Below are 57,671 nucleotides of genomic sequence, written 5' to 3' on the forward strand. Positions count from 1 at the left end.
CACCGAACAGGCCGAAAGCGACAAACTGGATCGTGCTCACGAATGCCTGCGCCGGGTTGGCCTTGCCGAAGCCGCCGATCGGATGCCTTCTGAAATCAGTGGTGGAATGAAAAAACGAGTCGGTATTGCCCGAGCCATTGTTTTGAATCCCAAATACTTATTCTGCGACGAGCCCAACTCGGGCCTTGACCCACTCACCTCTATCAAAATCGATCAACTCATTTCCGAAATCACCGATGAGTTCAAGATCACGACCGTCGTCATCACGCACGATATGAATTCGATGATGGAAATCGGTGAGAAAATTATGTTCCTTTATCAGGGTGAAAAACTATGGGAAGGCAACAGCAATACGCTTACGCAGTCGGATGTTCCTGAATTGAACGAGTTCATCAACGCCAATAAGCTAATCCGGGAAATGGAAAAGTAAACGTTGATTTTAAATCAATACAGGTAAATTACCGGATCGAAAATCAGCAAATCACCAGCCTTATCAACTAAGACGTTCTGATCGTGAAGGTCTTCGATAAAAAGAGTTTGATCGGCATTGACATAGTTGTCTTCATACCGACGTATAAAGCCTAACTGATTCATTAATGCTTCCACTTCCTCGCGGCTAGCTCCTCGCACAGCGCTTATCGCCTTCTGGGAAACAACTGGCCGTAATTGGGGCAGTTCGTCAATCAACTCACTAACAAGCATTAAGCCTTCAAATCGATAGAACGTAGCAGGGAATAACCAATTGTGCAGGATTAATCGTTCAAGGTATTCCAAATAGCTCGTGTGAAAAGCTAAATTGTTTCGTTTCAAAACAACATCACCATTATATACAACTTGATGTTCCCCTCCTTCAATACAGCCTGACTCATACCAAAGCAGAGAGAATTGTTCAGCATCCCACAAGTAATTTGTCGCTACTGCCCATGCATATAAAGCCTGTGCTTCGAGCAACTTGATTTCTTCACTTATTTGCCAGATTTCACTGTATCCCGATTGGATTGCCGGGCTAAGCGACGGGTTTGCTCGATGAACTCTTCTTGTGACATCGAGGGCTGCTCGGAGACTTTCCTGATCAATCGCTCGTTCAGCGCTTTGTGGAAGTCGTTCAATTCGATTTCTTTGACTTTCTTCATCGTCGTAACGATTGGTCATTTAGGTAAAGATAAGCGTTTTATTAGTGAATCGGTTAAAACCGCCATCGGGCCTGTAGTTTCACTTCGGTTTTGTGCGGAGAATTGATCTGATCCAGATCTGAACCGACGGTTGTTTGATTGGTATAGTTCGTTCTGGCCCAGCGCATCCATATATCCAGATGACGACTTAGATTGTACTGTACCAGTAAATAATGACGAAAGCCATGATTAAAGTAAGCTGGGAACGAAAACGCATAGAGTACATCGCGTTCGTACACATACTGCCGACTGTCGTAATCATCTGTCCCGAATAAAGCGACTCGTCCGCTCAGGCTTAGTCGATGATAATCCCATGTTGCGTCCTGTACCAGTGTAAACCCAGTTGATGCCGGTTGGCCAGTATACCTAAAACTTCCCCACTGTACACGCGACCGAAGGGAGAAGCCTCGCATCAGCGTATACTCAGCATTTAGTGCATAACTTCTTCGCGTGGTCCCGACTACATCTTTCAGTTTATCTACCGTCAGATTCTTTTGTTTATGTTCTTCGTGATAAACCCCGTAAAAGGCCGTTTGTCGATTGGGGCTATAGCGGACCTGAACTAAATAATCGAAGCCGTTTGACGGTTTATCAACCAGGTATTTCAACCAGGGGAAATTGAAGTAATCGACAAAGCCACCTACAGTCAGCTTTCGATAAATGGTATATTTTAGGCCCAGATAAGCCCCTTCTTCATTGATGTTCCGGCTTCCTTCGCTAAAAGCGTTTCCATAAAAACTATGAAAATTCCGATCATAATGCCGCAAGGCGACAGCCACATCCAGTTTCTTGGTAAGACTGGCCAAAGCTCCACCCACAAACCCTGTCCCACCTGAGTTCGTGGCAGAGCCACTGCTATGAGCCAGTTCACCGAACAGATTCCAGTTTCGCCAGATGTAGCCCGCATGCACACCCACAACAAGGTTATGCGTGCCGGTAAACTCATACGCATTATAGGCTAAATCGCGCTTCTGGAAAAACGTATCAAACGTAGTACGCAACACTGTAAATCCCAGTTGTAGTTGCTTGCGATTCTGGTAGAGTAAGTGGGCTCCCAGATTGGTTTCGACCAGGCTACGCTGATCATCAATCTCTGATTGAGTTCGGTGAAGGCCCGAAGTTTGCAGCGAAGTAGCAACCCGCCCGATACTCGAACTATCCATATTAGCATCCCTCCGATTTCGAGCAGCTAGTAGGGTTATGTTTATGTTTCGACTCAACGCATAGGTAGCGGTTACCCCTCGAAAATACCCATACTCGGTCAGGGATGTGTACGGACGAGCACCCAACGTTGGCCGCCGGACTGTTAGTACGGTTTCGGAGCTTTTACCCAGCACAAACCCTGCCGATAAAATCAGGCCCTGACCTACCTGTAGTTGATAATCGCCCAACAGAACATTTTTCCAGCGCCCTCGATTCTGAATCTGCGCATGAAACGATACGTAATCAGCGCCATAACGCCGGGTGCCGGGTTGCCAGTCGATACGCTCACCAGGGTCCTTTTCCAGTGTCAATCCGAAACTAAAAGCGCGGGGGCGACTATAGCGATACCGAACATACCATTGGCTGGCATCTCCCAGATAGCGCGTGGGCAGGTTCCCTTTCTTATCGGGAGTTGCTTCTGAAAATCCTTTCTGTTCTTCCAAAACACGTTCATAACGGACAATCAGGTAATTATCCGTGGGCGTAGGCAAAGCGCCTAATAGACCCCGGGTTCCTGCTATGTCAACAAATGGAAGCAAACGCCGGATCGTCGGCAAGTCAAAGTCGGGAACCACCTGTAGTTCATAAATCGAGAGCAGGTCGCCGAACTCAGCCCGGTAGTTGGCTAAACTTGTCAGTTGTCGCTCAGAGAGAAGATAAGTAGCTGCCAGCTCATCCCGGGTAGCTGTATTCAGATCGATTGGATTTGCGTATAGCTGCGTCAGAGCGTCATAAACCGCCTGATAATCGATACCCTCCGTTTGTACGGGAAATAAATCCTGTAGATACCGACTTATGTCAGCATCCCGACGCACCGGTGCATTGGTTTGCGAAAAAGCAGCCGATGAAGCCAACCATCCGGCTAGACAGAGCAGGTAAACCGTTCGCAATCTCGTTTGGGGTTCAGTCCGAAATCGTTACAAACTACCATTGCTCCTAAATTTGTCTGATAAACAGCCTCTTGGAAGCATGGTGTCCTATTGGACGAACGGACGGCCCAAAAGATACATTAATAAAAGAAAAGATACTTGCTGCCAGAAACTAGGCGAAGCGACGTTTTAATATCTCGACCAGTTCGCTAACCTCATCGCTACTCATATCCCACATATATTGCGAAGCATACCGGTACGAAATTAGGTCCAGTGCCTCGCCATAGTTGCTCAGTTTATCGATCTCGTCAACGGCCTGATTATACGCATTGGAATTTCCATTGAACAGTTGATTGATAAACCGAAACTTCTGGTTCAGGGATATACTCCGGGCCACGCTTTCGATTGGTGCCCGGTGGAAGGTCTCGGCAACCGTAGCCGGTTCAGCCGGTACCGTTTCTCGTAAGGCATCATTGAGGGTAGCGGGTGCGTCACTGGATACGGACACAGGGTTTCCTTCGGTTGTCGTCGGTTGGCTGATAGCCCCTGTTTCCAGTTGTGATGGCTGACTAATCGGCGCTACCGGCTCCGGTCCGGCTGAGCCATTCAGGAACATCGGTCCACCGACGCTTCCCGTTTCGGTGACATCAGGGTCAGGAGTTGGATCAGGTTGGGGCGGTATGGCTGGCGGAGCTGCACTTTCCGGAACCGATTCAGCCGGAACCAACGGCGCTGGTGGTATTGACGAATCGGTGGCTGTATCGAAAAATGAACGGGTTGGATTTGCCAATAACGTGTCGGGAACATGACTCCGCAGCAACGTCGACACATTCATGGGAAGCTTCTCCGAAAAGAGCGTCACAAATTTATCGTATGGCTCCAGCTCATTACCTTTCTGAGTCAGTGCTTCGTCCAGATAAATCAACGCCTGATTCACATAGATGAACGATTTCCCGTTCATTCGTTGCGTGATATAAGCCGGAATGAACTGGTTAATTTTCGTGTAACGCGTGATTTGCTTCATGGCAGCTGCCGTCACCGTAAAGTCGGGCTGGCTCCGCAACACATCATCAAAATACGAACGAGGGTCGAAAATCATGACAATCGTACGTCGAACAGCATCGGCCAGTAAGGGTTCGAGGTGCTCACGTCGAACACAGATGTATTGCGAAACAACGTTCATGAAGTTCTGCAATGCCTCCTGTACTTCCTCGTTGGTAAAGTCGAAATAGGGGCTTCTGAATTTTTCGGCATCAGCCTGCCATTTATCGGATAAACTACTGATAATGAACAGGTTTATCTGATTAATGGGGGTCAAAGACATTATTTGCTGACCGTTGATCGTCGTATGCTGTTGATAAAAATCAGCAGCAATCCGGCGAGCATAAGACTTGCTATATTCAGTGAGAGCGTTGGCGTTAAACTTGTTCGACATTAGGAAAAGCCTTTGTTTTGTAAATATATAGCTTTCGGCCACAAACCGGCTGTTATCGCTGAAGAAATCAAATGCAGCGGGCTGTAACCCGTGGTTTAATCCTACAACGGGCAACCCAAGAGGATAGATGAAACAGTGTCCTTGCCGGGAAATCATATACGTTAAAGGTACAAGTAGGTTATAGTCGTTACGTTTTTGTTATTTACTCATGTTTATTGAACCTTCCCCTCGACGTCAACCCCCTCATCTACGCACTGGCTGGATCGAAGTCATCTGCGGCTCCATGTTTTCCGGAAAAACGGAAGAGTTAATTCGCCGACTCACCCGTGCCCGGATTGCTAAACTGAAGGTTCAGATTTTTAAGCCTGCTCTGGATACCCGTTACCACGACGAAGACATCGTTTCGCACTCATCCATAGCGATTCATTCAACCCCTGTGCAAACAGCGCGCCAAATTTTATTATTGGCGGGTGACTGTGAAGTAGTTGGCATCGATGAAGCTCAATTTTTCGATAAAGACATCGTTGATATCTGCAATGAGCTGGCCAATCAGGGCAAACGCGTAATCGTGGCGGGGCTCGATATGGACTTTGCCGGAAAACCATTCGGTTGTATGCCTCAGCTGATGGGAATCGCCGAATATGTTACCAAAGTTCACGCTATTTGCGTGGTTTGTGGCGACATTGCGCAGTACTCTTACCGTCTTGTGCCGTCCCAGGAACGAGTTCTCCTGGGCGAAACAGATAGCTACGAAGCCCGTTGTCGTCGTTGTTTTAATCTGGGCGACGATGCCGTACGAAAGGAATGGGCGTACGAAGACGTTAAGAATGATGCATAAACTAGTGTAATGAATAATGAGTAATGTACAATGGATAAGTTATCTCGTTGAGTGTAAATGGCCTTCGCGTTCATTATCCATTATTCATTGTACATTACTCATTGTTCATTCGTCATTGTTCGCCCAGATCGGTACCTGGCAAACGCATGTTAGCTACCGATCCGGGCAGTCGATAGCTGTGGTTGGCACGAAAATATATGCGGCCACCCAAAATGGCTTCTTTTATTACGACAAAACCACACAGGAAACCACAAGCCTAAGCAAAATCTCGGGACTAAACGATGTAGGCATCAGTCGGCTGCTGTATCTGGCCGATCAGGCCAAATTACTTATTGCGTATCGAAGTGGTAATCTGGACGTCATGACGGTGACCGATGATGGAAGTCCCGGAACGGTGATCAACATCAACACCATTGTAGCCGCTTCTACCCTACCCTCCGCTCGAACAATCTACCACATCAACCGAATCGGTAATTACGCTTACCTAAGCACTGATTTTGGTTTGGTCGTCTTAGATTTGGTCAAGAACGAGATTCGGGATACGTATTTTAGCCAGCGTACCGACGGAACGCCCCTGCCTATTTATCAGACGGCCGCAACCGCCGATAGTCTGTATGCCCTGACTGGGCCATTACGGTCAACGGATACCGGCCTTCAACTACGAGCTATCCGTTTTGCCACCAATGTAAATATCGTTGACCCAGCCAACTGGCGAGCAATTGCTGAACCTGCTCAACCACTTGAATCCATTGTAGCCAATCAGAATCGACTAACAGCTACCGTAAATGGCCGGGGGATTTTTGAGCGGCAAACGGGTCGATGGGTTCTCACGCAAGCCATAACCAATGGCCTGATTCGGGCATTTACATCAGCTACCGGTTTGATAATTGCCACAGAGCGGAGTATCACATTCCCCGGATCAGCTTCGGTCAGTACGCCCTTAACAGCGAATCCACGTGAAGTAATCCTGGATGGCAATCAGGCATGGATAGCCGACACGCAGGGGGGTATTTTATCAAACAATGGCTTATTCCGTATCGGCCCTGAAGGACCCAGCCGCGATAATTTTGCCCGGCTTTATGCCTACCCCCAGTTACTTATAGCCTTACCCAACGGCCCGCTTGATGCGACGCTGGTACGTTCCAATGGGGTAGCGGGCGATCAGTTCTCCGTGTTAACCGGTCGCTGGCAATCGATCATGGGCCCCACGATAGGTTTTAATGCAGCCGCCTATCTCCCATCTGAGCAACGACTTTATCTAAGCATATTCGGAGCAGGTCTGCTTAGTCAGACAGAAGACCTGAACTTAACGATCGTTACACTACCAGCGACCATTAGCCCGTACATTACGAGCCTGGCGACCGATTCGGAAGGTAATTTGTGGCTAACCACTGGACGAACGACTTCGTCGCAATCGGCTACATTACATGTACGCCGACCCGACGGCAGCTTTCAATCGTTTCCCATCGTTACACAGACGAATATTGTCCAGATTGTACCGGACGACAACGGTTTCCTGTGGCTCCGGCCTGATGTTGGAGGAGGGCTGTTGGTTGTCGACCCACAAACAAATCGCAGTCGGTATTTAACCACACAAACGGGCCAGGGCGGTTTATTAACCAACAGCGTTCGTGCGCTGGTGAAAGACCGGAACGGGGTTATCTGGGTAGGTACTGACTTAGGCCCCACGATTTTCGATAATCCGGCTGGAGCATTCGATTCGGTTATTGACGCACAACCCCCTATTCTGAATCGTCGTCGACTATTGGCGAATGAACTGATTACGGCGATAGCAGTAGACGGCGGCAATCGGAAATGGATTGGGACTCAGAAAGGAATCTACCACGTTGCTCCCGACGGATCTCAGCTATTGGATACGTTTACGGCCGAGAATAGCCCACTACCTAGCAACTCCATTCAGGCGTTAGCCATCGAACCTACCCGTGGGGCAATCTTTATCCAGACGCCTAACGGTCTGGTATCGTACCAGGGGCCAGCCACCGAACCTGCCGATGCACTTAGCAATCTTACTATTTTTCCAAACCCAGTCCGACCTGACTTTACAGGTTCGGTGGGCATACGAGGGCTTATGGAGAATGCAACCGTAAAAATTCTGGATGCGGGCGGCAAGCTGGTGTATGAAACCCGCTCGCAGGGCGGAACGGCTTCCTGGAATTTGATAGACTACCAGGGTCGTCAGGCGCAAACCGGAATTTATTTACTCGTTGTTGTCACCTCCGATGGACTGGAAGGGCTAGCCGGTAAACTGGCCGTTGTTCGCTAGAAAGGTAATTTGAATAAATGGACAATGTAGAATGAATAATGCAAAATGGAAAATATCTGTTATTCAACCCCTTATCATTACGCATTATTCATTCTACATTGTCCATTTACTTACCGTCGGCCATCGTCATTGCTTATTTTTTTGCTCTGTTTACCCCCTGAACTCATCTGACCAAACTTATAGCTCAAGGTCAGACGTACCGAGCGATTGACAAACAGCGACGTATTTTGGGCCGTGAAGGTAGGCGCAAACTGCTCGCCAGTTTGCCGATTACTTCGGTTAAACGGGTTATTAAGGTTGAGTGTCAGCGTGATTTTCTTATCCATGAATTCTTTCTTGGCCGACAAGCCGTAATAATACCAGCCTGAATTCCGGCTTTGTAGCGAAATCCATCCTGAATTAACGTAGCCATTCGCCTGCACGGTGAAATCTTTTGGTAATTTATACGATGCATTAGGACCCACACTCCAGACCCAGCCGCTCGTACGCTGATTTAGCGCAACGCTTGTTAAATCTACATAGGTTAGATCGGTATTCAGGCTAATATTAATCTGCTTGTTAGGCTGAAGCGTAAAATTCATATTCGCGCCATAGCTGGCATTTCGTCCAATATTCTGTGGTGAAGATAAGGCTGCACCCTGCGCATCGACAGTGGATAACCACTCGATGGAGTTGTTCGTCTGCCGCCAGAATAAAGCCGCATTAAATGACGAGCCTTCTTTCCCGAATGTACTATACGAGAGTTCTGTAGCATGGGTCAATTCGGGATTTAAAAACGGATTACCTGTCTGGACGTTTTTGGGGTCGCTATAGTTCTTGTAGGGATTCAGGTACCAGATCATTGGGCGCGAAATCCGTTGGGTATAACTAACTTTTACGGTATGCTTAGTATGGAAGGTTTTCGCCAAAGTAAAACTCGGAATCAGGTTTTGATATTGATTTGTGAACCGACTTTGCGTGGTTACAAAATCACCTTGTATAGACGTGTTTTCAAGCCGGACGCCTGCTGTCAGATTCCATTTTCGTTTCGAGTCCATTTTTAGCGACATATACCCCGACGTAACCCGTTGGCTATACGTAAACTCGTTCGTCCGATTTGGGTCAATCGTGTAATCCTGTTCAAGGCCAGTCGTTGCCTGTTCGATCACATACTCACTACCGATGTTCCGTAAAATTGTCTTGGCGCCAGCTTCCAGTTTGACACTAAGCGTATCATGTTTCGTTCGGGCCGTCAACGGATGCACATAATCCGTTTGGAGCGTGTATTCATTATTGCGGCTGAGGTTTGTACTCCGCTCCAGGTACGTCGGTATGGTCGATTCAATTCCGGTTTGCCGAATCGTGTAATAATAATTATCAGGCATCCGGGCATATTGTGTCAAAACCGAAAACTCCTGTCCTGGCTTCTTAAACGATTTGGTCCAACCCAGATTAAACTCCGTATTACCAAAAGGATTTCGAAACCGAATGTCACGGTGGTAAGCTTGTACTATGTTCCCCTGCGTATCGGTCAGGCGACTATCCAGTGTGCTATTATTGGGGAAGGCCCCGCCCCAAGCATTAGCCGAAAAACTGATTCGGTTCGTCGTATCTGGATCATAATCAACGCTCATTTCTCCGTACCCACCCGTACCAGTGTTATCGCGAAACGTACTTTGGGTCAAAATACTTGTCGGGACCCCGTTCGCAAGAGCCGTACGGGTGCTGTTGGTTTCGCCAATTCCCCGGAATTGGTAGCCATTCAGCGAAAGCGCAACACCAAGCTTTTTCCCTTTCACAGTCAGGTTCCCACCGATTGACCGATTTAAGTTTCCGCCGGTCAGGTTAACAGTACCATTTGTTCCCTGAATAGCTTTCCTGGTAATAATATTGATAACTCCTGCCGATCCTTCAGCATCGTATTTTGCACCAGGACTTGTAATGACCTCCACCGATTTAATACTATTGGCAGGCATCTGTTTAAGCGCATCGGCCAGATTACGAGCCATAATGCTGGACGGTTTTCCATTCACCAGCACTTTAATGTTTCCGCTACCCCGCATTTTTAAATTGCCATCCAGATCAACTGTAAGCATCGGTACTTTACGAAGCACGTCAGCGGCTGTACCACCCGTATTAGTTGCGTCTTTTTCGGCATTATACACCAGCCGATCGCCTTTATCTTCGACCAACGCTTTCTGCCCAACCACGGCCACTTCCTTCAAATCCCGCGTATCGGCTACCAGTTTAATTTGTCCTAGATCGATCCGTGATTGCTCAGTCGTTAACCTGATGCCCTCCAGTGTTTTAGTGCGATACCCCACAAAGGAGATTTCTAGTTTATACGCGCCAACAGCGACTGTTTCGAAATGGAAACCCCCATTTTCTTTAGTAGTCGTACCTGTAACGAGCTTATTGTCTGCTGTTTTAAGCGCCACAGTGGCAAAAGGAACAGGCTTAGCCGTTAGTGAATCATTCAGTATACCACGAATTTGCCCACTGCTTGATTGACTAAATGAAAGACAAGGTGATAGATAAAGGAGAATCAGGAAAAGGTTTTTCATAACGGAGAATCAACATTTCATAGCTAATAGTTGTCTTTACCTTACTGAGCAACTAACCGAGTTGCCGGGCAAAAGTAATGTGACAAAAACTAGCGGTTGATGACGTTATGATTCTTTAACAATCTTTGACATTCTTTAACAATTGGCGCAGCATAATCTGCTTTTCATTGCCTGATATGATCAGCATTATGGTTTCGCCGATGGGTAAAGGCCAACTAAACAAGCTGATTTTTCCCTCGTTATATACCTACTCTTTTAAGATTCAGGAAAGCTAGGAATCGGATTTGACGAATCAGGTCATTTTGCCTAATTTTGGCTGATTTTTAGCCCCTCACCCAAGGCCATAGTGCAATTGGGTAAGTTACTAACCGAAATTAATGCACTCAATATGAGAGAAATACAGTTCCGCGAAGCCCTACGGGAGGCCATGACGGAAGAAATGCGCCGGGACCCGCTGGTCTACCTGATGGGCGAAGAAGTCGCCGAATACAATGGTGCCTACAAAGTTAGCCAGGGTATGCTGGACGAATTCGGTCCGGAACGGGTAATCGATACCCCCATCGCTGAGCTTGGTTTCGCAGGTATTGGTGTCGGCTCTGCGATAAACGGCTTACGGCCCATTATTGAGTTCATGACGTTCAACTTCTCGCTGGTGGCGATTGATCAGGTCATTAACTCAGCGGCTAAAGTTATGTCGATGTCGGGCGGGCAATATTCCTGCCCGATTGTGTTTCGGGGCCCTACGGGCAATGCCGGTATGCTGTCGTCGCAACACTCGCAGAACTTCGAGAACTGGTTTGCCAATACGCCCGGCCTGAAAGTGGTGGTACCCTCAAACCCTTATGATGCTAAAGGTCTGCTGAAATCATGCATTCGCGACAATGACCCCGTTATTTTCATGGAGTCGGAGTTGATGTATGGCGATAAAGGTCAGGTTCCCGAAGAGGAATACCTCATCCCGATTGGTCAGGCGAATGTGGTTCGTGAAGGCAACGACGTAACGATTGTTTCCTTCGGTAAAATCATGAAAGTGGCGCTGGCTGCGGCAGACGAACTGGCTAAAAATGGCGTTTCGGCTGAAGTTATTGATTTGCGTTCGGTTCGTCCAATCGATTATGCAACGATTATCAATTCGGTGAAGAAAACCAACCGGTGTGTGATTGTGGAAGAAGCCTGGCCACTGGCAGCTATCTCGTCTGAATTGACCTATAACATTCAACGGAATGCGTTCGATTATCTGGATGCGCCTGTCATTCGCGTCAACAGCATGGACCTACCCCTCCCTTATGCGCCAACGCTTATTGAAGCCATTCTGCCTAACGTAAAACGTACGTTACAGGCCGTTGAATCGGTGATGTATAAGAAGTAAAACCGACTTGGTTTCAAAACGAAAGGAGCGATGGCCTAACAGGTTATCGCTCCTTTCGTTTTAAGCCACTCAACAATGAAAAATCCCGGCCGTTTACACAGTCGGGATTTTGATTGGCGTAATTGTAGATAAAACGCCTACTGGCAGAATCTAGTTTAAGCAATGAAAAATAGTCAAATAATTTTTCAACTTATTTATGATTTACATAAACTTGCCTAAAAATTGAGAATATCCAACAATACATGGCAACCTTACGACCTGCTGGAAAAATAATTTATGAAGTAACGATTAACTATGTTGGTTCCTTAAGCACCATACGCCATCGGGAACCGACCGTCATTTTCTTTTCGAACCTGCGAAAAGCGGTCGATGCTATTACGGCCGAACTAGCACTCAACAATTGGCCGCCAAAGGTCAACTATACAGCCGTTTACAGGGGCGTTAAACAACGAGATTTTTATAGCTGCGACTTTACGATGGCAGGTTTGCGGGTATTCCGGCTGAAAATCGTCCCCCGTATCCTTAACCCCGCCCTACCTCGGCTGGGCATTGATGAAAATCCGGCGAAATAAAAAAGGTCAAGTATGGTCAGGAGTTGTCAAACATGGTCAGAAGTCGTCAAGCGTTGCTTATTACAATACCTGACAACTCCTGACCATACTTGACCACAGCCTGACCTCTCAATAAGCTTTCAAGCTCAAATCCAGGCTTTTGATTTGATGGGTTAGGGCACCGGAGGAAATAAAATCAACACCCGTTTCGGCGTAGGCTCTGAGGTTAGTTTCGTCGATACCCCCTGATGCTTCAGTTATGTATCGACCATCGATCAGGCGAACCATTTCCCGGATGCCATCGGGCGTGAAATTGTCCAGCAAAATCACATCGACCTGACCAACCCGTAAAACCTCTTCCACTTCTGCCCGGTTACGGGTCTCAACTTCGATCCGAAGTGATCGACCTGTTTCTTTCAAATAGCTAACGGCTTTTGTTATCGCGGCTTCAATGCTGCCTGCATAGTCGACATGATTATCTTTTATCAGAATCATGTCGTACAGGCCGAAGCGATGATTAACGGCTCCCCCAATTTTTGTAGCCATTTTTTCGCAGATACGGAAGTTTGGCGTGGTTTTGCGCGTATCCAGCAATTGGGCCCGTGTACCTTCGAGCAGATTCACCAGCTCACGTGTGTGTGTCGCAATGCCGCTCATGCGTTGCATACAGTTAAGAACCAGCCGCTCAGCCGTCAGAATATTCCGGGCGTTACCACTAACAGTCAGGACGATATCGCCCGGTTTAATACTGGCTCCATCCTGCATCAGGACATCAACCACGAAGCTGGGATCAACTTCGGCAAAAATGGCTTTCGCTACCTCTACGCCCGCCAGAATGCCCGCTTCTTTCACAAGCAGCCGGGCTCGTTTTTGCGCATCGGCCGGAATTGTTGATAAGGATGTATGATCGCCATCACCGACATCTTCGGCTAAGGCCAATTGGATAAATTCATGCAGATTCATGGGCGCAAGTTAAATGATTCTCTCAAGCCTTATTTAGCCAAGCTTTACAACTCCTTAAAAATTGACGAGCCTTATCGGATACACTGTAGATAAACAACTTTATTCTCAATGTTTTTAGCTCTCTTGTTTAGTAAGGCTTGAAATGCCTCGAATGTTCTGGACTAATTCCTCTTTTATATGATTTATTGCCTACTACTTTCACGCTTTTCAGCAAGACGATTCCTGGTTGAGAAGAGCACACTACATTAATAGGGGCAATGGATTGACCTGTTTCTTCGTCTTGTAGAGAAAACAGGACTGGTAAGATGTACTTTCCTGAATAATGCGGATGTAAAGGAGGGAGACGCTTTAACGCAGATTTCACGGCTGTATCAAAGTCTTGAAAATACAAACCTTTTTCAAGTGCTGGATTAAGTATTGTGATTTCCTGTACATGCCCTTTTTCGTCAATGTCAAAACGGGCACATACAGATTTAGTATATCCCTTTTCTGCATTTGCTATAGGGTAATTTAATCTTCTAGACAAAACTATAGTAAACACAGGGTCTTGATCCAATCGATTGACGTCTGTCTGCAACGGTTGAGATAGAGCTAATGATGCAAGTAGTGAAAATGCCCCAATCAATGTATACTTCATAATTACATTTACCTTATTTATCCAATTATCAGATAAGAAGAGCATTGCGGTTCTAGCCTTTATCCTAAATAATAGCCAATAAATAGTATTAAGTGACAAGTTAATTATTTTTTTCAGACCAGAAAGAATTCTAAACCTATACTATCCAAACACTTGTATTCTTCCCGAATTGGTACGAAATTTGTCATCCGCTAAGGAAATTTATGAATCAACCGCGTGTCATACAACGTTTTTCGAGCCTGATGCTGGCCACCTTGCTGCTGTTTACAGCCGTTTGGGGGTATGGCACCACCGCTCAGGCAAAGCAGTTGGTGGCGAAAAAACCGGTTGCCGAACGGTCGAAATCGGGCAAAGCAACGGATGCACCTGCCTCCACTGCCCAACTGAGCGCGGCCCAGTTTGAAGCGGTCGTAACACCAGCCATAAAAGTAGGCGAATCGGGCCAGACAGCGTTTCTACTTCCCGAACCGACGCTTGTGATTCTGTTGCTGTTGAGCGTTGTACTGCTTCAGCATTTCACCCTGCCGCATTTTTATTTCTCGTATTTCAGGCACGTCTTTGGGCATCATATTGCCACCAATGCGCCCTAACCATCGTTAGGGTTCGCTTCCCGTTTATTGTTACCCATCCGTTTCTCAGCGATTTAAGGGCTGAGTAGTTTCCTTTCTAAATCAATTTATGTCAAAGCAGGCGTTTGCCTGTGTTTCCCAATGCAAAACAGAACCGGAATTCTTATTCTGACAGGGGTCATTGCAGCCATTTGCATCTACTTCCTGTCGTTTACCTTCGTCTCGCGGAGTATTAAGTCCGATGCCGAGGCCTACGCAACCAACAAGCAGGGCCTTGTTGATCGCAACAAGAAACAACACTATCTCGATTCGCTTTGGAAAGAGCCCGTTTATCTCGGTAGTACGCTCCAGGAAGTAACCGAACGCGAACTTGGCCTGGGTCTTGACCTGCAAGGCGGTATGCACGTTGTACTGGAAGTATCCCCTGCCGACATTCTGCGTGGTCTGTCGGGTAACAACCGCGATCCTAAGTTCAATCAGGCACTGAAACTGGCGCTGGAAGATCAAAAAACCAGCACGGCCAAATTTGTTGACCTGTTTGCGGATGAGTTCAAAAAACTGGCTCCTGATACCAAGCTGGCAACCGTTTTTGCTACAAGCGCTAACCGCAGCAAAATCAACTTCCAGTCGTCGGATACCGAAGTACGAAAGTTACTGAATACCGAAGTTGAAGGCGCCATCACACGGGCATACCAGATCATCCAGGCACGGGTTGACAAATTCGGGGTAGCGAACCCAAACATCCAGCGTCTACCCGGTTCAGGTCGTATTCAAATCGAACTGCCGGGTGTCGACAATCCAGACCGTGTACGTCGCCTGCTGACAGGTGCTGCCAAGTTGGAATTTACAGAAGTATATCGTCTGAACGAACTGGCTCCGGCTATCGAAGGCATTGGTGCTTTCCTTCTGCGAGAAGAAACGGCTCGTAAAGCTGCGCTGAAAACAGGTGCTCCAACGGCTGGTACAGCGACCAAAGGTGCGTCAGGAACATCGACTCTTGAATCGCAATTAGCGCAGGTTAATAAATCTGACTCGGCCAGCAAAGCGAAAAATGATACGGCTGCGGCAGCCGCTCAGGGCAATGCCCTTACCCAATTATTCCTACCTGTTGGTCAGGACCAATTGGGTGTTTACCTGAAAGATACAGCTCGGGCTAATGCGGTATTGAATACGCCCGAAGTTCGTAGCCTCTTCCCTGCCGATGCTGTCTTTGCCTGGGATCGTAAGGCGTTTAAAGCAACCGATGGCAAAGAAATTCTGCCGCTTTATTTCCTGAAAAAGTCGGGCGGACGTGCTCCACTAGAAGGGGATGTAATTACGGATGCCTCTAATGACTACGATGATCGCGGTCGGCCCGAAGTGACCATGAACATGAACGCCGAAGGTGCCCGCAAATGGCGTAACCTGACAGCCGCTAACGTTGGTCGTCCGGTAGCAATTTTGCTGGATAATCTGGTATATACGGCGCCAAACGTACAGAACGAAATTCCAAATGGCCGTTCGAGCATCTCGGGTAACTTCACTGTTGAAGAAACGAAAGACCTTGCCAACGTATTGAAAGCCGGTAAACTGCCTGCGCCAACCAACATCGTGGAAGAAAGCATCGTTGGTGCGACATTAGGTTCAGAAGCCGTTAGTGCCGGGGTACTGTCTTCTATTGTTGGTATCCTGCTGGTATTAGGGTTCGTCGTATTCTACTACAACCGCGCTGGCCTGATCGCCGACATCGCACTGATTGTTAACCTGTTCTTCCTACTGGGCGTTATGGCCTCGCTGGGCGCTGTACTCACCATGCCGGGTATTGCCGGTATCGTACTGTCGATTGGTATGGCCGTGGATGCGAACGTCTTGATTTTCGAGCGGATCAAGGAAGAATTAGCCGAAGGTAAAACGTTCAAGCAGGCTGTTGCTGATGGCTTTAAAAACGCTATGTCGTCGATTATCGACTCGAACGTAACGACCTTCCTGACCGGTATCGTCCTCTTCATTTTCGGTACGGGTCTGATTCTGGGCTTTGCTACCACGCTGATCATCGGTATTCTGACGTCGCTGTTCGCGGCTATTTTCATCACACGTCTGATTCTGGAATACTACATCCGCAACGGTCAAACGCTGACCTTTACGTCGTCGTGGGCAAAGAACCTGTTTAAGGATTCAGATTTCGACTTCGTATCGCGCCGGAAACTGTATTATACCATTTCGTCGGCTATCATTGCAGCCGGTATTATCTCGGTTCTTATCAAAGGTTTCGGCCTGGGTGTCGACTTCAAAGGTGGCCGTTCGTACGTTGTGCGATTCGAGAAATCCGTAAGCACCGACGACGTTCGGAACTCGCTGGAAGGTGTATTAGGCGCATCTCCTGAAGTAAAAACCTACGGTGGTACTGGTATTGGCGCTAATCAGGTAAAAATAACAACCCCGTATCTGGTTGATGACAATACGCAGGGTGCCGATAAGAAAGCCGAAGCGGCTATTTACAAAGGCTTAAGCAGCCTGCAAGGCAACCCAGCGAAAATTGAAAGTTCGCAGAAAGTTGGACCAACCATCGCCAACGATATTATGACCTCGGCTTTATGGTCCATTCTGCTGGCAGTAGCGGTCGTGTTCGTCTATATCCTGATCCGGTTTAAGCGGCTGGCGTTTGGCTATGGTGCGGTTGTCGCTATGTTCCACGACGTACTGATCATCCTGGCTATCTTCTCGATTTTCAACGGGCTTTTACCCTTCTCGCTCGATGTTGACCAGGCCTTCGTCGGGGCATTGCTGACCATTATGGGTTACTCCATGAACGATACCGTCGTGGTCTTTGACCGGGTGCGTGAGTACCTAAACGAAAACCGGGGCAAAAAGGAAAGCATTCCTACTATTATCAACAACGCCCTGAACAGCACTCTGAGCCGTACGGCGGTGACCGGTTTCTCAACGATTCTGGTACTGTTAGTCCTTTTCATTTTTGGCGGTGAAACCATTCGGGGCTTCTCATTCGCTATGCTGATTGGTGTAATTGTCGGAACCTATTCATCGCTGTTCGTGGCTACGCCTATTGTGGTTGATGCCCTGAGCCGTGACCAGGAGAAGGATGAGGCCATACCAGCAATTGCTGAAAAGAAAACTGGCTACGACGCTGTTCCAGCCGATTTCACGACGAAAGCGGCTGCTACGCCAGAAGAATTTACGGCTACGAAAAAGGAAAAGAAAGACAAAAAGCCCCTGATTCGCCCTTCGCAATCATAGAGTGATTGAGTGATTGAGCGAATGAGTGATTGAGTGAATAAATAGTAGCGAGAAAAATCGCTCAATCACTCAATCACTCATTCGCTCATTTTTTTCGTATATTTCCCAACCGTTTCACCTAAGATTCTTTTTCCAAACGACACAATCACCAAACTCTATTTCCCTACATGGAGACTAAACTAAAGCCTGTTGATACCAGCGTCATGCGCAAAAAGCCGCTTTCGGCGTATGCGGCTGATGCGCAGAAAAGTGAACTTAAACGCGTATTGACCCGCTGGGGCCTAACCTCATTAGGTATTGGTGCCGTTATTGGCGGTGGTATTTTCGTTTTGACGGGTATTGCGGCCCGCGAATGGGCTGGCCCAGCCCTGGCACTAGCCTTCGTCATTGCCGGTGTTGCCTGTACGTTTGCCGCTTTGTGCTACGCTGAGTTTGCGTCAATCCTGCCGGTTGAAGGTTCAGCCTATGCCTATTCATACGGAACCGTTGGTGAACTGTTTGCCTGGCTGATCGGCTGGAACCTTATCCTGGAATACATGATGGGGGCTACTACAGTAGCTGTAAGCTGGTCAGGCTATTTTGAAAAGTTCCTCCATCTTTTCCATATAGAACCGCCCTTGTGGCTCATGAACGACCCGGTAACCGCCCACGAAAAAGCTGATGCCTTACGGGCTGCTGGTACCGTTGTTCCTGATTTCACCTTTGCTGTTAACCTACCTGCACTGTTGATCGTATGGGTCGTAACCTATATCCTTGTAAAAGGAATTAAAGAAGCTGCCAGTACCAACAACTTGATTGTAATGCTGAAGGTAGCTACGGTCATTTTTGTAATTATTGCCGGTTCTTTCTACGTCGATACCGCTAACTGGACCCCATTTATCCCAAATGGGGTCGTTGACGATAGTGGACAAACGCATTTTGGTGTACCGGGCATTGTAACAGCCGCTGGTATTGTGTTCTTTGCGTATATCGGTTTCGACGCCGTTTCGACTCAGGCTGGTGAAGCTATTAACCCGAAGAAAGATGTTCCTTTCGCCATTATTGCGTCGCTGCTGATCTGTACGGCACTGTACATCCTGGTTTCTCTGGTGTTAACCGGTATGGTTAAATATGATACGCTCGACCTAAAAGCTCCTGTCGCTCAAGCATTTGCCGATGCAGGCTTAAACTGGGCGGTATACCTGATCACTATTGCGGCTATCGCCGGTCTGACGTCTGTAATGCTGGTGATGATGCTGGGGCAAACCCGTGTGTTCCTGGGTATGGCAAAAGATGGTCTTCTACCCAAAGGTCTTTTTGCGTCGATTCACCCTACGTTTAAAACCCCCTGGAAGAGTACAATCTTCGTTGGTACGATTGTATCGATTGTAGCCGGTGTTACCCCGATTGACAAAGTATCGCAGTTGACCAGTTCTGGAACACTCTTTGCTTTTGCCATGATTTGCGGAGCCGTTTGGTTGCTGCGCATTCGTGAGCCAAACCTGGAAAGGCCTTATCGTACGCCAGCCCTTCCTGTCATTGCTACCCTCGGTATTCTGGCCAATCTGTATCTGATGTGGAACCTGCGCACCGATACAAAAATCACATTCGTTGTCTGGTGCATCATCGGCCTTATCGTGTATTTCGCCTATAGCCGTAAGCACAGCAATTTGAATCACCCGCAAGAATAGTCTTCCTAGTTTTTAAATTCGAAAATGCCCCTCGATCGTGAATCGAGGGGCATTTTTTCATTAGTCTATAGAGTAAAGATCAGACATAATAAGTGTACTTTTGTGCGTTTATGAGTACACAGGAACTTATTGGTTATGCTTCGGCACTTATTATCGGCATAGTACTTGGCTTGACTGGAGGTGGCGGTTCAATTTTGACGGTTCCCATTTTTGTATACGTTTTCCAGATTCCACCCGTGCTGGCTACAACCTACTCGCTGTTTGTGGTAGGAGCTACGTCACTGGTTGGGTCGATCAATCACATCTGGAAGGAGCAGGTCGATTTACAGGTTACCTCAGCTTTTGCGCTACCCTCATTTGTTTCCGTTTACCTGACCCGACGATTTCTAGTACCTGCCCTTCCTGATCCTTTATTTCAATTTGAGCAGTTCAGGCTGTCGAAAAGCGATGCTATTCTTTACTTCTTTGCCATTGTTATGATTTTGGCGGCTCGTTCGATGATTCGAAACGACGGTCCCGAACAGGGCGAGGCTGCCGATGGACAGCCACGCTATGGCAATCTGGCTCTGGATGGCCTTTCGGTGGGTCTACTGACGGGCACTATTGGTGCAGGTGGCGGTTTTCTGATTGTACCCATGCTCGTTCTGTTGGCTGGGCTACCCATTCACCGAGCTGTAGCCACCTCTATTCTGATTATTGCCGTCAATTCGTTCGTGGGTTTTCTGGGCGATATTCACCATACTGACCTTAACTGGAATTTTCTGCTGCCCTTTACCGGATTATCCATCGTAGGTATTTTCATCGGGATGTATTTATCCCGTTTTATTGCACCTGATCGGCTAAAAAAGGGATTCGGCTGGTTTGTGCTGGCCGTAGCGACTTTTATAATTCTGAACGAGCTACTCTAGAAGGCCTGTAAATGATAAAAAGCTACTAATTACTCAATAGCTTTTTATCATTAGAATAACGTTTATCTATTACTTCTTCTCTGGCATTAACACTAACCGGATAAAGTTTTGACCTAAGTACTTATTCGCAGCGGCTTTTGTGCTTTCGACGGTTACTTTGTCCAGTTGTTCATTCTCGTGTAAGACTTCGTCAGGAGCATCGCCGTTGTAGTACTGGTTTTGCAGATAGCCGAGCCAGAACTGATTATCTTTTAGTTGCACTTCCGTTTCCCGACGCGTTTCGGCTTTAAATTTGGCAATGTCGGCTGGCAAAGCACCTTTTTGTTTAAGCTCATTGATCTGCTCCTGTGTTTTGGCAATCAGCTTCTCGACGTTTTCGGGGCCACAGCCAAAATTGATACGGAACGTGTAGCGCGGTACCGGGTATTTGGCGTAGGCGGCACTGGCTCCAACGCCATACACGCCACTCTCCTCTTCCCGAAGCTTTTCAATCAGCTTAATTTCCAGCACTTCGGCCAGCGCGTCCAGTTGGGTTGCTACTTCCGGCGACCAGGCTAAATCACCGCTGTATACGAGTTGTACCGATGCTTTGGGATCAAGGCCCTTATACACCGTTTTGCTGATCTGCCCCGATGGAATGCGAATACCCAGGTCGTTGAATTTTTCAGGTTTATCCGACGCTGGAAGACCACCAAGGTATTTTTCAATTAACGGTTTGATCTGCTCTTCTTTAAAATTACCAACGAAGAAAAACCGGAAGTCGCCCCCATTGGCGAAGCGTTCCTGATAGATTTGAAGTGCCCGGTCGAGGTCAATTTTATCCAGATCGTCGGGTTTTAAAGGCTGACGGCGGGGATTGTTAGCGCTCAACGTAACCGAGACAGTATCCTGAAATACCTTTTGTGGCGTTGGGGTATTGATCTGATTCTGTAACGCACTGCGCTGGTTCGATAGGAATCCCTTAACCACGTCAGGGTCTTTTCGAGGCTGGGTAAAGTAGCTGTACAGAAGTTGCAAAGCGGTTTCCAGATCTTTAGGGGCTGCGCTACCATTGACTCCTTCGCTCAACTCGCCCACATACGGGAATACGCTAACCTGTTTACCTGCCAGAAATTTCCCCAGTTGAATCTGATTATACGCGCCGGTTCCACCCATGGCCGTCAGGGTAGACGAAAACCGGGCCGACTGGAAATCTTTCAGATCATAGAGTGATGTTCCACCAAAACTGCTCGCTGAGAACAGAATCTGATCATTTTTGAAATCGGTAGGTTTCAGCACCACCTTCACGCCATTTTTCAGCGTCCATTCCGTAACACCGATATCGCTGATCTTCTTTTCGTTCACGACAGGCGAAGCAGTTGGCTGGGTCGCGAGTAAGGGACTATCGACGGTTTTATCTTCATAGGCAGTCAGCCCTTTACCCGCGTCGTCGATATAGCTGAGAATCTGCTCCTGGGTGGGCAGTTTATCTTTGTCTTTCTCAGGAGCCATCACGATGACGGCCCGGTTGTCGTTGTGAATAAACTGATCGACCAGAGCGTTCACTTCGGCTAATTTGATACCGGGCTGCTCTTTTTTCAGAAAGTCATAATAGAATTCGATGCTGGTATATGGCTCTTTCTCCGTAAAATTCTGCACGTAATCGTTCACAAAGCTAGACGAACGGGTTTTGTTCCGCTCGCTATACGCCTGCTCCACGCTGGTCATGAACTCCTGCTTGGCCCGCTCCAGCTCGGTAGCTGTAAAACCAAACTGCTTTACGCGCGCATTTTCGTTCAAAACGGCCCGAATGGCCTGTTCAACATTACCCCCTTTGGCAACGGCAATCGAGGTAAACGCATCCAGATTTCCCAGAAAATCGCCGTAGTTGCTGTAGCCGCCTAAAAATGGAGGATTCGCCTGTTGGGTTAGCTCCTGAATCCGATTGCCCAGCATGGTGTTGAAAAGCCCCCGCTTAATGCTTTCCCGCAAATCGTTCAGGGTTTTCTCTTTGATCTCCGGGCGCTTATAAATCACCTGAATCACCGTGTTAGGCTGCTCAGGATCGGTTACGATCACTACTTTCGTGTCTTTATGTGCCGGAATCTCATATTCGGTTCGTGGTTTGGGGGCTTTCACGGCAGGAATACGGCCGAACTTTTCCCGAATAATGCTTTCGACCTGCTTCATATCGAAATCGCCAACGGCAATAACGGCCATCAGGTCAGGACGGTACCAATCGTGGTAGAACTGCCGTAGCGTTTCGGTTTTGAAGGTTGTCAGGACCTGTTCCGTTCCAATAGGTAAGCGTTTGGAATACTGTGAATTGTTCAGCAAAGCCGGAAAATATTTGTCGCGCATCCGTTGACCAGCTCCGCGCCCCAGCCGTCGTTCCTCCAGCACGACACCCCGTTCTTTGTCTACTTCAGTAGGGTCGATGGTGGCGTTGTGCGCCCAGTCTTCCAGAATCTGAAACGCGTTTTTGAAAACATTGGCCGAGTCGGTCGGAACGGGAAGTTGATAGACTGTTTCGTCGAAACCAGTATACGCATTCAGGTCAGCGCCAAAGCGAACCCCCGCCGACTGAAGAAAATTGACCAGTTCATTCTTGGGAAAGTTCTTCGTGCCGTTAAACTCCATGTGTTCCATGAAGTGCGCCAGCCCCTGCTGATTATCATTTTCAAGCACCGACCCTACCCGAACCACCAGCCGGAGTTCAGCACGATTTTTGGGTTCGGCATTCTTACGGATGTAATAGGTCAGGCCATTGGGCAACTTACCAACTTTCACGGCTGGGTCGGTGGGAATAGGACTGTTCAGGTTAAGACTAGCCGTCGATGAAGTGGTTGGTTTAGTGACGGTTTTCGGTTTTGGCGCGGGCTGTGCAATGACCAGCGATGCACTACAAAGTAGGTTAAGTAATAGGGGTAAACGTACCATTCGGTTGGCCGTAGTAGGCGGGTTTATTGATTACTAAAACATAACGAGTTATCCTGTCGAATCGTTTACCGTCGCCAGATTAACAGCATGGCAACGGCTATAGATAGAACAACTGATAACCAGCAGATAATAATAATCCACCGGGCTGGAATTTCCCAACTACGGGCATGAAATGCATCGGGCTTGATCGGAACCATTTCGCTCACCTGGTTTCGGTCGCAGAAATCGTCCCAGCCTTCGTAATCAATAAACTGCGTAAGCGTGTCTAAAAACGATTTTGATGGAAATTCCGACGACTGCCAGAACGCCTGTAAATCGTCAACATTCAGTTCGTGATGGGTATGGCTGAAAATGAGTTGGCTTAAGTGCACGAAGTCGCGCAATCGCCAATGCGACGACGGTTCCCAATGCAAAATGCGTTCGATTTGTCGTTTTAATTCCTGCGCCTGCTGATTCACAGCTTAATACTACTAATTTTCATTGAGTGAATGAGTGGATAGTTGACGTGTACTATTTTTCACTCAATCACTCATTCGCTCAATCACTCAATGAAAAAACTCCCGCATCGCTTTTGGAAAATTCTTCCCTTCATGGCCTGAGCGGCTTAGTTTGACCAATGCAAAACGTTGTAGAACGTCGAGTTGCAGCCATTGCTGAATGGTTAGTGGGCTACACTCCCATTCTATGGCTTTTTGCTGCACTTCGTCGGGCACTTCGCCCAGATAATCCCAGGTTGGATTCACATCGCCCAATTCGCTGACGGCATGGTGGCATCGACGTTGTACGAGATCGATTAAATCCTGCCGGTATTGGGCTATTTCGGTGGATGTATAGCAGGATTGTTCGGCCAGACGGGCTTTGTCGACAACGGTGAGCTTAACCCATTCGGGCAGTTTTAGTTTGATGCCGCATGTATCCAGTTTATACCGGACAATCATGGGAATGCAGCGAAGTGACTCAACAAAATCGCTCTCAAATGCGAAGAATGTAGGGGCTACAGCGACAGGTTTCATAAGCGGATTGTAATTTTTTTCATCCCGACGATAGGAGGGATCTTAAAAATTCCTTACTTGAGTGATTCGAAAAATGAGAAGATCCCCCTATCGTCGGGATGAAAAAACACCCATTATTGGCTTCTAATTATATTTGTATAGCTCTTAAGGCCAAACTTTATCGTGCATATTCCAGTACCACCTCGCACATCTCACTTTTGGGAGCATCGCAGGTCGGGCACACATAACTGGCCGGGAGTTTATGGAAGGTTGTCCCCGGCGAAACACCTTGTCGGGCATCACCATACTGCTCATCGTAAACCGTAAAACAGTGTGAGCACTGATGAACAACGACCTCATTGGTTGAAGGCTGTTCTGGCTTTTCGGGTTCTACCCGAACGATTTCCACCTTTTCCTCCAATCGTCTTGCGTTGAATTTTCGGCATAGGCGATTGAGCTGATTGGGCAGATGAACTTTAAACAGCCCTTTTTCAAACAAGCGATGGGTGCGGCTGTTGGGGTTAAAGTTTTCGGTATAATAAATGTCGTAGAGACTAAACAAGGCCAACTGTCCAATCTGAAGCAGCGGCCGTCTGCGAATCAGTACCGAACCAAATACCTCCGATTTTGGCCGGGTCTGTATGCCAAAACACAGTCCGAACGTGCGGGTATCCTGTTTTTCAAAATAGCGCAACACATAATTTTTCAACGCTGCGCCCTCTTCGGTATGGTCTTCCGTTTGCCAGGCCAGTTCGTTGGCGGCATGGCGTACATTGATGTTGTGCTTCCCTAGTACATACGACCAGGCCGCCCGATCTTTTTCTTCAATCCCCTTGATGATAAGCGATTTCCAGGGTGTTACGCACAACTCGCCGATGCGCGTTTTTAAACACAAGGCACACACATCGAGCAGGAACGGAATCGAGAACTGCTCATCCCGCCGGTACAAGCCCAGCCACGAGCGCTGTCCATATCGGTTAAACCCTTCGTAATACGGTAGCGAAAACTCAGGTAGCTCAACTTCCTGGGTAGCCCGCTGGGTAATGAATGACTGCTCCTTCGTAACGGCCTGATAAAGCGATTCCTCATCACGGTAGCCATGCTCGAGCATGGCGTCTTCCACGGCTTTGGCGAGTCGGCCAATATCGTTTGTGTAGATTAATTCAGGCCAGCGAAACAGCGTATTCGTCTGCTTCGGGCGTACATAGAGAAACCAGAAATGCGGCTCCGGCGACGCAATAAAATTGAGATTACCCGTAAAAAATGGCGTAAAACTCTGGTTCGAATCCGACAGATTTACCTTCAACCGGGGTTCATAGTCGAACTGATCCAGTACGGTATGGTACTCGCTTTCGTGCAGCCAGGCCCCCGTCCGAAACACCTCTTCGCCACAATACGAACTGATGATGTTTGGGTATAATTCAGTATTGGCTTCATAAGCGATGGCGTGCTGTTTCAGGTCTTTCTCCAGAAACCGCATATCCTCATAATGCACCGTCATGAGCAGTTGCTGACGCGCGCCAAACCGAACCGTTCGCACGTGGGCTTTGTAGGCCAGCGTCAACACATTCTGCAACGACGCGGGCGATACGATCCCAGCCGGCAGATTTATTTTCAGGGTATAATAGTCGCGCATGGATTAATTTTGAATGATTGAATGATTGAATAGCTGAAAATTACGCTCTATTCAATCATTCACTAATTCACTCATTGATAAAAGAATACTCCGTACTTCGGGGCGGCACGAGCCGCAACCGGTACCGGCACCGGTTTTCTGGCAAAGCTGCTGAAAATCGGTACAGCCGGCCTGAATGGCCCGTTCCAGATTGCCCTGCCCGACCGTATTGCACGAACAAACCAGCTTGCCTTCGACGGGGTCTACTTTTTTGCTGGCCCGTAATAGTTGAAGCCGTTTTTCGGATAGCTCTATACCATTGGCAATCAGCTCACGGAACTCGGCAAATTCATTCTTATCCCCGACCAGAATGGCGCCGACTAGTTTATCGCGGTGGACGATACACTTCTTGTAATAGCGCTTTGCCTTGTCGATAAAGACGATTTCTTCGTATTCGTTACCAGCGCTAGCAGGCACTTCGGTCATACCCATGCTGCACAGATGCAACCCTTCCATTTTCAGAATGCTGATAGATAGACTGCCTCGATAAGGTTGCGAGACATCGCCAGCTATAAACCGGGCTGCGGCTTCAGCCTGTTGTTCGGCCGCCAGCGTGATGCCCCACATCTGCCCATTCCACTGAGCCACTTCACCAGCTGCAAAAATGTCGGGGTCGGAGGTTTGCAGGTAGTCGTTCACCACAACGCCCCGGTTGCAGGTAAGTCCAGCTTCGCGAGCCAGGTCAATGCTTGGAACCGTACCGATGGCGATTACGACGGCCTGACAATTGATCCGTTTGCCTGAATTCAACTGAACACCTTCTACCCGATCCGTACCGATAAAGGTTTGCACTTCTTCGTTGAAATAGATCTCAATGCCCCGGTCGAGTAATTCCAGATAAAGTAATTCGCTGGCCAGTGGGTCGAGTTGTCGTTCCATAAAGCGGCCTACCCGCTGAATGACCGTTACCCGAACGCCAATCTGTCGCAGCGAAGCCGCCAGCTCCAGTCCAAGCAACCCGCCCCCAACAATGACCGTGTGTGGGTCCTCCTGATTCAGGAATGGCATGAGCGAGTCGGCATCGAGCCGCGAACGCATATTGAAAATACCGGGTAAACGCGGAATCCCTTTGGGCATGAACGCACGGCTTCCCGTTCCCAGCAGGAGCTTATCATACGCATGTTCAACCCCGTTGGAGTCGACCACCACTTTTGCCTTTCGGTCGATATGCTCGATGCCTATACCTTTATGAACGATGATATTAGCTTCGGCAAACTGGTCCTCACGCAGTTTTACGAGTTGTTCCCAAGGTTGAGCCCCACTGATGTAATCGGGTAGAAGAACGCGGTTGTAGAACGGGTAAATTTCTTTGGAGAAGACGTGAATTTCATCATCAGCCGTCATTTTCCGGTACGCGTTGATAAAGCCCAACCCTGCCGAACCGGCTCCGATGATGACGATTTTCTCGGCCGCCTTCTGATACGGCACCACCTCTACCGCTGTAAACTTAAAATCAGGCTCTTTCGATCGAGGGTCAACGAGTGCACTGGTTAGGTTATTGGCCCGATTCAAGTTACTGTTCATCACTTTACCCCAGTGCATGGGTAGAAAGCACAGACCTTGCCGCATATCGTCGGTGAGTTGCGCTTTCACACGTACCTCTCCCCTACGACCGCGAACTTCGACCAATTGTCCATCCTGAATGCCTCGAACGCGTGCATCGTCAGGATGAATTTGCAGAAATGGTTGTGGACTATGCTGGTTCAGCTTGGCAACCCGACCCGTCTTGGTCATGGTATGCCACTGATCGCGGATACGCCCGGTGGTTAACACCAGCGGAAAATCGGAATCCGTTGGCTCCGACGCGTTTCCGTCGGGTACCGCATGTATTTGCGCCCGCTGATTTGCCGTATAAAACTGATGGTTGGTAAACAGACGCTTTGTTCCCCCTGCCTCCTGCCCCACGCCCTCTGCCGGGTAAGGCCATTGCACGGTTCGTACCTGCTTCAGTAATTCGTGACTAACACCCGTTATGTCGACGTTGGTACCGGCTGTGATCTGCGCGTATTCGTCGTAAACTTCCGATACGTTTTTATACGCAAACGCATCCGTAAAGCCCATTTTTCGGGCAAAGCGCCAGATGATTTCCGAGTCGGGCAGGGCTTCACCGGGCGCGTCAAGCACCTTTGGCAGGTACGCAATCCGACGCTCAGCGTTGGTCATCGTTCCTTCTTTTTCGAGCCAGGCAGCCGCAGGAAGCACCACATCCGCAAATTGCACGGTATCGGCCCGATTCGACACATCCTGTACCACCACAAACCGAGCGTTCTTCAACGCCTGTTCAACCGTATTGACATCGGGCATACTCACCATCGGATTGGTGTTGATAATCCAGATGGCTTTCAGTTTATCAGTAGCCAGCGCGTCAAACATCTCGGTGGCTGTCAGGCCGGGTTTATCGGCAATCTTGACCGGACTGTTCCAGAACGCTTCTACTTCGGCGCGATGCACAGCATTGGTTACGTCGCGGTGAGCGGGCAACACATTAGCGAGTCCGCCGGTTTCGCGCCCACCCATGGCGTTAGGTTGCCCCGTTAGCGAAAAAGGTCCATTCCCCGGTTTACCGATACGACCCGTAATCAAATGCAGGTTAATCAGCGACAGGTTTTTATTGACGCCAACCACCGACTGATTCAGGCCCATTGTCCAGAGTGACAGAAAGCCTTTCGACCGGCCAATCCAGTCAGCAACGGTCTCAATCTGTTTAGCCGAAATGCCGCAAAGCTCAGCCGCTTCCTCAATGGTGCGTTGCATCACCTGCTCACGATACGCGCTAAACCCATCGGCGTGGTTGGTGATGAAATCAATATCGATATCGCCATTCTCGATCAGCAATCGGCCAATGGCGTTGTTGAGCACGATGTCAGTACCGGGCCGAATGGGCAGATGCAGGTCGGCCGATCGGGCAGTATCGGTCTTGCGTGGATCGACACAAATGATTCTGACATTCGGATTAGCGGCTTTATGCGCTTCAATCCGTCGCCAGATAATGGGGTGGCACCAGGCTGGATTGGCCCCTTCCACAAAGAAAACGTCGGCCTCTTCGATATCGTCGTAACAAACGGGCACCGAATCTTCACCTAGTGAGAGTTTATAGCCAACCACGGCCGAACTCATGCACAGCCGCGAATTGGTATCGATGTTATTGGAGCCAATAAAGCCTTTTATGAGCTTATTGACCAAGTAATATTCCTCCGTCAGGCATTGCCCCGACACATAAAACGCCACCGAATCGGGCCCGTATTTCTGAATGAACGTCCTGAAAACAGCCGCTGTTCGTTCGAGGGCCGCATCCCAGCTTACCCGTTGCATGGGCATATTCCGGTTGAAACGCATCTGCGGATACAGCAGCCGATCCGACTGATCCATAACCGTATAATGCAGATTCATGCCCTTCGAGCAGAGCCTTCCCCGGTTCGATGGGTGTTGCTTATCGCCCTCAACGGTCACTCGTCCGTTCGGTTCCTGTTTGACCACTACTCCGCAGCCAACACCACAATAACAACAGGTCGTTTGCATGATAAAAAGGGAGAAAAGAAAAGGGAGAATGGAAAAGAGATGGAAAAGAGGAACGAAGTTCATTCGTTGAAACATTCTTCCTTTCGTCCCTTCTCCTTTCTTCCTTTTCCGTTAATTCAATTGCAATTCCACTTCGGCGGGCTCTTCGACCACGACGGCTTTATTGAAATTCACTAAAAACAGGAGTACCCCTACAGCGGCAACTACCCCGCCAATGTACAGGAACGCCTGCCCGTAGGTAATTGACTGCGATTTGAACAGGAAGCCCATCAGCATACCACCCAAGTTACCGCCAGCCCCAACAACGCCCGAAATAACGCCGACAGCTTTTGGATTGACGAACGGAACAATGGCATACGTCCCACCATTCGACATTTTCAGGAAGAGCGCAAAAATCAGCATCGAGGCAATGGCCATGGGCAAGTTACCAGCCTTGGCGAACAGGATAATACCCAGTCCTTCGAGCAGCAGCATACTGGCCAATAGTACACCCTTACCACGCATGCCGTATTTCTTCCCGACTTTATCGGCGACGATACCGCCCAGCGCCCGGGCAAAAATGTTCATGAACCCAAACAACATGGCCCAGAAACCCGCTTCGGTCTGCTCCATTTTGAAATTATCGAAGAAGTAAAGAGCTGCAACCCCATCGAAGGTGATCTCCATCCCGAAGCAGCAGGCATAGGCCAACGCCAGCGCCCATACGCGAATGTCAGCGCAGGCTTTCCAGAAGCTTACTTTTTCCCCTGTTGCAACCGACCGTTCGATCTGATCGAAATTCCCAGCGGGAGTGTCGTGTGTGAAGCGGTAATACACGAATGCCATAATGAGCATCAGCACACCAGGCACCACCATGGCCAACCGCCATGCTTCGGGCTTCGTATAGCCGAAACCAACGATAGTTGCCATGATCAACGGCATGGCCAACTGCGTGATACCACCACCCAGATTGCCCCAGCCACCGGCTACGGCATTGGCCGTCCCTTTGATGCTGGGCGCAAACATCACCGATGTATGATACTGCGTAATCACAAACGACGCGCCGATAATCCCAATAGCCAGTCGAAACAGCAGAAATGTGGTATAATCATGCGCCAGGCCGACTAGCATCACAGGAAATGCTCCAATCACCAGCAAAGCTGTGTAGGTCTTGCGTGGTCCCCATGTATCGCACAACCGACCGATGATCAGCCGGGCTAGAATGGTAGCCGATACAGCGGCAATAATCGTGTTACCAACTTGTGGTTTGGTTAGTCCCAGATCTTCACGAATGGCGGGCATGAGCGGAGCCAGGCCAAACCAGCCAAAGAAACAGACGAAGAATGTAAGCCACGTAATGTGAAAAGTCCGCATCTGAACGCCTTTGAAATTCAGTACATTCAGCGAATCGAGTGGCTTATTCATGATTGAATTCATAGTTGTATGCATTTAGAGATTTAGAGCTGTGTAGTAGATTTATAGTAACGCGGGTGGAAACCCGCGATTTGCAACCAGATAGCGCGGGTTTCCACCCGCGTTACTACCAGTATGTCTTACTTTTTAGAAGCCAGGAAATCAGGACGAATGTTGATCATCAGGTACGACCAGGTGCCGATCTTGTTTTTCTCATCCATCGTCCCCTGCTTGGTGTATTCGAGGGTATTCGTACCGTTCATGATCGAATAGCCGAACTCAAGCGTGGTAAACTTGTTGAGCGCGTAGGTCGCCACGAAGTCGTACTCCATACCCAGTTTTGCATTCAGCAACGTACCGGCTGGCACATCGGGCATCTTGTTATAGGTCGCATTGGCAAGCGCGAAGTAATGGGCGTCCAGCGTCGTCGTCAGGCGGGTTCCGGCATATTTGAATTTCAGGAACGCATCTTTCAGACCACCGGCGGGTGCTCCTGTTCCGACGTAGAAGTAGTCCATATAGCCCCAATGCCGGTGTGGCGTTCCATAGAGGGGGTCAAAGCGGCTGGTCTCACCCGATTGAATCGTTGTGGCATCGTTCCCCGACAGCACTTCATAACCCGGCCCAACACTGAACGCCCCCCGTTGAATCATGAAGTTGGCACCATAGTGATAGGCCTTTTTGAGCGTCAGGCCATCCCGGTCTTTGCCACTTTGCCCATAGGCAAAAGCCTGCCACTGCACTTTCCCGACTTTCGACGACGCATTCCCTACTAGTCCCGTTAGCATCGCACCATACGTGACCCGCGAATTCACGCTCGCCACGTCATAACGTCTACCATATACGTAACCCTGCGTAGCGTTCCCAAGTGAGTCGATCCGATATTTTTGAAAATCGTCTTTAAAGAGCAGTGCCGAGAATTTCGTTAGGTTGAATTTCCGAGTCAGATACGCCATCTGGAACGACTTAAACTGCTGGTTCTGGCCATTGGTGCTCAACGGCGTTGCCAGCACGGGTGCCCCACCTTTACCGGCTGTAGGCAGAAAACCGGTCGGAATCGCCAGCGTTACGTTCTTGGTCGACAGGGCGGTAGCCGGTGCGTTACCGGCAGTATAGTAATCTCCTACAGTTCCGAACGCATCGGTGTTCTGGTTGAAACCAACGCCCAGATCAAGTGCCCAGCCCAGGTGCTGTGCTTTCAGCAAAGCGGCATCGAACCGGCGGCCCTGCTGGAGCCAGTCGAGGTTACCCAGCAAGCGAACATCATCATAAACAAGCTCCTGGCGGCCAATTTTTAGCGACAGATTTTGAACAGGCTTGAATTTAATGGTTGTATCGGCACTGTTAGCCAGTGTAATTTCGGCCCAGGCTTCGTGTACCATCAGTCGATTTCCATCGGCATTATTGATCGTTGACGCATCCTGCCCCCATACGCGAACATCCTGTACTGAGGTCTGAAACTGCACCCGATCCCACTTATACCCGAAGGTAAGACGGGTACGCTGTGAGGTAAAAAACGCAGCGGGTGCCTCTTTGGGTGCCAGGTTACCCAGTCCGTTTCGGAGTTCAGTACGGGTCCGCAGTTGCCCGATCAGCGAAAACTGTGCTTGCGCCGAACTATATATAGCCAGAAGCAAACTACCGGTTAGCAGGCATTGCTTTATAGTAAATTTCATCAGAAAGACTGTCGATTTGGTGAGAAAATGAATGGAATTGGCAAAACGAATTCACCCCAGCTAAAAATGTGGGTCGACGTAAGACAATAATCAGAAAGATAGAAGGTAAGCAGCGCCTGACGAGATCTAAGACGATCGGCTACTACCTGCGTTGGCGAAGAAGCAAATTTGCTTTACGAGCGTTTTTTCATTTTCTTTGACGCGTTTGTGTTTTTCGCATAGACAAACCCTGTGAAGCCGGTCCAAAGGTGCCCCCACACCGGATCGGCTTTTTCTGTTCTCTGTTTACAGTTTTCTGTTTACAGTTGCGGTTCCCAACCTAGACTAACGCACGCCTACTTCCTTCGCGTCATCTAACTGAAAACAGAAAACAGAAAACTCAAATCAGTAGGCCATGGAAACGTTGTGCAGGCACTCCGCCAGATAGGACGGATGCAGTGCAACTACTTCGCCGATGACCAATACAGCAGGCGCCCCCACGCCTTGCTCGGCCACTAACTGCGGCATATTCCAGACCTTACCAATTACGCAGTGCTCATCGGCACGCGTTCCGTTCTGTATCACCGCCATCGGTAGATGCCCCCGACCAGCCTGGCAATACAAGTCGCAGATTTCGGTCACTTTACCAAGGCCCATCAGCACAACAACCGTCGCTTTCGACTGAACCGCCAACCGAAGATCGTCGGACAGTTCGCCATGGCGGGTGGTGCCAGTAATGACCCAAAAACTTTCGCTTACACCCCGGCTCGTGACCGGAATCCCCTGTGAAGCTGGTACCGCTATACTACTCGAAACACCTGGAACTACCTCGCAGGTTATTCCATACTGACGAGCATACTCACACTCTTCAAACCCACGACCGAAAACGAAAGGATCGCCCCCTTTCAGCCGCACCACATGCCCGTACTCCTGCGACAGACTGACGACTAAGGCATTAATCTCATCCTGTGAGAAGGATGCCTTACCCACCCGCTTACCTACATAAATTTTCAATGCCCGCTCAGGGGCAAACTCCAATAAAGAATGATTGGCAAGGTCGTCGTATAAAACAACGTCGGCTTGCCGAAGCGCCCTGACCCCCTTCAAGGTGATCAATTCGCCGTCGCCGGGACCCGCCCCCACGAGTGTTAGCTTTGGCCGCATCTGATTCTTCGTTTTAGAGTTAAATAGTGGTATTGTACTATTTGTAGTGATTTACCACTATTGGTGATTCATGGTTCAAAAGTAGAGACGAAATTCTTAAAAACAAGGGTTTTTTAAAAAATTATGTTTTGAAATCGACCTAAATCAAAATATTACGTTAGGAATTACAAAAAATACCTTTTACTTTTGATCTGCCTTATGGGGGACAAAAAGGCATTGTTTCTTGGATTAATTCAATAATAAATCAGGGTTTTCACAATGTTGTAGTTACTTCTAACTATGAACACAAACACAAACAAGCATGTCGTGGTCATCGGCAACGGCATGGTGGGCTATAAGTTCTGCGAGAAATTAGTAGTCAAGCAAAAAAACGAGAGCCGATTTACACTGACGGTTTTTGGGGAAGAACCGCGTGTGGCTTACGATCGCGTACATCTAAGTGCCTATTTCGATGGCAAGACCGCCGACGATCTGACACTGGCTCCTGCCGACTGGTATGCCGAAAATGGCATTACGCTCTACCTAACCGACCCCGTCGTTGACATTGACCGCGAACGCAAAGAAGTTCGGTCGCACCATGGGGTTGTAGTGCCATACGACTATCTAATATTGGCTACCGGTTCGGGCGCTTTTGTGCCGCCCGTAGCGGGTGTTGAAAAAGACGGCGTGTTCGTGTACCGGACCATCGAAGATCTCGACCTTATTCAGTCATACGCCCGTAAAGCCCGGTCTGGATTGACCCGGTCTGGATTGACCCGGTCTGGATTGACGCGTAAAGGCGCAGTACTTGGCGGTGGGTTGCTTGGGCTGGAAGCCGCCAAAGCCCTGCTCGATCTGGGTCTGGAAGAAGCCCACGTAGTGGAGTTCGCGCCCCGGCTGATGCCCCGGCAGATCGACGATGCCGGGTCGGGAATTCTGCAACGGCAACTGGAATCCTTAGGGCTCAACATCCACCTGTCGAAAAGTACGCAGCAAATTACCGGCGAAGATGCCATTACGGGCATGCAGTTTGCCGATGGCTCTCATCTGGACGTCGACATGCTCATCATTTCGGCCGGTATCCGACCCCGCGATGAACTGGCGAAGGCTTCCGGTATCGATACCCATCCACGGGGTGGCATATTGGTCGACAACTTCCTGCAAACGTCTGATCCGTCCATTTTTGCCATTGGCGAATGTGCCGTTGCCCACCACATGATTTATGGTCTGGTTGCTCCAGGCTATGAAATGGCTGATGTGGTTGCCTCTCGACTGATGGGCGTGGAAAAAGAGTTTAAGCCGTTCGATATGTCGACCAAGCTTAAGCTGATCGGCACCGATGTCGGTTCGTTCGGCGATCCGTTTGCCAGTGGTCCAAACTGCCGGACAATCGTCTATGAAAATAAGGCTAAAGGTGTCTATAAACGAATTAATATTTCCTCGGATGGCAAAGAGTTGCTGGGTGGAATTCTGGTGGGCGATGCCGAGCAGTATAATATGTTGCTCCAAACCTGCAAGAACAAAACCGTTCTCCCACCCGACCCTGAAGACCTGATCCTGGGTTCACGCGGGGGTGAAGAAGCGGGAGCCGGTGTTATGGGCCTGCCCGACGATGCGCTCATCTGCTCATGCGAAGCCGTAACGAAAGGGATGCTTTGTCATGAAATCGGTGAAAATGGTCATACCTCAGTCGATGCGTTGAAGAAAGCGACCAAAGCCTGTACGGGTTGTGGCGGTTGTACGCCGATGGTGAAAGATCTGATTCAGGGCGTGTTGAAACAGCAGGGCGTTTACGTCCGCAATGTACTTTGCGAGCACCTGGAGTATAGCCGCCAGGAGTTGCTGGATCTGATAAAAATTAACGGTCTGAAAACCTATAATGCCGTTCTGGACCAATTCGGCCATGGCGATGGGTGCGAAGTTTGTAAACCAGCGGTGGCGTCTATTCTGGCCAGTCTTTGGAACGAGAACATTCTGGAAAAAGGCCGGGCTACCATCCAGGATTCAAACGACCGCTATCTGGCCAATATTCAGAAGGGGGGTACCTATTCGGTCGTGCCGCGTATACCGGGCGGGGAGATCACACCCGACAAGCTGATCGTGATTGGTCAGGTAGCGAAGAAATACGGCTTGTACACGAAAATCACCGGTGGTCAGCGCATCGACCTGTTCGGGGCTCACGTTGGCGACTTACCAGCTATTTGGGAGGAACTAATCGCGGCTGGTTTTGAAAGTGGACATGCTTATGGCAAAGCGCTGCGGACAGTGAAGAGCTGCGTCGGAAGCACCTGGTGTCGGTTTGGCGTACAGGACTCGGTATCGTTTGCGGTTGAGGTCGAAGAACGGTACAAAGGCATTCGGGCACCACACAAATTGAAGTCGGCGGTTTCAGGCTGCACTCGGGAATGCGCCGAAGCCCAAAGTAAGGATTTCGGCATCATCGCTACCGAAAAAGGCTGGAACCTGTACGTATGCGGCAACGGCGGTATTAAGCCCCAGCATGCGCTGCTCCTGGCTTCCGACGTCGACAAGGAAACCTGCATCCGATACATCGACCGATTCCTGATGTTCTACATTAAAACCGCCGATCCACTCACCCGAACCGCTACCTGGCTCAACAAAATGGACGGTGGCATATCGTACCTAAAAGCCGTTGTGGTTGACGATGTGTTAGGTCTGGCTGCCGATCTGGAACGCGAAATGCAGTTACTGGTCGATACGTTCAAGTGCGAATGGGCCGAAGTGGTGGAAAACCCTCACCTTCGCCAGCGCTTCGCTCACTTCGTTAACGTACCCGAGCAAAAAGATCCGACTATCCAATTTGAGACCCTACGCGATCAGAAACGCGCCAAAGAATGGGCGTAATATAGTGTCATTAGTGGTCATTCATCTCGTGGTGTCAATTTCTCAAAACTGACGCCAAGCGGTTTTTCAAAACCGTGTCAAATAAATTTCTAACGCGGTTTTGAGAAACCGCTTAGTGTCGGGTACTTCTACCCGACACCACAAAAAATGACAAAAACAATGGAAGCGATTTCGATAAATAAAGACAAACTGACCTGGCACCCAGCCTGTCGGGTCGAAGATATTCCTGCCGATGGGGGCGCTTGTGCGCTGATCGGTGGCCGGCAGATCGCCATTTTCAATTTCGCACGTCGGGACGAATGGTACGCTACTGATAACGAATGTCCGCACCGCCAGCAGATGGTCCTCTCACGAGGTATGATCGGCAGTCAGGGCGACGAGCCCAAAGTAGCCTGCCCTTTTCATAAAAAAACGTTTTCGCTGAAAACGGGCCAGTGTCTGAACGACGATAACCACCAGATTAACACCTTTCCGGTAAAAATCGAGCAGGGTGTTGTGTATATTGGCGTGTAAGTGATTGTATGGTTTACGGCCTTCGGTTTGTGCCGGGCCGTAAACCATAGCAGTAAAACCGTAAATGGATTTTATGCACCAACTTGACCAACAGGTAGCCAGCCGATTGACTCGGTTTTATGTGATAGCCCTCACTGTCATTGCGATGCTATCGTTGGGTGGGCTTTGGTTTATAAAACAGACACTAAGCAATCACTACGACGATGGGCGGGTTGTTAATGTAGCTGGTCGACAACGCATGTTGAGTCAGCGCCTAACCAAGCTGGCCATTCTTCGGGCCGAGGGCATCGCAGCAACCGATACGGTTTCGTTCGATTCATTATTATACGACTGGCGGAAAACTCAGGATCAACTGCGACGGGGAAGGCTTCAGATGGAAAAAGGCTATGCTGTTCGGAAAAGCCCGACGCTCGATAGCATGTTCGGCCATATTGAGCCTTACTTCCAAGCCATGTATCAGGGATTTAGTCGAATCAATGCGCCACAATCACCACCTGCCGAACGTAAAAAAGCCCTACAGGTCGTACTCCAGAATGAGTTGTCGTTTTTAAAGCAAATGAACGACATCGTTTTTCAGTTTGATACCGAAAGTGTTGAACGCGTCCGCTCACTCGAACGAATTGAATGGTTGTTGACCAGTGCTACCCTGATCACGCTGCTGATTGAAGGTTTATTTATTTTCAGGCCCGTTGTCAACCACACCAAAACCGTAATCAGCCGATTGGCTAAATCCGAAAGCTCGCTCCAACTGGCTAACCAACGACTGGAAATCACTAACCGGGAACTAGGCGCAACGAATGAGAATCTGGCCTATACAAACCAGAAATTGCTGGATACACAACAGGAGCTGATTCGGACAACCGAAGAAAAATATCAGCTCATTCGGGCCGAAGACAGGGTTCGATCGGCAGCGCTACTCGAAGGCCAGGAGGAAGAACGGCGTCGATTTGCCCGCGAACTACACGACGGTATTGGGCAGATGCTAACCGGCTTAAAACTGCATGCCGAAAAAATCAAGTCATCGACCCTGGGTGATGAGAAACAACGGCAGCGGTTTGCGGAACTCTGTGACCTCATCGCCGACATTATCCAGACCACACGCCAGGTGTCGTATAATCTGATGCCGTCTACCCTGGGCGATTTCGGTTTAGGGCCTACTTTACAGCTATTAGCGGAACAGACCGCCCGATCGTCGGGTACGAACGTAGTCTTTGATGGGCCTCGTGACGCCCCTCGGTTAAGTCCGGCCATGGAAATCGGCCTGTATCGAATTGCGCAGGAAGCGCTACACAATGCGATAAAATATGCCAATTCACAAATAATTCGCATTATTCTTTGGCAAGATAGCCATAAATTAGTGCTTTCTGTTGAAGATGACGGAAAAGGTTTTTCGCTGAAGACAACCCGGTCAAAGGAAAAATCGTCGCTGATCGTTAATGGGCTGGAGAATATGCGGACTCGTGCCCTATTGCTTAAGGGCACGCTTAACATTCAATCTAAACCCAAAAAAGGAACAACTGTCCAGGTAACTGTCAATTTATCAGACAGTTCTCAATAAAACGTAAAAACCGTAAACCCTATCACCATGGCGATACGCGTTCTTGTTGCTGATGATCATTCAGTCGTCCGAAAAGGTATCCGGATGTTGCTGGAAGACGAACCCGACATTCAGATCGTTGGCGAGGCTTCTGATGGCGATGAGGCCGTTGCCTTATTGTCGGGGATCGATACGGACGTGTTGCTACTCGATATTACCATGCCTCGTATGTCGGGAATAGATGCGCTGAAGGTCATATCCGAAAAGTACCCCAAGGTGCGAACACTGATGTTCAGCATGCACAACAATCCCGACTATATTCTGAAAGCCGTTCAGCAAGGGGCAGCCGGTTATCTGCTGAAAGATACTGGTCAGGAAGAGATTCTAAAGGCGGTACGAACTGTAGTGGATGGCGATTTATACTATCCACCCAATGCATCGTCGGTCATTATTCGCCATCTAGTATTACCCAATGCCATCCAGCGAAAAAGTGAAACGGAAAACCGGCCCAAACACCCGTCCATCTGGAACAGGATTACCTCTCGGGAAGCCCAAATCCTTACCTGCCTAATCGATGGGATGAGTAGCCCCGAAATCGCGGATCGCTATGGCATCAGCCCCAACACAGTAGCTAACCAGCGGGCAAGCATCATCCGAAAGGCCGGCGTTAAAAACACGGTCGATCTGATTCGGATTGCACTGGAAGAGAAAAGTCGATAACGAACCGGGGAATTAAGTCGACTAATTTCTGCCAACTTCGTACGTAGTATACCCAATAATAAATATATACTAACTAAATAGTTTCTACAGATAAAATAATAGACGTTTATTCTAAAAATGGCCCCATCCCATCATACATATACTGATGAAAATAGTGTCTACCTATTTACTATCGGGTTGGCTTCTATTTCTGATCGCTTGTACACCTTTGTATGCGCAAACGCCTGTTCCGTCGGCCTCCGCCCTTTGTGGCATCACGGAACTAACATCTGAACAAGCCCTCTCACTTACCAAAGAAGCGAATCTGGCTCTACAAAAAAAGAAAGCCTCTGGAGCCGTTTTTACCACTATTACGTATGTTCCTATCCGACCGCACATTGTCCAGCGTAGTGACGGAACGGGCGGGTTCAGCCTAGCCAGCCTGAATCAGGTCATAGCCCTTACCAACAGCTATTTTCTGACCAATGGCTACGGCATTCAGTTTTATTTTGCCGGCGATACGCCCGATTATATCAAGAACGACTCCCTCTATATCAAGGGGATTTTATACCCCGATGGAAACGCGTCCAATGCACTGAACCAGTATTATGTGCCCTTCATCTCCTCCGGAGCAGGAGGCTATGCCTATTATCCGTCTAATGACATTATTTCTACTCGCTCAGTCATCGCTGTCGGTGGTTTTGAGACAGAGGACGATCTGGGCAATCGGCTGATTCCCCATGAGCTGGGCCATAATTTTAACCTCATTCACACGTTTGGGCAGAATCCGGGCAGTGGAGCCCTCGGTTCTGGCGTAACAACGGAGCTGGTCACACGAGGAGCTGGAGCCAACTGCACTACCGATGGCGATCTGGTATGCGACACACCTGCCGACCCGTACAACATGCCGGGAGCCAATCTTATTTATGTAAATGGGTGCCCACAATATGACCCCACCAGTACGGCCCGCGATGCCAATGGGGAAGCTTATTTGCCCTCCATTACTAATATCATGTCGTATTATTTCCCCTGTACAAGTAATTTCACCGCAGGCCAGTACGACCGAATGCAGGCAGGGCTAGCGTTGCGACAAACACACACTGCGTATACGCTCATTGCTCCCCCCACAACCGTAACTGCACCCAGCAACCTAACAGGGACTGTCAGTGGCACATCGATTATGTTGACCTGGCAGGATAATGCAACGAATGAGATGGGTTATTTCATCGAACGATCCACCTCGCCTACAACGGGCTTTGTGCCGATTGGCGGTGTATCGCCCAATGTAACCACGTTTACCGACACGAAGGCCGTGTTCCTGACGCAGTACTATTACCGTATTCGCCCATCCAATACCACAACTGGTCGTTTAAGTCCAACAGTTGGTATTCTGCTAAATTATCAATTCGTAACAACTAATATTACCGCTTCGAGTGCTCAGTTAAATTGGGGAAGCGTTGGCAATAATAGCACCTACGATTTGCAGTGGCGGGCCGTAGGAAGCAGTACCTGGAACACGTACAGTCAATTGACCACTACGAACTATACGCTCTCTTCTCTCACAGCGAACACGGCCTACGAATGGCAGGTTAAAGCTACCACTTCAGCTACGTATTATTCGCCGGTTAGCTTCACAACAACCTGCCCAATTCCTGCTGGTTTTGGGTATTATGCCTATCGCTCATCAGCCTATATAAACTGGAATCAATATGCTGGCCAGACCTATACTTTGCAGTGGCGCATAAAAGGTAATACAAACTGGAGCAGCCTGGCAGGTTTATCGACTGTGCCTTATTCGCTCACCGGCCTAAACTCATCTACGCCCTATGAGTGGCGGGTTCAGGGCTTCTGCCCAAATCCACCAGCGATTACCACCGATTTTTCCAGTATTCAGTCATTTACTACCGTTTCCTGCCAGTTACCCTATGGCCTATATTCAACCGATACGTACGCTACTTCGGCACGTCTCTCCTGGTCTGATGCGTACACCGAACCTACTAAAGCCTATGAAATCCGCTACCGTCCGGCCGGTTCTCCCGATTGGACTACCGTTAGCAGCCTAACGGCGTCTACCTATTCCCTAACAGGTTTAGCTTACAATACACCCTATGAATGGCAACTGAAGAGTATTTGTACACCCACTGAGAGTTCGTCTTATTCGCCAACCAATTCATTTACGACCGTTTGCCGTATACCGGCCTACCTGTCTTCTTACCTAACAGCGACAACTGCTCAGCTATCCTGGTCAACCAGTTATCCATTAGAAGTGGGCGGCTCGTATGAGCTTCAATACAGACCAATCGGTGCTACAGACTGGATTACAACAAACGGCTTAACGACAAGTTATTATTTACTGACGGGTTTAACCACAAACATTACCTACGAATGGCGCGTTCGTACCAAATGCTCCGACGTAGCCCAATCCGATTATTCAGCTACCAGTACATTCACGCCTGCCTGCAAACCACCCGCTTCGTATTATACGAATTTAGTTTCATCCACATCCGCTCAACTGGTCTGGAATGGCAATGGGACATTAGACGCCGGAACAACATTCGATCTCCGGTATCGACCTGTTGGCAATCCAGAATGGACTATGGTAAACAGTTTACCGATGGCATCGTCGGGCAATACGATGTACACAATGACCGGGTTAAGCAACGGGGTTCAGTATGAATGGCAAATTCGGTCGGTCTGCTCCGCCACCCAGAGTTCGACCTTCACGGCCAGCCAGATCTTTACCACCCAGTGTCAAACGCCCTATATGTGGGTAAATATGCAGGTAACATCTGCCACGCTAAACTGGTATCAGACGGGTCTGGATGTTACGTACGAAGTGCGCTATCGACAGGTGGGAGTCAATAACTGGACTACGATCAGTAATCTAACCTCAACCAGTGTTTCAATAACAGGTTTAACCGCCAATACACCATATGAAGTACAAATCAGGACGGTGTGTAGTACTGGAGCACTATATAGCAGCTTCTCAAATTCCGTATACTTCTACACAGCGTCCTGCACTACACCGACCAACTTATATGTTACGAATCGTCAGGCTACTTCGTCTGACTTAAACTGGTCTTTCTATTACGGCAATAGTGACACTCGCTATGAAATCCGTTACCGGATTGTAGGATCAGCGACCTGGACAACCCTTAGCAATCTGGTTAGTTCAAGTAGCTACAGTTATACGACTCTAACGAACTTAGCGACTGATAACCAGTATGAATGGCAAATCAGAACCCGTTGTTCGGCTACGGAAAGTTCGGCATTTTCGGCATCGTCGTTTTTCACGCTCTGCTCCCAGCTATATACGCTCCAGACTGGCTTCTGGACCGACTCATCTATCTGGTCATGTGGCCGTGTACCCTCCAGTGGCGATGTAGTTCAGTTAAAACATTCTGTAACCCTCCCAACCGGTTATGTTGCCACCGTCCAGAAAGCGGGCTTTGACCCTGGAGGGAGTTTGCAATACAACAACGGCGCCCAGTTGAAAATCGGCTATTAACGAATCGATACTGCCTATGGCCTGGTTCTGATACCGGTCAGCAATTACGTTTTGACCAGAGGGCTAAACTACAATTGGGGCTATAGCTTAGACTAAACTTTAATAATCACATTCTTACGGTACAGCCACCACAAAATTCCAAACCAGATCAGCACAAACGTCAATGCTCCGGCTAGTGACGCATTGGTTGGATCGGTAAAAGGAGGTGCTATAAATGTTCGGTAGAGGTAGTCTTTCAGACTAACTTCTGTTCCATCGGGCCTTGCCACATGAATCAAATTCATGATTCGTGGAATCAGTCCTGACAGAAAGAAAACGGTAATCGCATTAACCCCAAACGCTACAAACGGTACTATAGCCCAGCGGTAGTTTTGCGCTTTGGCCTGCCCGTCAATTAGCCAGTAACACAACGCCAGCACCAACATGGCCAGTCCTGCCGCTAGGAGCACATACGAACTGGTCCATAACGCTTTGTTGATCGGAAAGAAACCGTTCCAGATTAATCCGCCAAATAGGGTCAGGCAACCGATAGTGAAAAGCCAGGCCACCTTTTCTGAAACCGGCCTATTTGTTCGTAACCAGGTCCCGGTCAGCATACCGATCATGCCGGTACCTAGAGCGGGCACTGTGCTAAAAATACCTTCGGGGTCCCACACTTTGGCTGGTTTATAGACATGGGCAGGTGTCAGAATAATTCGATCCAGCCAGGCCGCCAGATTCGTTTCGGGTTCCAGATTGGCATACCCCACACCTGGTACGGGTATCAACGTCATGGCTAACCAATAACCAATTAGGATACTGCATAGTGTGTAAACCTGCTGACGAGGAGAGGTTTTCAAAAAGATCAGCGAGCAAACCAGATAGACAATGGCGATCCGCTGTAATACGCCCAGAATACGAACCGTCGAGACATCGAACTTTGGAAAAAAATTCAGGAACAGGCCAAGCAGAAATAGGGTGACACTACGCTTAACTATTTTTTGAATTACTCCCTTTCCCTCACCTACCTTGCCCCCCAGGGCAAACGTAATGGAAACGCCGACGATAAACAGGAAAAAGGGGAAGATCAGGTCGGTAGGCGTCCAACCATTCCAGGCAGCATGTTCAAGCGGTGCGTATATATGCCCCCAATCGCCCGGATTGTTCACCAGAATCATAGCCGCGACTGTAAGGCCACGAAAAAAATCGAGCGAGAGTAAACGAGTGGCACCCGTTTGCTGCGTTGGACGGACTGACTCGGCAAGAGCTGGCTTCACATGCATTGTTCGAAACGAATATATAACTAAAGGTAGGGCAAAGGCATTAAAAAAGCACCTTCAACGCATCTGGTTATAAGTTACCTATATCCTTTATGAGCGGCTAGCACCAAGTTAACGACCTTTTAACCAAGCTTTATATCTCTTTTAATAAATACGACAGATATTTCCTCCGTAAACATATCCACCTATGAAAACGACTCTACACATCGCTATTCTGTGTACTCTCCCTTTTTGTTCATGGGCTCAGGCCGATAGTACACTCAAACCTATTCAATATCGGGAAGCAGTTGAAGGTTATGGCCGATACATACACGGAACACGCATTTTTAGTTATGATGGCATTGATGTTAGTAATCCAACCCAAACCTTAAAACCATATATTTTAGCTGTTAAAGACAGTAGTGCCACCTACGAATACCAGCTTTTTGAGAAGCAAGCACAAAAAATCAGTGAGAAAAGCGCCTTCTTCTGGACACTCTTTATTACCGGTACCATTGAACTCACCATAGGGGCTATTCAAAAAAAGAATTATAATGCCGCCTTAGCTCAACAACGGTAAAATTACTACTCGACACCCCCTCCTGTTACAAAAACCGTTACGCCGTCTACCCCCGTTACTCCAATCTGCGAATGCCAGTGCTGGACTGGGATTGGCGATGCATCGGGTACTATTGTTTACACATGCGGTAGCAACACCTCTATTAAAACAACAAATCCCTGGCCTTCAACAACTCCTACGTCGTCTACGCCAACTACCCAACCGGTAAGCACAAGCGGCCCTCCCACCTCGGTTGATCTTCCCAACGGAAATAGCTGGATCATTACGGGTTTATCGAGCTATTTTCTGGGGACGGTGTTTGCTCTTTCAGGCATCGGCAAATTGGATCCTGGCTTCCATTTTTTACGGTCAGTTCAATATTACAATCGGGCATTGGGCAAGAAGGTGTCCTGGCAACTTCAACCTATGGGTGGCTTTAATTTTTCGGGCGTACGACTCGTAGGCAAATTTTAGCTAGTCGCTTTGAATCAACCAAACACTTTGGCCAGTTTTTTCTCCAGATCCTTTTCCAGTTTCAATAGTCCTTCCGAATTAGGCAAGTAAGTCAGTGCTCGGTGATGCCGTAAATCAAATGGAATATCCCCTACCGACTGCGTGATAGGAATAACCAGTTTGCCCAGTGTATGCGCAACGCCGGTCTCATAAAACACATTCGGGTTTCGATCCGTAAAATCGGTGATAACCACCTGAGCGGTGAAAATAAGGTCAAACACGTCCTGAATCAGAATGCTATTATTCCAGATATCGTCGGCCCGCTGGCAATCGATCCTCAGTTTGGCGCACACGTTACGAATAGCTGCGTACGTTCCCGAAAATCGACCTTCGAACGGCATCATGACCGCCAGTGAATTGCTATCGACGGGTTTATCCGGGATTCTGAACACATCGGGTGCAAATGTTATGACTCGCTCAGGCGCAATGGCCTGAATCGTCGAGATAAAATCAGGGGCTATCCGGGCACTCCGCCCAAGTAAGGCCTTTTTGGTTTCGACAAATCGCTCTATTTCATATAAATTACTGACGCTCTCACTCATCAATTTGGAGAGCACCTGTAAGCTATTGCCTTCATAATCATCGTCTTTGAAATCCAGGCTACGTAACAGACGTGGGTGATCTTCAATCAACTCCAAGCTATCGGTCAGGTAAGCCACTTTGATCCAGTCAGCTTTCGTAAAATGATCTACTATAAATTCATGTAAGGCAAATAATCGGAGTGCTTTCTGTCTGTTAGGTCTGGTCATCGTTCTATCAATTACCCGATATAATACAACTATAATATATTTTGCAATTATATTCAAAATCTATATTACAATAACTAGTTATTTCATAATTTAAATTTTTAGCATATTTTCATTCAACAGGTATTTTTATAAAGAGCCTGTTGAAACTTTTATTTCAATGGCTTTTTTGTCATCCTGAGGAACGAGGGATCTTCGGGTGATCTGATAGATTAACCGAAGATCCCTCGTTCCTCAGGATGACAAAGCACACCAATTAGTGATCAATTATAGAAAGTTAAAACAGGCTCAAGAATAAAGCCCGTTCAAGCAACACGTATATATCAAAAAAGCCCCTCCTTTTACAGGGAGGGGCTTTTTTGATTACTTTATCTTTCTAGAAACGCCAGCGGACAAAGGCTTCCATGGCTTCGTATTCGGCGAGGCCGAGTCGGTTGTATAAACCAGCCGTGGCACTGTTACGCTCTTCAGCCCGTTGCCAGAATTCGCGCGAATCGGTACCCTGGTACACCACGCCATCTTTTTGCGATTGGTGTTTGAAAATACCCAACCGCTTTTTCATCACCTGATCGGGCGACATCGGTACGGCCATTTCGATTTCGTGAATATCCCACTCGGCCCATGCTCCGCGGTAGAGCCACACCCAGCAGTCTTTCATGAAATTCTTATGTTTTAGCCGACGTACTGCTTCCATTACAGCATCCAGACATACTTTGTGCGTACCGTGCGGATCGGCCAGATCGCCAGCTGCATAGATTTGATGCGGTTTGATTTTTTCAATCAACGCCATCGTAATCTTAACATCTTCCTCACTGATCGGTTTTTTGGCTACGGTTCCGGTTTCGTAGAAAGGCATATTCATAAAGTGCGCATTCTCGACCGGAATACCCACAAACCGGCAGGTCGATTTTGCTTCACCCATCCGAATCAGGCCTTTCACATAACGTACTTCGGGCGTATCAACTTCACTGTCTTTCTTTTCACGTAATGAGGCTGCGGCATCATGGAAAATCCGGGTAGCCTCGGGACTATCAATGCCAAACTTAGCGTTGAAGTCAACGACATAGTCGGCAAAGCGAAGCGCTTCGTCATCCGCCACGGCAATGTTGCCCGAGGTTTGATAACCTACGTGTACCTCATGTCCCTGATCGCGCAGGCGCTGGAAGGTGCCTCCCATCGAAATGATGTCATCGTCGGGGTGCGGGCTGAAAATCAGGCAACGCTTATGAGCTGGTAAAGCACGCTCAGGCCGGTTGGTGTCATCGGCATTCGGTTTGCCACCCGGCCAACCCGTTATGGTATGCTGGAGCTGGTTGAAAACGTCGATGTTAATGTCGTAAGCCTGACCGTACTGGGCCAGCAGGTCGCTCATCCCGTTGTCGTTGTAATCGCGGTCGGTCAGTTTCAGAACAGGCTTACCTAAGGTCAAAGACAGGTGGGTGACGGCCTTTTTCTTCATTTTGTTGTCCCAGACAACCGAATCCACCAACCAGGGCGTTTTCATGCGGGTCAACTCCGAAGCAGCCGCTTCATCGATCACAAACAGCGCATTCGGGTGCGTTTGTAGATACGAAGCTGGATTTAATTCGGTAACCAATCCTTCAACAGCTCCCCGAATAACAGGCGCTTTTCGCTCACCCCAGGCTAGCAATACAACCCGACGAGCCCCCAGAATACTTGCCACACCCATGGTAATGGCTTTGCGAGGGGTTTTAGCCAGACCACCGAAATCGACCGACGCGGCTGCCCGCGTCGAGTTATCGAGCATCATCAGTCGAGTGTGCGAATTGACCAGCGAACCAGGTTCATTGAAACCGATGTGTCCATTACCACCAATACCCAGCAACTGAAAATCCAGGCCGCCAGCCGCTTCAATAGCCGCTTCGTACTGTTTCGAAAATTCAGCTACTTTATCGGTCCGAAGCGTTCCGTCGGGAACATGGTAATTGCCCTGGGGTATATCAACGTGGTCGAACAACTGCTCCCGCATAAAGCGCCAATAGCTCTGGATCGAATCGGGCTCCATCGGGTAGTATTCATCCAGGTTGAATGACACCACATTCCGGAAACTCAGTCCTTCTTCCCGGTGCATCCGAATCAGTTCGGCATAAACCGTTTTAGGCGATGAGCCAGTTGCCAGACCCAATATGCAGGGTTTTCCTTCACTTTGTTTCTGGCGGATCAAATCAGCAATTTCCTGTGCCACAGCCCGCGATGCAGCTTTGGCATCGGCATAGATATGGGTGGGAATTTTTTCATACGTGATGGCCGATTGAATAGGGCCACCTGCGGGTGATGCGCCCGGCAACAGGCCGTCTGGGCTGTCGACAATAGTTGACTCCGTGATCATGCGTTATGCGGAGAAAAGATGGTTTAGCAACCGCAAATGTCGCAAAAAATTAGCCAGTTCGCACGAAAAGAAAGAGGCTAGATTAAGTTTTTTAAATTTTTTAATAATTAAAATTACCTAGCCATTAGAAGGTTATCAGTCTTTACGAGCCAATTGATCGGCAATCATTGCTGTTTTAAGCGATTCCAGTCCATTTTCTTCCCGAATAATTCGGTGAGTTTCGGGATAGTGGATAGCCTGAAGCTGATCGCGAAACATGAGCCGAAGCAACTCACTATAGATATGCTGTTTTTCGTCGCCAAAGCCGAAGCGAAGTTCAATCTGCTGATAGGCATCGAAGGTTTTGTGGCGACCGCGTAAAGGTCTGTCTTTCCCACCAATATTGGCCGTCACGTTTAATTGAGCCCCTGGAAACAAATCCATTAATGACCGAGTCGTTTCTTCATCGACGGCACACCGCATAATCATACGCGTGGGTACCCATTCGAACAACGTAATGTCCCCGCGTTCGAAGAGAAGCCGCATTTCCTGGCGATCCATCCGGCCAGTTTGGGTAAATCCATGATAAAAGTTGACTAGCTTCTGACCGCTTTCGTCGTCGCCATATTCAACGGTTGCCTGTACCTGATCCTCAATATCATTACTATCTGGCCGCTTCAATACCTGAGCTGCCTTGACTGTACCCTCACCGAGCCACCCGGCAAACATGTCGAAGAAATGTACGCCGTGTTCGATGAAAATACCGCCACTTTTGGTCCGGTCCCAGAACCAGTGTTCGGGCGAGAGTCCTTCGTCACCCGCATAGTTTTCGAAGTACCCGTGCAAGAACTCTCCCAGCAGTTTCTTATCGATCAGGTGTTTGATCCGGGCAAACATCGGATTATAACGCTGCATGAGGTTGGTGACCATCAGCAGTCCTTTTTGCCGGGCCGTCTCAATCATCTCCTGTCCCTGTTCGGGATTCATGGCCAGCGGCTTCTCGCAGATGACGTGCTTTCCAGCATTGAGCGCCATCATTGCCTGTTCATAATGGAGAAAGGGCGGAGTTGCAATGTAAACAATGTCGACATCAGGGTGATTGACCAGTTCGGCCAGGCCGCCGAGCTGCTCAGCCCCGAATCGTTTGGCAACGGTGGCCGCTTCTTCCCGCTTCGAACCCGCAATGGCAACCAGTTTTGCATGAAGTCCGTCGGGAAAGCCAACCTGTAAAAACTGCTGAACAGCAAACAATCCGAATCCTCCCATCCCGATCACACCAAGCCCTAATTCCTGCGCAGAACGTGCATTTGTTTCCATAGAATCAATGTTGTATTCCTGAAAACAACTGCTCACGAAGCGTTAATGTTGGCTCGATCAGACGACAATTATCTATAAATCACCTGGAGAAGACCTGCTCAAATAAAAATCAGACTCCCGTTGACGAGCGCTTTCTGATAATTCTCCTCATCGAACTGGTAGAGATAAGGTGATTTATGTGCACCGCCCGTGCGCCGTTCGTCCAGGCGCTTTAGAATGTTTAGCCCGGTTATTTTTTTGTGAAAATTACGCGCATCCAGCGGTCGGCCAAGTACGGCTTCGTACAAACGCTGTAGTTCAGGAATCGTAAATTTTTCGGGCATCAGATTCATTCCAATAGGTTGCCAGTTTAGTTGAAGCCGGATCGTTTTGAGCGCTACGTCGACAATATCCCGATGGTCGTATAGCAAAGAAGGCAGTTCGCTCACATCCCACCAGCTACATTCGTCCGACATAAAATCGGTAGACGGCGTCACTTTTGTATAATCGACCAACGCATAATACCCTGCCGATATGGTTCGGGTTGGCCATCGACTTCCAAACGAAAAGGGCATTTTTTGCCGTTGCCAGGTATCCTGCCAGTCGTAGCGAACGGCTTCCCCAAATAAGTGAAATTGTTGGAGATAGATTTGGCCTAATCCAGTACGTTCGCGAAGTACTCGCCCGGCAGCCGTATCGACCGATTCGTCCTTATAAATAAAGCCACCCGGTAGACACCACTCGTTCGTGTCTTTCCATTGTAGCAATAATACTTTCAGCCGTGTATCATGAAACCCAAAGATGACGCAGTCGAGCGACAGGCCAAGAACACATTCTTCGGCAACGGTCTGGAAGTAGGTAGTTAGTTGTTCAGCAAAAGTCATGGGGAAAGTTAAAACGCTTTCCGCCATTTTAACAACATTGATTTTGAAGAGCTTTTTGATCAGGCACTCTTCGCGTTTTAACGAATAGACTCTATCAACCGCTTAAACTCAACTTTTATGCGTTTTACCTATTTACTCTCAGCCGGATTCCTGGTTACGGCACTGCTTAGTCGGCCAGTTGTAGCACAAAAGCTGGCACCCGGACCACAAGTCATGACTTTCTTCTCGGATGTCGATGACACAGAACAGCCTTATGGTTTATATGTTCCCAAGAATTATAACCCAAAGAAAAAATATCCGCTGGTGATCATGCTGCATGGTGCCGGGTCAAATCACCGGTTATCGCTTCGACGGGTATTCGGCAAAAGCAACGCCAATGGTGAAACCGATATTGAGGCTACCCGCTACTTCCCCGAATGGACCGATGTTAATTATATTGTGGCCTCACCGTTTGCTCGTGGCACGGCTGGCTACCAGGGTATTCCTGAAAAAGATGTGTACGATATTCTGGCCGACGTCAAAAAACGCTTCAACATTGATGAAGACCGAACCTATCTAACCGGGTTGTCGATGGGTGGTGGCGGCACCCTCTGGATCGGTCTGAGCCGTCCCGACATCTGGGCCGCCATTGCGCCCGTTTGTCCTGCACCTCCCCGAGGTACTGAAGATCTGGCCATGAATGCGACGAATTTCCCTGTACATCTTTTCCAGGGCGATGCCGATCCTGCCGTAAAACCCGAGGGAACGCGGCAATGGGTAAAACGTTTTCAGGATTTGGGCGTCAATGTTACCTATAAGGAATATCCGGGTGTAAAACATGACAGTTGGGTGCAGGCCTATGAAAATGAATTTATTTTCGGTTGGTTCGACCAGTTCAAACGGAACCGCTTTCCCGAACGTGTGCGCTTCGCGACTAAACAATACAAATATCCATCGGCCTATTGGGTAACCATCGATCAGTTGACGCCCGGTGTGCTGGCTAATGTCGACGCTAAATTTTCGGGGCAGAATCACATTGACATAACAACAGCTAATCTGAGTGCTTTGACCTTAAAACTAGCGGGCCACCCAAACTTCAAAGCCAAAAAACCTGTCGACATTATTATTGACGGCAAAACAATAAACGCGCAATCCAGCGATGCCATTACCCTGGTGAAACGCAGCAACGGCTGGGAAGCTGCGACCTTTGAGCCTACAGCCAAACGCATAGGGGCCGAAGGCCCACTGAGCGAAGCATTTGCCAGTCGGCATCTATACGTATATGGCACGGGTGGCAATCCGTCGGAAGCTGAGTTGAAAGCTCGTCAGGAAATGGCTACGATGGCGGCCAACTGGGCAAACTACCGGGGTGAGTTTCTGGGTCGGATTATGGTTTTCCCCCACGTAGTAGCCGATAAGGACGTCCGAACGAGCGATATCGAAAGCTCGAATCTGATCCTTTTTGGCACCAAAGAGACCAACTCCATCATCAACCGCTTTACCGATAAGCTGCCCATGCAGCTCTCGGCTTCGACCACCGATCACGGTCTGTTCTACATTTTCCCGATGAACAATCATTATGTAGCTGTCAATTCAGGTTTGCCCTGGTGGACTGGCTCTACAGGTGCCAATTATTTTACGGGTCGTGTAATGGATGCAATGTCGAGCTTTAACGATTTTGTGCTGTACAAAGAGTCCAGTCGTACGCCAATCGTCAGCGGGCACTTTGATGAATCGTGGCATGTGCCTAACAACGAGGCAAAAGCACTAACGGCCACAGGCGTTGTAACGATATCGAGTACAGGAACGACTACAACAACCCGATAAGCGGGCGAAATGCATTTTCGCTCAAAACTTCGTATCTTTCCTGTTGCTAGGTAAACATACATTTTTTTAATCCCTATCCTTATTCGTTATGGCTGCGGTTAAGCTAACGATTAACAATCAGGTGCATACGCTGGACATTGATCCTCAGATGCCCTTACTGTGGGCTATTCGGGACGTTGTTGGGCTAACGGGTACCAAATTTGGCTGTGGTATTGCCCAATGCGGAGCCTGTACGGTCCACCTGGATGGTAACCCAATCCGTTCCTGCAGTTTTCCGGCATCGGCGGCTGCGGGACATAAAATCACAACTATCGAAGGCATTTCGAAAAACGGCGACCATCCGATTCAAAAAGCCTGGATCGAGCATCAGGTCCCGCAGTGTGGCTATTGCCAGTCGGGTCAGATCATGTCGGCCCTTTCCTTGCTGAAACAAAACCCGAAGCCCACCGACGCTGATATTGACGCAGCTATGCAGGGAAATATTTGCCGCTGCGGCACCTACAACCGCATTCGCCAGGCCATCCATACGGCATCTGCCGAAATGACGGCTGCGCCCAAATTGCCTAAGTCAGCCCCTAAAATTGGTGAACGATGAGCCAAAACCAGAAACAATCCGAATCGAACTCATCCCGTCGGGCTTTTCTGAAAGCTGCGGGACTAACGGGAGCCACATTCGCACTGGGGTTATCGGGCACCGATTTGCTGGCAAGTCCGGTACACAACCTGAGTGCCCAGCCTGGACTGGCCCAGCCTGAATTGGCAGTACCCGAAACAGCCGAACTTACTCCTTATATATTGATCGATAAATCGGGGCAAATTACTCTGATGAATCCTCGGCCAGAAATTGGGCAGGGCACATTCCAGTCGGTTCCGGCCCTGATTGCCGAAGAACTGGAAGTTCCACTGGACAAAGTTGTAATCCGGCAAACGGGTGGCGAGAAAAAGTATGGCGGCATGTGGTCGCAGGCAGTGGGCGGCAGCGGCTCCATTCGGGGAGGTTATACCCAGATGCGGAAAGTGGGCGCGTCGGCCCGCGAGATGCTCATCAAAGCTGCCAGCGATCAATGGAGTGTGCCCGTAGAGGAATGCTACGCCGACAATGCGACCGTTATTCACAAACCGTCCAGCAAAAAGCTAACCTACGGACAACTGGCTGAACCAGCCGCAAAACTTCCTGTACCGAAAGAGCCGAAGCTGAAAGATCCCAAACAGTTCACGATGCTGGGCAAGTCGATTCCCCGGCCCGATGTACCACCGAAAGTGAATGGGCAGGCGAAGTTCGGTATGGACGCTAAAGTGGCAGGTATGCTCTATGCATCTATTGAACGGTGCCCGGTGCTGGGCAGCAAACTCGTTAGTTTCGACGCATCGCAGGCGCTGAAAGTCAAAGGTGTTCAGAAGGCCGTGAAAGTGGAGCGGGTCATGGGCAAAAACCGTTATGAAGGCATTGCCGTCCTGGCCGACAACTACTGGGCAGCCTTACAGGGTCGTAAAGCCTTAAAAGTGCAGTGGGATCATCAGCATCACGATACGTTTAACTCCCTAGAATACGAAAAAAGCCTTCGTGATCTGGCCAAAGCCGATGGGATAGTTGGCCACAACGCAGGCGATTTCGACAAGACCTTTGCCGAATCACCTACCAAACTGGAAGCTTTTTACGAAACTCCCATGGTGAGCCACTCACCGATGGAACCCATGAACGCTTTGGCCCATTACCAACCGGGTGATAAGATAGAGCTTTGGGTGTCGACGCAAGGGGGCGATCTGGTCAAAGACGAAGTAGCAAAGGTTTTGAAGGTATCGCCCGATAATGTCACCGTACATGTGTTGTTCAACGGTGGCGGTTTTGGTCGACGGCTTACGCAGGATTATGCAACGGAAGCCGCTTTATTATCGAAAACGGTTGGCAAACCCGTAAAGGTTGTCTGGACTCGTGAAGATGATACAAGCTTAGGCCCTTTCCGGCCGCTCACCTTTTCAGCCATGCGGGGAGCCTTATCAGCTGATGGAAAAGCCGTTGCATTCCAGCACAAAGTTATTTCGCCCTCCATCGACGCCACGATGAGTGAGAAATACGACAAAACCAAACCCGACGGCACCATGCTCGAAGGGACGGGTGAACAGAAATACGAGATTCCGAACCTAAACACCCGTTATGTTCATTCGGATATTCATATCCCTCTCACCTACTGGCGGTCGGTAACTAGCTCAACCGTAGCCTTTGCGCACGAGTGCTTCCTGGACGAGATGGCCCACAAAGCTGGGCAGGACCCAATGGCGTTCCGACTAGGTCTACTTACTAAAGACACCGACGCCAAACGAATGATGACCAAACTGAAAGAAGTTTCGGGCTGGGATAAACCACTGCCTGCCGGGAAAGGTCGAGGTGTGGCTCAGTGGGAATTTTTCGCTGGTCTGGCGGGTCAGGTTGTCGAAGTGTCGAAAAGCAAATCGGGCGGTATCACTGTTGACAAAGTCTATTGTGTGATTGACCTCGGTACGGTTGTCAACCCCGATACCGTAAAAGCACAGGTGGAAGGAGCTGTTGCCATGGCCCTGACAGCCGCGACCAAAGACGGCATTACCTTCGCCAACGGTCGGACTCAGCAAACCAATTTCGATGCCTATCGGATGTTACGCATTCACGAAATGCCCGAAGTCGAAGTCCATATTCTGGCTGAAGGTGGACCAACTATCAAAGGCGTCGGTGAACCCGGTTTACCACCCTTAGCACCTGCATTAGCAAACGCTGTTTTTGCCGCCACCGGCAAGCGAATTCGGAAATTACCCTTTGATCTAGAGAAAGTATAACTATGTTTCAGGTTTAGCGTTTCAGGTTATAAAGCTACTGGCAGTCTAACCTGAAACGTTAAACTTGAAACCTACAGTCTGCAACCATGAAAGAAATAACCCGCATCGTTGATGTTTTTGAGCAGATTGATTTTTCGCAACGAAAAGCCGCTTTAGCCACAGTCGTTTGGGTCGAAGGGTCATCGTACCGGCGTCCGGGAGCGCGTATGCTCATTACGGACGATGGCCGTTGGGAAGGTGCTATCAGCGGTGGCTGTCTGGAAGGCGACGCCTTACGAAAAGCCCGTCAGGTCATGCTCGATGGCCAGCCTATTGTAGTTACCTACGATACTATGGACGACGGAGCGAATAGTTTCGGTGTAGGACTGGGTTGCAACGGCATCATTGATGTGCTGATCGAACCTATACAGCCTACGCACCCTCAAAACCCAATCGTATTTCTAAAAGAGTTTGCGCAAAAACGCGATGTTCGGGCGCTGGCCACGATTCTGAAAAGCGATGGTACCGTCTTACTCCCTGGCAATCGATTTGTTCTGACAGGATTGGACGACGATTCTGTACCTGCCTGGCTCAAGCCCGATATGGAAGAAGTTTTCGACCTGGGCAAACCCTTAACGAAAGGCTACACCGTTGGGCTTGAAACTGTCGAAGTGTTTATCGAACGCATCGATCCAGGTATTGAGCTGATTATTTTCGGCGCTGGGTACGATGTCATTCCTGTAGCTAAACTTGCCCGTGAAATAGGATGGCAGGTAACTGTTACGGACGACTGTATCGCGCACTTATCGCCCAAACGATTCCCGGCAGCAACTTGTGTCCTGTACGCCGATCGGCAAGTTGTGCTCGATCAGTTGACGATCACCGACCGTACGGCGGCTGTGCTGATGTCGCATAATTTCAATTACGACCGAGCCGTTTTGCAGGAACTTCTTAAAACCGATGTTCCCTACATCGGTATGCTGGGCCCTCGCAAACGGTTCGACAAAATGCAGGATGAATTTGCGAAGGACAGGCTATTTTACACAGAGAATCAGTTGACTCGTGTTCATTCGCCAATTGGCCTGGATCTAGGCGCCGAAACCCCCGACGAAATTGCGCTATCCATTATTGCCGAAGTTAAAGCGTTCTTCACCAAACGAACAGGTAGCTTTTTGAAAGACAAGACAGGCCCTATTCACGAACGGGTTTCGGGAAATGCAGCCGGTTATGGCCGCATGGGCACGTCTATCGATTTAGAAGACATCGGTGCTGGCACCGTCGGTCTGGACGCATGAGTCTGGCGACAATTATTTTAGCCGCCGGAGCCTCTAACCGCTTGGGCGGCCAGCCGAAACAGTTGCTGACACAAGATGGCACGTCTCTGATTCAGCGCATCGTTCAAACCGCCTTATCGCTCCAGTCAGGGCCAGTCATTGTGGTTCTGGGGGCCAACCAGTCGCTTATTCAGCCAGAAATTGAACAGTTGCCCATACAGATTGTAAGGAATCCTGACTGGCAGGAAGGCTTATCTTCATCCTTACGTGCGGGGCTGAACAACCTTGCAGGCGACTCTATTGAGTACTTCCTCGTTCTTTTGACCGATCAGCCGTTTGTGACGACTGCCCTTCTTCAACAACTTATCACCACCCAGCAACAAACCGGTAAGGGTATCGTTGCCTGTCGATATGGTGACTCCGGTCATTTAGGCGTGCCCGCTTTGTTCTCAATCCGTTATCAATCAGCGTTCATGAACCTCTCCGGCGATGTGGGAGCGCGTAAACTCATACAACAATACGCGGATGATTGTGCAGCAGTCCCTTTCGATCTAGGAACCATCGACCTTGATACCTGGGCGGATGTGGAGAAATGGCAGGGAGCGAGGAGCAGGGATGGCGGGGAATAGCAGGGATAGCGCTATACGCTTTCTATGCTCCCTGCTCTTCCCCGCTCCTTGCTCCTTGCTCCTCGCTCCCTGCTTTCCGGGCCATCCCTGCCCCGTGCTCCTTGCACCCTGCGATTAGCCTTCGTACCTTTGTTACCGAAATGGCAAGACTATTAGCGATCGATTACGGTGCGAAACGAACGGGTATTGCCGTCACAGACCCCTTGCAATTAATCGCGACGGCGTTGGAAACGGTACCCTCTCACGAAATATTAAAGTTTTTGAAAGCTTATATACTACGCGAGCCTGTCGAAGCTTTTATCGTAGGATTGCCAAAAGGATTAGATGGCGCGGATACCGATAATACGGCGCGGGTTCGGAAGTTTGTCACGCATCTACAGAATGCCCACCCCGATATTCCGATTCATTGGCATGATGAACGATTCACATCGGTAATGGCCCTACAAGCGATGATTGCAGGCGGAAGTACCAAAAAAGACCGACGCGAAAAAGGAAACATCGACAAAGTCAGTGCCGCCATCATCCTACAGTCTTATATGGAAAGCAGAAAGTAATGAATAATGGATAATGAACAATGGATACTCTTTCTCCTAGCCATTTTACATTATTCATTCTTCATTATTCATTAAACTTATGATACTCCCAATTATTGCCTACGGCGACCCGGTTTTACGGAAACGAGCTAAAGACATTGAGCCCGGTAGCCTTGACGTGAAAGCGTTGAGCGAAAATATGTTCGAAACCATGTACGCGGCCTCGGGCGTAGGTTTAGCCGCTCCCCAGATTGGGCAAAGTATTCGGATGTTTGTCGTTGATGGCTCCCCAATGAATGAAGGCGAGCCTGAAGAGGACATTGATCAAAGCCTGATTGACTTCAAAAAAGTATTTATCAACCCAGAGATCATTGAAGAAGCAGGCGATGATTGGGGTTTTGAGGAAGGCTGC

42 protein-coding genes (2 of these 42 cut by a window edge) are annotated in these 57,671 nt (G+C 48.9%); 22 read left to right on the forward strand and 20 right to left on the reverse strand.

Annotated elements, in window-relative coordinates; all coding sequences use genetic code 11:
- On the forward strand, positions 1-430 hold the 3' portion of the coding sequence (locus tag ACYVFD_RS13570; protein WP_461090675.1) for an ABC transporter ATP-binding protein. It extends 317 nt beyond the left edge of the window; the window shows 430 of its 747 coding nt (coding positions 318-747); its start codon lies beyond the left edge, outside the window; the stop codon is at positions 428-430.
- 14 nt (positions 431-444) lie between these two features.
- On the opposite strand, the gene ACYVFD_RS13575 is transcribed toward ACYVFD_RS13570, so the two are convergent.
- The 3 genes from ACYVFD_RS13575 to ACYVFD_RS13585 form a co-directional block, all read right to left on the reverse strand.
- A complete protein-coding gene (locus ACYVFD_RS13575; RefSeq protein ID WP_461090676.1) occupies positions 445-1,152 on the reverse strand; it encodes a putative polyvalent protein kinase domain-containing protein in 708 nt (235 codons plus the stop codon).
- A gap of 34 nt (positions 1,153-1,186) precedes the next feature.
- Positions 1,187-3,265: a ComEA family DNA-binding protein gene (locus ACYVFD_RS13580; protein ID WP_461090677.1), complete on the reverse strand. Its 2,079-nt coding sequence runs from the start codon at positions 3,263-3,265 to the stop codon at positions 1,187-1,189.
- Between the two features lie 151 nt (positions 3,266-3,416).
- Positions 3,417-4,679, reverse strand: coding sequence for a hypothetical protein (locus ACYVFD_RS13585; protein WP_461090678.1), 1,263 nt, complete (start codon positions 4,677-4,679; stop codon positions 3,417-3,419).
- A gap of 208 nt (positions 4,680-4,887) precedes the next feature.
- Between ACYVFD_RS13585 and ACYVFD_RS13590 the strand changes: the two genes are divergently transcribed.
- Both ACYVFD_RS13590 and porZ read left to right on the forward strand, forming a co-directional pair.
- On the forward strand, positions 4,888-5,517 hold the full coding sequence (locus ACYVFD_RS13590) for a thymidine kinase (RefSeq protein WP_461090679.1): 630 nt from the start codon (positions 4,888-4,890) through the stop codon (positions 5,515-5,517).
- 16 nt (positions 5,518-5,533) lie between these two features.
- Entirely contained in the window at positions 5,534-7,801 is a 2,268-nt protein-coding gene (gene porZ, locus ACYVFD_RS13595; protein WP_461090680.1) for a type IX secretion system anionic LPS delivery protein PorZ, read from the forward strand.
- 110 nt (positions 7,802-7,911) lie between these two features.
- Here the strand turns inward: porZ and ACYVFD_RS13600 are convergent, their stop codons facing one another.
- Positions 7,912-10,344, reverse strand: coding sequence for a TonB-dependent receptor domain-containing protein (locus ACYVFD_RS13600; protein WP_461090682.1), 2,433 nt, complete (start codon positions 10,342-10,344; stop codon positions 7,912-7,914).
- 388 nt (positions 10,345-10,732) lie between these two features.
- Here ACYVFD_RS13600 and ACYVFD_RS13605 point away from each other — a divergent pair, with 388 nt between their 5' ends.
- Both ACYVFD_RS13605 and ACYVFD_RS13610 read left to right on the forward strand, forming a co-directional pair.
- The gene (locus ACYVFD_RS13605; RefSeq protein WP_461090683.1) at positions 10,733-11,713 is read left to right on the forward strand and encodes a pyruvate dehydrogenase complex E1 component subunit beta; all 981 of its coding nucleotides are present in this window, start codon (positions 10,733-10,735) and stop codon (positions 11,711-11,713) included.
- Positions 11,714-11,955: 242 nt separating this feature from the next.
- Positions 11,956-12,285: a hypothetical protein gene (locus ACYVFD_RS13610; protein ID WP_461090684.1), complete on the forward strand. Its 330-nt coding sequence runs from the start codon at positions 11,956-11,958 to the stop codon at positions 12,283-12,285.
- Positions 12,286-12,393: 108 nt separating this feature from the next.
- Here ACYVFD_RS13610 and nadC read toward each other — a convergent pair whose 3' ends face one another.
- Both nadC and ACYVFD_RS13620 read right to left on the reverse strand, forming a co-directional pair.
- Positions 12,394-13,227, reverse strand: coding sequence for a carboxylating nicotinate-nucleotide diphosphorylase (gene nadC, locus ACYVFD_RS13615; RefSeq protein WP_461090685.1), 834 nt, complete (start codon positions 13,225-13,227; stop codon positions 12,394-12,396).
- A 127-nt stretch (positions 13,228-13,354) separates the two neighbouring features.
- Positions 13,355-13,909 carry an energy transducer TonB gene (locus ACYVFD_RS13620; protein WP_461090686.1) on the reverse strand — a complete coding sequence of 185 codons (555 nt, stop codon included), beginning with the start codon at positions 13,907-13,909 and terminating at the stop codon, positions 13,355-13,357.
- Between the two features lie 158 nt (positions 13,910-14,067).
- Here ACYVFD_RS13620 and ACYVFD_RS13625 point away from each other — a divergent pair, with 158 nt between their 5' ends.
- The 4 genes from ACYVFD_RS13625 (at position 14,068) to ACYVFD_RS13640 (ending at position 20,245) form a co-directional block, all read left to right on the forward strand.
- Complete coding sequence (locus ACYVFD_RS13625) at positions 14,068-14,454, forward strand: hypothetical protein (protein ID WP_461090687.1); 387 nt, start codon at positions 14,068-14,070, stop codon at positions 14,452-14,454.
- Positions 14,455-14,574: 120 nt separating this feature from the next.
- Positions 14,575-17,667: a protein translocase subunit SecDF gene (gene secDF, locus ACYVFD_RS13630; protein WP_461090689.1), complete on the forward strand. Its 3,093-nt coding sequence runs from the start codon at positions 14,575-14,577 to the stop codon at positions 17,665-17,667.
- Positions 17,668-17,834: 167 nt separating this feature from the next.
- Positions 17,835-19,337, forward strand: a complete 1,503-nt coding sequence (locus ACYVFD_RS13635; RefSeq protein ID WP_461090690.1) for an APC family permease — start codon at positions 17,835-17,837, stop codon at positions 19,335-19,337.
- Between the two features lie 110 nt (positions 19,338-19,447).
- Positions 19,448-20,245 (forward strand): sulfite exporter TauE/SafE family protein, encoded by a 798-nt coding sequence (locus ACYVFD_RS13640; RefSeq protein ID WP_461090691.1) that lies wholly within the window; start codon positions 19,448-19,450, stop codon positions 20,243-20,245.
- Positions 20,246-20,314: 69 nt separating this feature from the next.
- Here the strand turns inward: ACYVFD_RS13640 and ACYVFD_RS13645 are convergent, their stop codons facing one another.
- From ACYVFD_RS13645 to cobA, 8 genes are all read right to left on the reverse strand, one after another.
- Positions 20,315-23,164, reverse strand: a complete 2,850-nt coding sequence (locus tag ACYVFD_RS13645) for a M16 family metallopeptidase (RefSeq protein ID WP_461090692.1) — start codon at positions 23,162-23,164, stop codon at positions 20,315-20,317.
- Between the two features lie 65 nt (positions 23,165-23,229).
- Complete coding sequence (locus ACYVFD_RS13650) at positions 23,230-23,622, reverse strand: hypothetical protein (protein WP_461090693.1); 393 nt, start codon at positions 23,620-23,622, stop codon at positions 23,230-23,232.
- Between the two features lie 87 nt (positions 23,623-23,709).
- Entirely contained in the window at positions 23,710-24,177 is a 468-nt protein-coding gene (locus ACYVFD_RS13655) for a nitrate reductase associated protein (protein ID WP_461090694.1), read from the reverse strand.
- A gap of 157 nt (positions 24,178-24,334) precedes the next feature.
- Positions 24,335-25,792: a rubredoxin gene (locus ACYVFD_RS13660; protein ID WP_461090695.1), complete on the reverse strand. Its 1,458-nt coding sequence runs from the start codon at positions 25,790-25,792 to the stop codon at positions 24,335-24,337.
- 51 nt (positions 25,793-25,843) lie between these two features.
- Positions 25,844-29,350 carry a molybdopterin-dependent oxidoreductase gene (locus ACYVFD_RS13665; RefSeq protein ID WP_461090696.1) on the reverse strand — a complete coding sequence of 1,169 codons (3,507 nt, stop codon included), beginning with the start codon at positions 29,348-29,350 and terminating at the stop codon, positions 25,844-25,846.
- 111 nt (positions 29,351-29,461) lie between these two features.
- On the reverse strand, positions 29,462-30,766 hold the full coding sequence (locus tag ACYVFD_RS13670; RefSeq protein ID WP_461090697.1) for a NarK family nitrate/nitrite MFS transporter: 1,305 nt from the start codon (positions 30,764-30,766) through the stop codon (positions 29,462-29,464).
- Between the two features lie 116 nt (positions 30,767-30,882).
- The gene (locus ACYVFD_RS13675) at positions 30,883-32,418 is read right to left on the reverse strand and encodes an alginate export family protein (protein WP_461090698.1); all 1,536 of its coding nucleotides are present in this window, start codon (positions 32,416-32,418) and stop codon (positions 30,883-30,885) included.
- A gap of 384 nt (positions 32,419-32,802) precedes the next feature.
- Positions 32,803-33,561 carry a uroporphyrinogen-III C-methyltransferase gene (gene cobA / locus ACYVFD_RS13680; protein WP_461090699.1) on the reverse strand — a complete coding sequence of 253 codons (759 nt, stop codon included), beginning with the start codon at positions 33,559-33,561 and terminating at the stop codon, positions 32,803-32,805.
- A gap of 279 nt (positions 33,562-33,840) precedes the next feature.
- Here cobA and nirB point away from each other — a divergent pair, with 279 nt between their 5' ends.
- From nirB to ACYVFD_RS13705, 5 genes are all read left to right on the forward strand, one after another.
- Positions 33,841-36,405, forward strand: coding sequence for a nitrite reductase large subunit NirB (gene nirB, locus ACYVFD_RS13685; RefSeq protein ID WP_461090700.1), 2,565 nt, complete (start codon positions 33,841-33,843; stop codon positions 36,403-36,405).
- A gap of 159 nt (positions 36,406-36,564) precedes the next feature.
- Positions 36,565-36,918: a nitrite reductase small subunit NirD gene (gene nirD, locus ACYVFD_RS13690; protein WP_461090818.1), complete on the forward strand. Its 354-nt coding sequence runs from the start codon at positions 36,565-36,567 to the stop codon at positions 36,916-36,918.
- A 73-nt stretch (positions 36,919-36,991) separates the two neighbouring features.
- Positions 36,992-38,476 (forward strand): ATP-binding protein, encoded by a 1,485-nt coding sequence (locus ACYVFD_RS13695; protein ID WP_461090701.1) that lies wholly within the window; start codon positions 36,992-36,994, stop codon positions 38,474-38,476.
- Between the two features lie 27 nt (positions 38,477-38,503).
- On the forward strand, positions 38,504-39,175 hold the full coding sequence (locus ACYVFD_RS13700; RefSeq protein ID WP_461090702.1) for a response regulator: 672 nt from the start codon (positions 38,504-38,506) through the stop codon (positions 39,173-39,175).
- Between the two features lie 145 nt (positions 39,176-39,320).
- Positions 39,321-42,662, forward strand: coding sequence for a fibronectin type III domain-containing protein (locus ACYVFD_RS13705; RefSeq protein WP_461090703.1), 3,342 nt, complete (start codon positions 39,321-39,323; stop codon positions 42,660-42,662).
- Between the two features lie 92 nt (positions 42,663-42,754).
- Here ACYVFD_RS13705 and ACYVFD_RS13710 read toward each other — a convergent pair whose 3' ends face one another.
- Entirely contained in the window at positions 42,755-43,924 is a 1,170-nt protein-coding gene (locus tag ACYVFD_RS13710) for an acyltransferase family protein (protein ID WP_461090704.1), read from the reverse strand.
- 184 nt (positions 43,925-44,108) lie between these two features.
- On the opposite strand from ACYVFD_RS13710, the gene ACYVFD_RS13715 reads away from it, so the two are divergent.
- On the forward strand, positions 44,109-44,480 hold the full coding sequence (locus tag ACYVFD_RS13715) for a hypothetical protein (protein WP_461090705.1): 372 nt from the start codon (positions 44,109-44,111) through the stop codon (positions 44,478-44,480).
- 116 nt (positions 44,481-44,596) lie between these two features.
- Here the strand turns inward: ACYVFD_RS13715 and ACYVFD_RS13720 are convergent, their stop codons facing one another.
- The 5 genes from ACYVFD_RS13720 to ACYVFD_RS13740 form a co-directional block, all read right to left on the reverse strand.
- Complete coding sequence (locus ACYVFD_RS13720) at positions 44,597-44,743, reverse strand: hypothetical protein (protein ID WP_461090707.1); 147 nt, start codon at positions 44,741-44,743, stop codon at positions 44,597-44,599.
- A gap of 204 nt (positions 44,744-44,947) precedes the next feature.
- Positions 44,948-45,721, reverse strand: a complete 774-nt coding sequence (locus ACYVFD_RS13725) for a hypothetical protein (protein ID WP_461090708.1) — start codon at positions 45,719-45,721, stop codon at positions 44,948-44,950.
- A gap of 373 nt (positions 45,722-46,094) precedes the next feature.
- A complete protein-coding gene (gene nagB / locus ACYVFD_RS13730) occupies positions 46,095-48,068 on the reverse strand; it encodes a glucosamine-6-phosphate deaminase (protein WP_461090710.1) in 1,974 nt (657 codons plus the stop codon).
- A gap of 135 nt (positions 48,069-48,203) precedes the next feature.
- Entirely contained in the window at positions 48,204-49,364 is a 1,161-nt protein-coding gene (locus ACYVFD_RS13735; RefSeq protein ID WP_461090711.1) for a Gfo/Idh/MocA family protein, read from the reverse strand.
- 98 nt (positions 49,365-49,462) lie between these two features.
- Complete coding sequence (locus ACYVFD_RS13740) at positions 49,463-50,227, reverse strand: NUDIX hydrolase (protein WP_461090712.1); 765 nt, start codon at positions 50,225-50,227, stop codon at positions 49,463-49,465.
- Positions 50,228-50,344: 117 nt separating this feature from the next.
- On the opposite strand from ACYVFD_RS13740, the gene ACYVFD_RS13745 reads away from it, so the two are divergent.
- From ACYVFD_RS13745 to def, 7 genes are all read left to right on the forward strand, one after another.
- Positions 50,345-52,033: a carboxylesterase family protein gene (locus ACYVFD_RS13745; RefSeq protein ID WP_461090714.1), complete on the forward strand. Its 1,689-nt coding sequence runs from the start codon at positions 50,345-50,347 to the stop codon at positions 52,031-52,033.
- 88 nt (positions 52,034-52,121) lie between these two features.
- Positions 52,122-52,628 (forward strand): (2Fe-2S)-binding protein, encoded by a 507-nt coding sequence (locus ACYVFD_RS13750; protein WP_461090715.1) that lies wholly within the window; start codon positions 52,122-52,124, stop codon positions 52,626-52,628.
- Positions 52,625-54,844, forward strand: coding sequence for a xanthine dehydrogenase family protein molybdopterin-binding subunit (locus ACYVFD_RS13755; RefSeq protein WP_461090716.1), 2,220 nt, complete (start codon positions 52,625-52,627; stop codon positions 54,842-54,844). The genes ACYVFD_RS13750 and ACYVFD_RS13755 overlap by 4 nt, the downstream gene beginning before the upstream one ends.
- 86 nt (positions 54,845-54,930) lie before the next feature.
- On the forward strand, positions 54,931-56,118 hold the full coding sequence (locus tag ACYVFD_RS13760; RefSeq protein ID WP_461090717.1) for an XdhC family protein: 1,188 nt from the start codon (positions 54,931-54,933) through the stop codon (positions 56,116-56,118).
- Positions 56,115-56,726 (forward strand): nucleotidyltransferase family protein, encoded by a 612-nt coding sequence (locus ACYVFD_RS13765; protein ID WP_461090719.1) that lies wholly within the window; start codon positions 56,115-56,117, stop codon positions 56,724-56,726. Before ACYVFD_RS13760 ends, ACYVFD_RS13765 begins: the two co-directional genes overlap by 4 nt.
- Before the next feature lie 140 nt (positions 56,727-56,866).
- Positions 56,867-57,280: a Holliday junction resolvase RuvX gene (gene ruvX / locus ACYVFD_RS13770; RefSeq protein WP_461090720.1), complete on the forward strand. Its 414-nt coding sequence runs from the start codon at positions 56,867-56,869 to the stop codon at positions 57,278-57,280.
- Between the two features lie 79 nt (positions 57,281-57,359).
- A protein-coding gene (gene def / locus ACYVFD_RS13775; protein WP_461090721.1) for a peptide deformylase crosses the window boundary here: on the forward strand, positions 57,360-57,671 show its 5' portion. It continues 261 nt past the right edge of the window; 312 of the gene's 573 nt are visible here — the first part of the coding sequence; its start codon is at positions 57,360-57,362; its stop codon lies beyond the right edge, outside the window.

The sequence above is a fragment of the Spirosoma gilvum genome (assembly GCF_054776815.1).

What these genes read in the sequence shown, in the direction of transcription:
- ACYVFD_RS13575 (WP_461090676.1), bottom strand. Translation starts at nt 1,152, where the DNA reads ATGACCAATCGTTACGACGATGAAGAAAGTCAAAGAAATCGAATTGAA.
- ACYVFD_RS13585 (WP_461090678.1), bottom strand. Translation starts at nt 4,679, where the DNA reads ATGTCGAACAAGTTTAACGCCAACGCTCTCACTGAATATAGCAAGTCT.
- ACYVFD_RS13590 (WP_461090679.1), top strand. Translation starts at nt 4,888, where the DNA reads ATGTTTATTGAACCTTCCCCTCGACGTCAACCCCCTCATCTACGCACT.
- porZ (WP_461090680.1), top strand. Translation starts at nt 5,534, where the DNA reads ATGAGTAATGTACAATGGATAAGTTATCTCGTTGAGTGTAAATGGCCT.
- ACYVFD_RS13600 (WP_461090682.1), bottom strand. Translation starts at nt 10,344, where the DNA reads ATGAAAAACCTTTTCCTGATTCTCCTTTATCTATCACCTTGTCTTTCA.
- ACYVFD_RS13605 (WP_461090683.1), top strand. Translation starts at nt 10,733, where the DNA reads ATGAGAGAAATACAGTTCCGCGAAGCCCTACGGGAGGCCATGACGGAA.
- ACYVFD_RS13610 (WP_461090684.1), top strand. Translation starts at nt 11,956, where the DNA reads ATGGCAACCTTACGACCTGCTGGAAAAATAATTTATGAAGTAACGATT.
- nadC (WP_461090685.1), bottom strand. Translation starts at nt 13,227, where the DNA reads ATGAATCTGCATGAATTTATCCAATTGGCCTTAGCCGAAGATGTCGGT.
- ACYVFD_RS13620 (WP_461090686.1), bottom strand. Translation starts at nt 13,909, where the DNA reads ATGCTCTTCTTATCTGATAATTGGATAAATAAGGTAAATGTAATTATG.
- ACYVFD_RS13625 (WP_461090687.1), top strand. Translation starts at nt 14,068, where the DNA reads ATGAATCAACCGCGTGTCATACAACGTTTTTCGAGCCTGATGCTGGCC.
- secDF (WP_461090689.1), top strand. Translation starts at nt 14,575, where the DNA reads ATGCAAAACAGAACCGGAATTCTTATTCTGACAGGGGTCATTGCAGCC.
- ACYVFD_RS13635 (WP_461090690.1), top strand. Translation starts at nt 17,835, where the DNA reads ATGGAGACTAAACTAAAGCCTGTTGATACCAGCGTCATGCGCAAAAAG.
- ACYVFD_RS13640 (WP_461090691.1), top strand. Translation starts at nt 19,448, where the DNA reads ATGAGTACACAGGAACTTATTGGTTATGCTTCGGCACTTATTATCGGC.
- ACYVFD_RS13645 (WP_461090692.1), bottom strand. Translation starts at nt 23,164, where the DNA reads ATGGTACGTTTACCCCTATTACTTAACCTACTTTGTAGTGCATCGCTG.
- ACYVFD_RS13655 (WP_461090694.1), bottom strand. Translation starts at nt 24,177, where the DNA reads ATGAAACCTGTCGCTGTAGCCCCTACATTCTTCGCATTTGAGAGCGAT.
- ACYVFD_RS13660 (WP_461090695.1), bottom strand. Translation starts at nt 25,792, where the DNA reads ATGCGCGACTATTATACCCTGAAAATAAATCTGCCGGCTGGGATCGTA.
- ACYVFD_RS13665 (WP_461090696.1), bottom strand. Translation starts at nt 29,350, where the DNA reads ATGCAAACGACCTGTTGTTATTGTGGTGTTGGCTGCGGAGTAGTGGTC.
- ACYVFD_RS13670 (WP_461090697.1), bottom strand. Translation starts at nt 30,766, where the DNA reads ATGAATTCAATCATGAATAAGCCACTCGATTCGCTGAATGTACTGAAT.
- ACYVFD_RS13675 (WP_461090698.1), bottom strand. Translation starts at nt 32,418, where the DNA reads ATGAAATTTACTATAAAGCAATGCCTGCTAACCGGTAGTTTGCTTCTG.
- cobA (WP_461090699.1), bottom strand. Translation starts at nt 33,561, where the DNA reads ATGCGGCCAAAGCTAACACTCGTGGGGGCGGGTCCCGGCGACGGCGAA.
- nirB (WP_461090700.1), top strand. Translation starts at nt 33,841, where the DNA reads ATGAACACAAACACAAACAAGCATGTCGTGGTCATCGGCAACGGCATG.
- nirD (WP_461090818.1), top strand. Translation starts at nt 36,565, where the DNA reads ATGGAAGCGATTTCGATAAATAAAGACAAACTGACCTGGCACCCAGCC.
- ACYVFD_RS13695 (WP_461090701.1), top strand. Translation starts at nt 36,992, where the DNA reads ATGCACCAACTTGACCAACAGGTAGCCAGCCGATTGACTCGGTTTTAT.
- ACYVFD_RS13700 (WP_461090702.1), top strand. Translation starts at nt 38,504, where the DNA reads ATGGCGATACGCGTTCTTGTTGCTGATGATCATTCAGTCGTCCGAAAA.
- ACYVFD_RS13705 (WP_461090703.1), top strand. Translation starts at nt 39,321, where the DNA reads ATGAAAATAGTGTCTACCTATTTACTATCGGGTTGGCTTCTATTTCTG.
- ACYVFD_RS13710 (WP_461090704.1), bottom strand. Translation starts at nt 43,924, where the DNA reads ATGCATGTGAAGCCAGCTCTTGCCGAGTCAGTCCGTCCAACGCAGCAA.
- ACYVFD_RS13715 (WP_461090705.1), top strand. Translation starts at nt 44,109, where the DNA reads ATGAAAACGACTCTACACATCGCTATTCTGTGTACTCTCCCTTTTTGT.
- ACYVFD_RS13720 (WP_461090707.1), bottom strand. Translation starts at nt 44,743, where the DNA reads ATGATCCAGCTATTTCCGTTGGGAAGATCAACCGAGGTGGGAGGGCCG.
- ACYVFD_RS13725 (WP_461090708.1), bottom strand. Translation starts at nt 45,721, where the DNA reads ATGACCAGACCTAACAGACAGAAAGCACTCCGATTATTTGCCTTACAT.
- nagB (WP_461090710.1), bottom strand. Translation starts at nt 48,068, where the DNA reads ATGATCACGGAGTCAACTATTGTCGACAGCCCAGACGGCCTGTTGCCG.
- ACYVFD_RS13735 (WP_461090711.1), bottom strand. Translation starts at nt 49,364, where the DNA reads ATGGAAACAAATGCACGTTCTGCGCAGGAATTAGGGCTTGGTGTGATC.
- ACYVFD_RS13740 (WP_461090712.1), bottom strand. Translation starts at nt 50,227, where the DNA reads ATGACTTTTGCTGAACAACTAACTACCTACTTCCAGACCGTTGCCGAA.
- ACYVFD_RS13745 (WP_461090714.1), top strand. Translation starts at nt 50,345, where the DNA reads ATGCGTTTTACCTATTTACTCTCAGCCGGATTCCTGGTTACGGCACTG.
- ACYVFD_RS13750 (WP_461090715.1), top strand. Translation starts at nt 52,122, where the DNA reads ATGGCTGCGGTTAAGCTAACGATTAACAATCAGGTGCATACGCTGGAC.
- ACYVFD_RS13755 (WP_461090716.1), top strand. Translation starts at nt 52,625, where the DNA reads ATGAGCCAAAACCAGAAACAATCCGAATCGAACTCATCCCGTCGGGCT.
- ACYVFD_RS13760 (WP_461090717.1), top strand. Translation starts at nt 54,931, where the DNA reads ATGAAAGAAATAACCCGCATCGTTGATGTTTTTGAGCAGATTGATTTT.
- ACYVFD_RS13765 (WP_461090719.1), top strand. Translation starts at nt 56,115, where the DNA reads ATGAGTCTGGCGACAATTATTTTAGCCGCCGGAGCCTCTAACCGCTTG.
- ruvX (WP_461090720.1), top strand. Translation starts at nt 56,867, where the DNA reads ATGGCAAGACTATTAGCGATCGATTACGGTGCGAAACGAACGGGTATT.